Consider the following 55,576-nt stretch of genomic DNA (forward strand, 5'->3'; position numbering starts at 1 on the left):
GTGTCGGAGCCCGCACTACCGGTGTTGCCGGCGGTGTCGGTGTAGCTGCCGGCCGTCACCGAGACCGAGCCCTGGCCGGCGAAGCCGTCGTCGGCTGTAAACTTCGCCGTATAATGCGAAGCGTCAATCATCACAAAATCAGTCAGCGTGCCGTGGGTTGCCGTAACGTCTGCTAAAGTGAAGCCCGTCACCGGGCCAACAAAAGTGAATGTTACCACTGAGAGATTGTCGTTATCATTTAAGGAAGAATCGACAATATTGACGTATACAGGAACACGTCCGTCATTATTGAGAACGGTAACCTGCTCGATCGCGGAAACCTTGAGGTTGACCGTGGTGAATGTAAATTCTGCCTGGCCTGCTTGGCCGGTATTCGAGTTGGAGTTTGCAGCAATGAAGGCACGAAATTGAGCAAGTTCGGTATTAAACGCCGTCATAAATGACGCATTGGCTAGTTGATCATTGCTTAGATAGATAGCGAGCGTATCGATCTCGGCAGTGCCTTTCGCAGCATTGCCGTTGCCGCCGTCATAGGTGTCGTAGCCGGAAAAGGTTGTTTGTCCACCGGTTGTCCCGGTGCCGTATACTAGGCCACCCATCTTGTACTGATTTTCCCACGCACGGTAGATAAGCGTGTCGGCTCCCGATCCGCCCAGGACCGTATCGAACCCACTGCCTCCATCGAGCGTATCGGCGCCTGAACCGCCATTCAGGCGATCGCTTCCGGCACCGCCCAAAAGCACGTCGTCTCCACTACCGCCGACCAGATTGTCGTTGCCGCTTGTACCAGTTGTCGTTGCCATACCCCGTCCCCTATCTCGCTAGTTGTTCTTGTCGATCAAGACGTGTCGACATCGACCTGCCGCTTGCGGCGGGGTCGCTCAAAAATTGTGAACCTCTGAGGGCAAGTTCGCCTTCGCCAACTAACGGCTTGATCCTGGGAGAGAGCGCCGGACGAAATGAGGTCGCATCCAGACCAATGGCACGTGTACCAATGCCAAACGCCCACCCCCCCGAGTCTGGCAAACACAGCTTGATGCCTGCTGAATCTTCGTAGGCAGCAGCGGCCTTCTTCGGATCGGTCGAGGCGGAAAACTCATCATTCGGACAGCAAAGTGCGTTTTCGGCCAGATCGCTGCTCGACCCATCGAGAGATATATTGGTCAGAACGGTGGAAATGGGGACGGGCGCATTTTCGGCTAAGCGGTAGGTATAGTCTCCGCCCTGTGGCGTATGGGGAAGCAACGTCGACATTCCGTCGGCGTGTATGATTTGAGAAGCAGCCATTATAACCCCCTTACTCATACACAGATGCCCCCACATCCGTTTACCGACCGCACTGAAAAGACAAAGCACTCGCTATCAAAGCTCATAGACTTCGTCAGCCCACCCAACCGCCGGTATGTTACGCCTTGCGAACGGCTGACTCAGCAGTACCGTTTACGGATGGCGGCTCGATGTTGATGATGATGATGATGTTGCGACGAGATTGGTCGTCGCGCTGCGTCTCCCCATTGCGTCGGCAAACTCGTCGGCTGCCGATCATGTTTTTAAGAAAATGCTTATATTAGGAGATTATTAACTCTTCCGAGGGGGAGTCGTCAACATTCGACTAGCGTGACAGTTAACAGTCAAAATAAAACGTGCACGGAACCGGCTGCGGACCGCCTTCCAGAAACGCATGCCCCAGCGAGGGGAATGTGTAGCAGCAACCGCCGATCACATGGACAATTGCGTTTCACGGTGTCGGTTGCTGTAACCATCTGAGAAGGTCCCAAGAGTCCGAATTTTTCCGCACCTCGCCTCATGCCGGAGCAAAATAATACAGTTGCATCAAAAATTCGAAATCATACAGTCGTATGATTATGGACCAAAAGCGCAAACCGCATCGCTTCCCTCAATCCACGTTGTTGGAGGCGGCATTGGTATCCAATGTCACTTTCAACGCGTGGCGAAAGCGAAACGGGCTTTTCCCTTGGACCAACGCTGACCGTAAGTGGAACACCTATTCTGGAGCTGAAATCACGACTGCGCGCACTGTGGTCGTTCTGACTAGTGCTGGCATGGTCGCATCTCGTGCGGTCTCCGCCGCGATGGCACTTTTGCCTATGTATCGCGCGGCTTGGGAGACGGGCAGCCCGTTGATGGAAAGTGATCCTGTGTTGGCCTTGTCTTTCGACCAGGAAGGGCAGGGATGGTATGATTTCGATGCATCGTCACCGGTAGGAGAGGTAATTAGGCGCGAGCAATATCCGGTTTCGATCATTCTCAGGCCGGCTCGAATTGTCCTGGAAGTCTTAATTGGCATCGAGGAGGTGATAGGGCTGCCCGTCAAGGATCTGCTCCAAGCAGTTAATCCAAAACCTCACGAATCTTTTTGAAAACGCGGCGGCTGAAAAGGCGGGAGCAATCCAAAATGACCGGCACACTGATCTCCTTCAAAATTGCCGATATTGCGCGCGATCAAGAGCGCACGCAAAGGCAACATGGAGCCTGGCAGGGTAGAAATAGATCCGGCGACGGGCAAGATCGTGGTCATCGCCGCTACACATACGAGCGAACCGGAAAACCCGTCGACCAGTGGATAAAAAATCATGCGCGTTCGTCTTAAGGGGCTGAACAGCCGCACCAAACAGCTCGCCGACGGCAGCCTCGTCACCTACTAGTGGGCTTGGAAGGGCGGGCCACGCTTGCCTGGCAAGCCTGGAGATCCCGAATTCATCGCAGCCTACAAAGCTGCCGCCGCGACCAAGGCCAAGCCGCGCCAGGGCGTGCTGCTGTCCGTGCTGAATGCATTTCAGGCCAGCTCGGATTTGGATGACCTGGCGCCGCGCACGCAAGCCGACTATGTCAAGCTGATCAAGGTTATCGAAAAGAAATTCGGTGACTTCCCGCTGTCGGGCATGAGCGACCGCCGCACGCGCGGCATCTTCATGGAGTGGCGCGACGAGCGCGCCAAGGCATCGCGCCGACAGGCAGACTATGGCTGGCAGGCGCTGGCGAGGATCCTGTCCTGGGGACACGGTCGCGGCCTTGTGTCAGCCAATCCTTGCGAGAAGGGCGGGCGCCTCTATCGCGGCACCAGGGTGGCTAACGTCTGGACTGCCGCCGACGAGGCCGCATTCTATGCCAGCGCTCCCGCGCACCTGCATCTGCCGCTCACACTGGCCTTGTGGACCGGTCAGCGCCAGGGCGACCTGCTGCGGCTCACTTGGCAGCCGTATGACGGCAAGGTGATCCGCCTGCAGCAATCCAAGACCGGAACTCGTGTGGTCATTCCCGTCGGAGGGCCGCTCAAGGCTGCGCTCGAGGCGCTGCGCGACAAGGTCGGGCAGATACTTTTGAACAGCGACGGCGTGCCATGGACCTCAGATGGCTTTCGATCATCGTGGCGCAAGGCCTGCGCCTCGGCCGCCGTGGTCGGAGTGACCTTCAATACATCGCGGGACTGCTGTAACGCGCCTGGCGCTCGTCGAGGCCTCGGTGCCGGAAATCGCAACGATCACCGGCCACAGCCTTCGGGACGTGGCCGCAATTTTCGATTCTAACTACCTCAACCGAGATCCGGCGCTCGGCGGAAGCGCCATCCGCAAGCTCGAAACGGGAACAAAATTACCGACCGTGCGTCCTACTGACACGAAATGTTCTAATGATGAAACGAAAAAATCGCTTTAAAATCAACTGACTGGGGAACCTGGATTCGAATCATAGCTGCAGGTCACGTCGCACCTTTACCAGATAGGCGTCGGCATCCTTGCGCTTGTCGAACTGCTTGGCGCGGCGATTGCCGTCGGCATCGAAGTAGTCTGCCAGCCAGCGAACTTCACCGGAGGGCAGGGTGCGCTTGCGGACCTGAGCCATTCCTATTCCTCGCGGTACTTTGGATGACGTTGCGTGGTGTGGGAGCGAGCTTGCCAGGCCGGATAGCGTTCCGCCTCTTTCGCCAACTCTCTATCATTTCTTTCCGCGACGCTCCGATGGCCTCGAAAACCTCTTGACCGATGGGGACGTCTCCGGAGGCGTATTCATTCGCAAGCTTGATTGCTTCGCCCAACTTTGGATTGTTGGCGAATGGCGCAAGTTCAACCAAAAGATTGAACACTATCCAGACCGGAACATTAGCGCCGACTAACGGTTAATGTCGGCAGTGTCCCGAATCATGATTGGCTGGAGCGATGGCGGTACTGGCGTTCGATCTTGTCTATTTTTCCGGCCTGACCGTAGGCGACCTGCTGGGCAGCGTCATTTCGTTGCTGGCGTGTTTGGTGCTCTACAACGCTTTGGCTACGGACCGCCCGAACCGATAGGTCGGGTCTAACCCGCGATCGCCATTCCAAAGCCAAGGCCCAGGCCAACTGCGACGCCAAGGAACAGCTTGCCGGCCATGTCGATGCGAAGGCGCATACAGGGCGGCATGCGTCTGTGCGGGCGCTCTGAGGCCGTTGCCGATGTCATCGAAGATCGTTTCCATCGGTCGAGTCTCTGAATCTGTGAATCCCCTGTTTGATCCGTCAAAGTTTAACGATCAGGGAAGCACCGTGGAAAGCACGTGCAGTAACGGTTGATTCAACCATTGCTGGTATAAGTGTGGGGTGGGTGGCGGCTCCGACAGCTCGGGGGTGGGCCTGAGTGCCGAAGCCGCCTGCGCAGCCAAGGTTGGGGTTTGACCGCGCCGTCCTATTCTGGGACAGCGCGGTCAACGATTCGTTAAAATGATCCGGACCTAATTAAGTCGATGCTAATTGCGCCCTTCGGCCTTTTTGCGTCAGCCGGGAACATCCTCGCTCCGAGGCTGTTCGGTCACACCCGGCTCGCGTTCTCAGCGGTCCTGCCGGTGACCAAGATGGCCCCTCACTCATCATGGTCGGCCCGCGCTCGGAAGCAGGCGCGGGCCATCCCTGAACAAGCCCGGCGTCTCCAGATGTCAGCGCCCTGGCGCGAGCCGGACTGCATAACGATTGCGGATGTGGCTGTTAAAATAGACGCCCTTGGCAAAGGCAGCTTTGAACGCAGCAACGGCCTCAGCAGGTACGTCCAAAAACTCGTAATGCTTCCCGCTCGCTACAAACCAAACCGAGAGAACCCTGGTGTTGGGGTCATAGTCGAACTTGCGTATCGAGGTCGACGGCATTGTATGCCATTCAAAAACTCAGCTAGCCGAGTTGGCTGAAACTGTATTCGAATATGTGGCCGCGCTTTTCGTCGGCAACCCTGATCCAGATGGGCTCGCTGGTGCGCAGCGTGATGTCGCGCTCTGTCGCTTCCCGCGCCGCCCTGATCGACGTTGTCGCGTGGACGATGTGGGTAGCCGTCACGGTATCGCCGTCCATTTCCTCAACGTGGTATTTCGGCACTTTTGGTCCTAAGCGTCCAGTTCGAGCGGCTCGTGCTCCGGATCGGTATGTCGCTCGGGACTAGGCCTTCGCTTCGTATCCCTAGGTCGAAACCTTCGGCAACGATGTCGACGATGCGACCTTCCGTGACCAAGTCGACATGCACCTGCGGATAGCGACCTACGAATTGCAGGATGATCGGCGACAGGACTTCACGCGCAGCCATCGCGAAGGTGTTGATGCGAAGTGTGCCAGACGGCGTCTCCTGTTGCGACCTTGCGTTGTCCATTGCCTGGTAGATGTCATCTACCGCGGGGCCAATCTGATCGACAAAATTTCGGCCCGCGTCTGTTAGCGAGACGCTACGGGTCGTGCGGTTGAACAGGCGAATTCCGAGTTGTCGCTCCAGTTTGCCGATCACACTGCTTATGGCAGTCGTGGACAGCCCTAGTTCGAGCGCGGCCGAACGGAAGGAACCCTTGCGTGCGATGGCGAGCACCGCGTCAAGATCGGTCAAGCTGTGGCGTGGCATTATCCTGTTTCTCGCATCAACATCCCAGTTTATCCCGATTATCGTTGCGCCAGTCCAGCCTTAAGTTTGGCGGATAGAACATGCGTCGGCCTACCGCACGCGCATCAGACAGAGGAGACGAACAGATGAGTATCGAGCTACCCAAAGGCATTGCCAACTATTTTTCGGCTGAGCGGAGCAGGAGCGCTGAGGAGGTATCCGGTGTTTCACCGAGACGGCAGTCGTCAGGGATGAAGGCAGCACCTACAAGGGCCGGGATGCGATCGGCGGATGGAAAGCGCATGCCTCGAAGAAGTATAATTACACGTTCGAGCCGTTCGCTGTCGAAACCGAAGTCGGCCAGACGCTTGTGACGAGCCATATTGTCGGGGACTTCCCCGGCAGCCCGGTAGACCTGAGGTACACATTCGTCCTCGATGGCGAAAAGATCGCAGAATTGGGGATCACCCTATGATCCCGTTCCTCACAATGAAGGGTAAGCGAGCACTGATTACCTCCGGCACTCGTGGCGCCGGCGCGGCGACAGTCGCCCTGTTCCAGGATCTCGGCGCTCAGGTTGTGACCAGCGCCCGCAAGAATCCTGGCGACCTCAGCGAATCCTTCTTTGTGGCCGCCGACCTGACGACGCCCGAAGGCTGCACGACTCTCGCCGATGGCGTGCGAGAGCGTATGGGAGGTGTGGATATCGTCGTTCACATGCTGGGCGGGTCGTCAGCCCCGGCCGGAGGCTTCAAGGTCCTTAGTGACAACATATGGGCAAGAGAACTCGACCTGAATCTAAGCCTGCGGTGCGGCTTGATCGGGAGTTCGTGCCCGGGATGGTGGAACGCGGCACTGGGGTCATCATTCATGTGACCTCAATCCAGCGGACGCTGCCATTGCCCGGGGCGACGACGGCCTACGCTGCGGCAAAGGCTGCCCTCTCAACCTACAGCAAGAGCCTGTCCAAAGAGATTTCGTCGCAAGGAGTGCGCGTTGCTCGGGTTTCTCCCGGCTGGATCGAAACGGAGGCGGCTGTCCATTTGGCAGAGCGGTTGGGAGCGGAACAAGGTGGAGATGCGACAGTCGGCAAGCGGATGATCATGGAGTCGCTGGGTGGCATTCCGATCGGCCGGCCGTCGAAGCCGGAAGAAGTTGCAAGCCTGACGCATTCCTCGCCTCCGACCGTGCGGGCAGCATTACCGGATCGGAGTTCGTAATCGATGGCGGCACCATCCCGACAGTCTAGACCATCGTCTCAGCAAAATCGGGGCTCCTGACCCGCTAGAATGGAAGGCGTGCGTTCTCCTTGACTTCCTTCATAACGAAGAATGTTCGAGTCTGTCGAACACCCGGGAGGGCAATGAGTTTCTGCCCATGAAGCTTGTTGAAATCCGCCATGTCACGGGCCCGTATCTTCAGAAGGTAGTCAAAGTCGCCGGCGACGAGGTTGCAGTCCAAGACCTCCTGGAGCTTGTGTACCGCCTCTTCGAATGCAGCGAAGCTTTCAGGCGTCGAACGATCGAGTACGACGCCCACCATGACCAGCGCGCCGAGTCCGACGGAAGTTGGTGCGATCTCAGCGCGCACTCCCACGATGTGCCCTTCGTCGAACAGGCGCTGCGTACGGCGATGGCACGTTGCCGCGCTGACATTCACACGGATTGCTAGGTCCGCATTTGTGAGCCGCCCGTCGGTCTGAAGCGCACGAAGTATTTTGATGTCTGTGCGATCAAGTTCAGTTGCGGAAGATTCTTCCATATTTTCTCCAGATTTGGCGGGCAATGATGCCTGAACCGCACTTCTGCGTCAGTTTTGGAAGATTCACCAGCAAAAATTAGAGAGCACCTTTCCCGGTGTTTCGATTACCCTATTCTTATCAAAATTCGAAAACGGAGACGAAAAGTGTCGCTTCTCGAAAAGTTTGAACGCTATCCGCTGACGTTCGGCGCGACGCCGATCGAGCACCTACCTCGGCTCAGCGCAGCGCTAGGGAACAAGGTCCAGATCTATGCAAAACGCGACGACTGTAACTCCGGCCTTGCCTTGGGCGGAAACAAGCTGAGAAAGCTTGAATACATCATTCCGGACGCCATCGCCTCTGGAGCGGACACACTCGTGTCAATCGGAGGCGTACAGTCCAACCACACGCGCATGGTCGCAGCTGCTGCAGCTAAGATTGGCATGAAATGCGTGGTGGTCCAAGAAAAATGGGTGCCGCACCATGACGCCGTTTATGACCGTGTTGGCAATATTCTTATGACGCGTCTGATGGGCGCCGACAGCCGCCTCGTCGACAATGGCTTCGATATCGGCATTCGCAGAAGCTGGGAAGACGCCATTCAGTCGGTGAAGGACGCTGGCGGAAAGCCTTACGCAATCCCTGCCGGCGCTTCAGTGCACAAATTCGGCGGGCTCGGCTATGTCGGTTTTGCCGAAGAGGTGGCCGCCCAAGAAGCTGAGCTCGGTCTGACCTTCGACTACATCGTCGTCTGCGTCGTGACAGGCTCCACGCAGGCCGGCATGATTGTCGGCTTCGCGGCACAGAACCGCGCGAATCGGGTCATCGGCATAGACGCGTCTGGGACGCCCGCCCAGACCCGTGCGCAGGTTCGCCGCATTGTCGACGACACTGCAGGCCTCGTCGGCCTCGGCCGTTCCATCCTCGACGACGAGATCGTGATCAACCCTGATTATGCCTATCCAGCCTATGGCGTGCCGTCAGACGCGACAAACGACGCAATCCGGCTTGCGGCTCGTACCGAGGCGATGATTACGGATCCGGTCTACGAAGGCAAGTCCATGCAGGGCCTGATCGATCTGGCGCGCAAAGGCTTCTTCTCTGAGGGTTCGAAGATTCTCTATGCGCATCTGGGCGGCGCGCCTGCGATCAATGGCTACAGCTACTATTACAAGGACGATGGTGCCGACCGCGAGATTGTGATGGCAAATGTCAAGTCGCCCTTGGCCAAGACCAATAGCGACCCATACGCCGCCAACTATCCGCCCATGTTCCCATAGGTCTGCGGATACTCTTCGGCATAACCAGCTGCGCCCGGGAACGCGGCGTGTGCTTTGGGTGCGACGCGTCTCAACTGCGAAGACAGCGTGTGCAAACCCGTCGAGGCATCGTTCTTCTGAGGAAGCCTAACGTAACCCTCACCCCTATAAATTCGAAAGGAGCTCTCCATGAATACCAAAACCAAAAGTCTTTTGGCCGCAACCGCTCTCGGCGCAGGTTTGGCGTCGCCGACAATCTCAGATTCCGCCGACCGCATCTCCGACACGCAAGCGGTTAAGAATGTCGTTCTCGTCCACGGGGCATTTGCCGATGGTTCTGGCTGGCGCGGGGTCTATGACGAACTCACCCAACGCGGCTATCGCGTCACGATCGTCCAGAACCCATTGACGTCACTGGAGGATGATGTCGCTTCAACCAAGCGTGTTCTTGATCGTCAGGATGGCCCGACCGTTCTCGTTGGGCACTCTGGGGCGGCACCGTCATCGCGGAAGCAGGGGTCAATCCCAAGGTCGCGGGCTGGTCTACGTTTCTGCGCTTTCGCCAGATGCCGGGGAGACAACTGGTCAGCAGCACGAAGGTTTTGCACCTGCCGCCGGGTTTGTTGTCGAAACCACCGATAATGGCTTCGGCTTCGTGAAGCCGGAGAATTTCAAGTCCGGTTTCGCTCATGACGTTGGTGACCAAGACGTCGCCTTCATGCGGGACTCGCAGGTCCCGATAAACATGTCGGCCTTCGGCACGAAGCTCAACAACGCGGCTTGGCGGTCGAAGCCAAGCTGGGCTGTAATCGCCACAGAAGACAAAGCATTCGACCAGGCCATGCTGCTTCACCTGGCGCATCGCATCGGCGCCAAGGTGACCACGGTGTCGGCAAGCCATGCGCTCTTTATGACTCAGCCTAAGTGATTGCGGATACGATAGACCAAGCGGCGCAGACCATCTCGAAATGAGCGGGTTCGGCAGTTGATGCGGGTAGCATCGGGGCAGGCGACCATTGTGCGCTGCCCCGATGAATGGCGCAATGGCTGCTCAGCGGTCATAGCAGCATCCCAAAAGCAGACATCCGAGTGACAGGCGAGACGGCCCGTTTGCGACGGACGGGCCAACTTGGAAATTCGTCGCCATTTGGCTGCTTGCGGCCTATTGCGCTAAGCGAACATATTGGGCCCAATCTCGCCACTGATCTCAATGATCACATCAGCGGGCAGGTTGTTTCGTCGGGCTGCGGCCCGAATGGCTTCAGGGTTAGCCGCTTCGTAAAGGCAATAGGTCTTTTTCCTGTCGGCGCTGAGGAAGGAGATGATCCACTGGACGCCTTCCTCGTCATTGATCAAATTGACATTTTCGACCGAGTCCTTTGAAAGGTTAAGCTGTTCGGCAAAATCTCGTTCGATGACGTAGCGTGGCATGAGAAGGCTCCTTCTGAACCGTGTTGATGCCGGCGAAGCACGACCGAGCCCCTTAATGCAGGGTCGGTTGCAACCTCTTCTTCAAACGGACCATATCCAGTTCGACCGCAGTTGCCCAGGCTTGCTCCGATAGTGACATTGCTCTCTCGATCGCTTTCTTGCTACCGATTTTCATAAGCAGGCTCGCATATTCGGCCTGTGCATGCGCGAGCCACGGTCTTGAACTGCTGGCTGCGTTCATCTCGAGTGCATGCTCGAAGTGCGCGGCGGCCTTCTCGAAGTCACCTAGCGAGGCGGACAACATTCCTAGATAGCGGCTCGCTGCTCCAAAGCAGACAGTTGCGACTCCCGCCATGATGGTCATATCCTTGTAGGCGATCATAAGGTCGTAGATCGTTTGCGCCGCCTCTGTGTCGCCGAGGCTGATCGCGACTTCCGACATGAACGAGAGGGACGTGCTTCGCTTCGCATCTAGCGGCATTGCGAAACCGGTGCGAGCCAGCTCCCTCAGCCTACGCTGCGCTGCGTCCCGATAGCCCAAATCACATGCAACCAACGCAAAACCTGGCAACCAGGTGGTTTCATCGGGGTTCTCTTGGATCAAACGCTTCATGACCGGTGCGACCTCCGACAGGCGGCTCTGTTCACGTCGGATCGCGAACATCTGCATGCCGTAGACGCCCTCGACTTCCGCGCCATGCGTCTGTCTACCCATGCTTAGTGCTTCTCCTGCAAGTGCCTCAGCCGTCGTGAAACGTCCCTCAAGAATAGCCATCATGGCCCGGGCATGCCGAGCCATCCAAAGGAGGTGGAGCCGCTGGCGTAGCGTTCCGAGCTCTTCCAATCCATCGATCGCTAGATCGGCTCGAGTACGATTGCCCAATTCGGTGGAGACGTAAACGTCGAGTATTAGGGCTCGGCCCCGCATGTCGTCGTCGTTTATCTCAGCCGAGAGGCGCTTTATTTCGTCTATGCGAGTAGTCCGATCGGTTGCCTCCGCGGCAGACTTGACTGTCGTCGGGGTTAGGAAAGGCAAGACAGAGAGTTCCAAGAGCGAAGGCTTGTCATCAAGCTGCCGAGCCAGATTGACGCCCTCCTTATGGTATTTCGCGCTGTTCTTAGCGTCGCCAAGGTACGCATATGCGCGCGCAAGGCGGGTGAGAAGCTGGCAGCGCGATTTCTGATCGTCGTGGTCGATTTTGCCCATCGCTTCCCTGAGTAGCTGGAGCGATTCGGCGAGCGGCTTCGAGGAAAGGAACTGGGCGGCATCAAAACCGAGTGCAGAGCGGATGAAGGCCTTGGTATCGCTAGCTTCGCGAGCCAGTCGCGCGGTCAGCTCGTATTTTGCAACGGAGTCCGACAACCGGCCTGCGGCGCTCAGTGCTTCGCAGAGTTTTAGGGTCGCCTCGAGCACATCTTTTTGCTGAGCCCGTCCTTTCGGCAAGTGCTCCGCTATAGCAAGAGCGTTCTGAAAATGGTCGACCGCCTCGTAGTTGGCTGATCGCCCCAGCGCGCGTTCGCCGGCCATCATCCAGTACGGGAGGGCAAGCTCATTTTGCTGTCCCCTGACGTAGTGCTGGGCAATGAGCTCGGGCTGCGTGACGACGAGATCGGGATATCCGTCGATGAGGACCCTGGCTATCGCTTCATGATAGTGGCGGCGCCGCCGACTGAGAAGCGACTGGTAAGCTGTATCCTGGATGAGCGCATGGCGGAAAACGAGCGCGTCCTGCAGAACGCCTCCAGTCACGACGAGTTGGGTGGACATGAGCTGATGCAACGCGTCGTCGAGACCCTTATCTTCGAGTCCGGCAACTTTCGAGAGTAGGCCACGATCGAATTCCCTGCCTATCACTGAGGCAATTTGTGCGACTTCCTTGGCCGTCGCTGTCAAACGATCGAGTCGCGCCATAAGGGAGCCCTGCAGACTATCTGGGATCTCGACGTTGAGCGACGCCGCCTTTCCGCTCTCCATGATTGAGCGCGTCAGCTCCTCGACAAACAATGGTACACCGTCTGTTCGCTCGGCAATTCGGTCGGCAAGCTGGTCGGGAATATCCGCGAGCATCGATTCAATCAGCTCTCGCATCTGTTGCTTCGTCAGGCGCCCAATGGCGAGCGTCGTCACCTGAGCCAGTCCGGTTGCCCACCCGGCGGTCCATTCCGGTCGGTGCGTCACAACGACAAGGACGGCCGCACCATGCACGCGGTTCACAACTTCTGTGAGAAATTCATTAGTCGACGGATCGATCCAGTGCGCATCCTCGACGACAAAGAGCACCGGCGCAATCTTCGCAGCGAGCAGAACGCGGTTCGCCAATGTGTCGACGCTGAGTTCCTTACGATGTTGGGCGGAGAGATCGAGCGGTTTGAACGCGCCGCCGAGGTCGAGCGAGAGCAACTCGGCGTAGATCGGTCCGACCTCCGAGGGATGTTCCCCGTAACGTTGAACAATCGCGCGAAATTTTTCATCGCGCATGGCTTCGCTGTCGGCGGATGAAAAGCCTGCAAGCCGGCTTAGGCGTTGGATGATGGGGTAGAAGGCTGAGGTGATGTGATAGGGGGAGCACTGCAGCCGGATTAGCTCATGATGGCTCTCATAAAGCCGTTCCTCGAGCGCATCCACGAGGCGCGACTTCCCGATGCCCGCTTCTCCCGACACGAAAACCGCCTGGCCTTGGCTGGCTTCGGCCAACTCCCAGCGCTCGAGAAGAATGCCGATTTCGCTGGTTCGGCCGACGAACTTCGACAAAGCGCGATCGTGCGCTGCGTCGAACCGGCTTTCCACCTCCCGCTCGCCACGAACCGCGAATAGGGCAATAGGCGATTTGAAGCCTTTCAGCTCCTGCTCACCGAGGCTCTCGATTTCGAAGGACTGCCCGGCGAGCCGACGCGTGCTGTCGGCAACGACGATCTGACCGGGAGCGGCAGCGCTTTGCAGGCGCGCCGCGAGATTGGGTGTGTCCCCTGCGATTGAGGCGCGCTCGTTCACGCTGCTGCCCGCTATGTCGCCGACCACCACGTGGCCCGATGCGATGCCAATACGCGCCTTCAGTTGCTCGCCGTCGGGCGATTGGATGGCCTCGACTGCGGCGAGGGCCTGGAGGCCAGCCCGAATGGAACGCTCTGCGTGATCCTCGTAAGCCATCGGCCACCCGAAATAGGCAAGCACGCCGTCTCCTAGATATTTGGCGACATAGCCGCCAAAGCGGGTGATTGCGCCAGCGACGCTGTCCTGATAGCGGCGTGTGAGCTCGTGCATGTCTTCCGGGTCGAGCTGCGCCGATAGCGCCGTCGAGCCGACCAGATCACAGAACAGCACGCTGAGGAGCCGCCGGTCGGCAGCTGGTTCTTGCGGCACTTCGGTGGTCTGAGCTTCCGGCCTACCGACTGGAACCGAGGCAAGACGAGCTCCGTTGGGGTGAGGCTGTCCAAGTCCATCGATCGCGGCCAGAATGATCTTCCGGTGCCCGAGCGAGACACCAAGCTCCTGGAGATCGGCGTCCGTGATATGGGGAAGCGCTCGAAGGTCGACGTCGTTTTCGAGGAACGCCTGCAGGTACTTGCCGAGACCGAGGTGGCTCAGCCAATCCTCAATTGTTTGCATCGAGCTTTCTCATGCGGCACCGCGATCCAAACTAGCGCGAATCTCGTGGCGGCACCACCTTTCAGATCGGGAGATCGAGACGAGCAGCCGGCCAAAACTCCTCGATGGCCAGAACGGTCCGCGAAGGAGGCGCGGGATATCAATTTCGGTTGGACCACGCGTGGCTTTCGGCGCAAGATAAAAGTCGGGAAATTGAGCGCCGCGGGTGAAGCTCGAAACTCTCGGGTGGCCTTCCTTGGAGGCTGGAATGGATAGGACGCAAATTGCGGAATTCGCACAGAGTCTGCGGGGCCAAGTCATCGGCGTCGGCGACGTCGGCTATGACGATGCCCGCAAGCTATACAATGGTATGATCGACAAGCGGCCGCTGATTATTGCCCGGTGCGCCGATGCCGGAGACGTCATGGCCGCAGTGAACTTCGGACGTGATAGGCGACTTCCGATTGCAATCCGCGGGGGTGGTCACAATGGACCGGGGTTCGGCAGCGTCGACGATGGCCTCGTGATCGACCTCTCGACTATGAAAGGCGTCCGAGTCGATCCAAGGAACCGCAAGGTGCGGGTCGGACCCGGCTGCACGACTGGCGAAGTTGACCATGCTACCCACGCCTTTGGCCAGGCAGTCCCCTTCGGGATCATTTCGACCACTGGGGTCGCCGGCCTGACACTGAGCGGCGGCCACGGCTACCTCAGCCGGCAATATGGCCTGGCAGTAGACAACCTCATCGAAGCCGATGTGGTGTTGGCCGACGGGAGTTTCATGACCGCCAGCGAAGCCGAGAATGCAGATCTCTTGTGGGCGCTTCGCGGCGGCGGAGGAAACTTCGGTGTAGTGACCAGTTTCCTGTTTCGCACGCACCCAGCGAAAATGCTCTATGGCGGACCGATCATCTTCGATGTTGGCGATGCCGCTGAGGTGATGCGCTGGTATCGGGATTTCCAGGCGAAAGCTCCGGAGGATTTCTACATCTTCCTCGGACTGCAATCGGTCCCTGGCGGCGCTCCTTTCCCACCGGAGCACTGGAACAAACAGATGTGTGTCCTCGTTGTCGCGCATAACGGCGAGGGCGGCGAAGTGGCCGTCAACGCCATCCGCGCGGCTCTCCCCAAGCCCCTGATCGACTGGGCCGGCCCGATCCCCTACACGGCGTTGCAGACCTTGTTCGACGCGCTCTATCCGGCCGGGCTGCAATGGTATTGGAAGGGCGATTTTGTCCGAGAGCTGCCAGATGTCGCCATCGACGCCCATCTCCTACATGCAAGCAAGGCAAGCCCGGGTTCGTGCATGCATCTTTACCCGGTCGATGGCGCGGTGCATCGCCGGGGCAAAGCGGACAGCGCCTGGAACGCCCGCGATGTGACCTGGTCCATGGTGATCGCCGGGATAGATCCCGATCCGGGCATGGCGCCAGCCCTCAAGAAGTGGGCCACCGACTGCTGGCAGGCTGTTCATCCGTTTGACCTAGGCGGCGCCTATCCCAATTTCATGATGGATGATGAAGGCGATGAGCGTATTCAGGCGAGCTACGGCGACAATTATCCGCGCCTCGCGGCCCTAAAGGGGAAGTTCGACCCTGCCAACTTTTTCCGCGTCAACCAAAACATCCGTCCCGCCATATAGATTCAGTAGAGGTGGTCCGTCCATACCGGGTCTAAGGCGGTCAATGTGCAAAGTCCGCTTTGCGCCCCATGTCGGCCGTTGAAGTGAGCTCTGCCGACGCCTGAAAGCGGACGTTGACGGCGACCAGGCTGGAGGTCGCGGTTGCGCCACGCGTCGCGTTGAGTTCGGCCCTCGGAAAATCAGTCCTGCACCCCTGAAGTGGACATTCGAGGGTCACCTCGCGCTGTGGAACACCCTCGACAAACGTGTGGAGCGGGCCTAGCATGGGCTCATCGGACGGAGACCGGCAATGCTCAGTCGGCGCGACTTATTCTCACGGTTTCTTCGGGGTCTCGGAGCCATATCGGTTAGCAATTTCGGGGCGGTTGCTTCCGCACTCGCCAGCTCGCGACCCCGGTTGCGCGTTGGAGCTGCCCTCCAGGCACCTATGTCGTGGGCCGAGGACTGCTCATTCGTCATCGGCGTTCGGTCGAGCTTGCAAAATTTGGATGATCCGATGTCGCCAAACAATGTGCGGACCGCACTCTGCCCGTTGTGCAACAGCTATGTCCACATCACTGCGACCGAGGCGACACGCGTCCCGTTACCAACAGCTTAGGGCTTCGTAGCGATTGGATCTTGCCTGGCAACGCTGTAGTCACTCGGCTTGTCGCTCCCCGGAAGCTTGCCAGGAACAAGCGCAGACGGATCGAAAAGGGCGCTCTTGTCGGGCTTTGGAATTCCGTACACCAGCAAGCCCGAAACGTGTGCAGCTGCAAATGAGGTTCCCGAGCAAACGTTTGTCTGGCCATTCGGGTTTGCGACGTTGCCCGGCCATAGCGATCGGATCTTTACGCCGGGCGCAGCGAAATCAGGCGGTCCTATCTGGATGCCACTAGTCATGTCGATGTTGCCGTTTCCATAAGCGGAAAAGTTCCAGAACACGTCGGTCTTCCTCACCGCAGAAACGGTGATTACTGCTCCAGTCGGAGTGCCCGTGGAAGGAAACCGGTATCCGCCAGCACGAGCGGGAGAGATGGTCTGCACGTATCCCGAACCGCCAATGACGTCGGTATTTCCGGCAGCAACCGAAATAAAAAGCTGCTTGTTTTGCGCAAGGTCCCGCAGAAGGTCTTCAACCTTCGATTCCGGACTGGGCTCTGTCGTTCCAGACGCTGCCCCGGGTACATACAGCGGATTGTAATAGGCTCCAAAGCTCACGTTCACAACATCGCCTGCGGCGGCGTATGTCTTGACATACTGAAGGGCCGTAAGCGCATTGCTCAACAGGTCGACCGGATATGATGCGGTAAATATTCGCAGCGCGCGTATCCTGATCCCCGGAGCCACTCCAATCAGTTCTAGATTGTTTCCTTTTTTTGCGCCGATTATCCCGGCCACCATGGTTCCGTGTCCGATTGGATCGGCGGGCGTTTCGGAAACGCAACTCCCCGTGCAAAGTCGCTGCTCGACGATCTGCAATTCGTTGGCGATATCTGACCCAGGGCCGATGCCGCTGTCGACAATCCAAACGGTTTTCGTCAGCGCGCTCGCATCCACAGGACTGGGGTTGACCCGCTTGATGTTCCTAGGGAGAGACTCCGTAGTGGAGATGGCTTTTTGATCGTCTTCGTCCCCGCACTCGAAGCCCATGCCGAAAATCAGCGAATTTGAGCTGATCTCGCCTACTTCGAGGATCTTCTCTTCAGCCACCCGAGCGCGGGCGGTCGCGGCTGATACGGGAAGTGTGAGCGCGCTGAGCGAATGCAGATTGCCTACGTTATCGGAGAAATACTTTTCGCCTCCGTTTTGATCGATGAAGGCTTCCCCGAGAATTGTTCGCGCTATCTGGTTGACGTCAGCCTCAGTGTAATCCTTTCCGCGTTTGAGCCATATGATTGACGTGCTGTCAGCCTTGGCCTGCATCTCGGAAATCACGGTGCCAGGAATAGGCTCCAACGGGGTCGCGCCAGATGACTCCTCACCCGCGTTCGCAAGCGGCGCGTTTGCAAGGATCAGGCTTGCGACGAACAGAGTCGGTAAGCAGCGCATGCCAAACCCCCACCGGGCCGATTGCCCAAGTCGCCAATTCGCAATAGAGTAATTTGAAAAGGTGGGCGTGGCAATAATGTCTCACCGTCCTTGCCCGATTTCTCAAGCGGCGGCTTGGGGGACATTTCAGCGGGGTGCTCGTTTGACGGGCTCATGGTGTCTGCCGGTTACAGATAGGGGGATTTGATGGCACGGGCGAGGGCAAAGCGTAATCGGCAGCAGACGGAAATCGCGCAGGCCATAATCGCGGAGTGGTTTCGAGTACTGCCGGAAAGTTCCGGGTCCATCGGAGCCATGGACGAGTACTCACTCACTGCGGCCTTTAATGACATCCTTGACAGGCCCGCACTGGCCATAATCGATGATCCGACCGTCGTGAAGATAGTCGTGCCGCTGCCCCCGGCAGGCATTGCAACGCGTGACCAACTCAGGGACTACCTTGCACGCAATCAGGATTTCGTTGCCGGAATGAGCGCGGCAGCCCTCTTCGGCTGCGGTCGATGAGCGCGGATACCCTGTGAGGCCGGCTTCTAACTGGGAAGGCTAGCCTTCTCCATGTCTCTCGCGAACGCGGCCAGCAGGGCTTCATCCGCAAATGGCCTGCCGTGCGACCACTCCGTCACCGTGAATTTCGGGTCCAGGTCCAGCACACGGCTCGCCGCCCGAAGCGCTTCACTGACCTTTTCCTGACGCATCAACGCGACCGTTAAAGCAAGCCACGCTCTAACGTAACCGGGATGCGATGCGACCACCTCGCGGCAAATCAGTTCAGCCTCTTTGGCTCTCCCCACCGCCAGATTGGAGAGTGCAAGATTGGCCGATATCCAAGGCGAGACATGGTGGCTCAGCGAAGCCGCGCGATTATAGGCCCGAATGGCGGCAGGGTAGTTGCCGAGCAGATCCATGAGCGCGCCCTGGTATCCTACGATTTCTGGACTGTGACCCGCGACCGCGACGGCATCATCCATGGCCCGCTGCGCCTCCTGAGGCTTCCGTTGAAGAAATCGCAAGAATGCCAGCAGAGCCAGCACGTCCGAATGGCCGGCGTCAATGCGCGAGGCACGCTCGTATAGAAGTTCGGCCTCGTGGATCGCTTTCTCGTCGTTCTCTGCCCAGCCCAGACGCACCTCGTCGAGATAGCAGAACCCGAAAGCTACCAGGGCGCACAGGTAGGTGGGATCCATGGCCAGTGCACTGGAATAGAATTCCTTCGCCCGCCGATGCCCCTCCCGTGTGTATCGGCGCTCCTCGTCATGACCTCGCTGAAAGGTCTCCCACGCCAAACCACTGCGTGTTCCACGCTTCCAAATCTGCGCCTGTTCCCCGTCGGTCAGCGCCAATTGCAAAGCAGATACGACTTCCGAGGCAATCTGGTCCTGGGCGTCGAAGCTGTCGCGAAGATCGTAGTCGTATCGCTCGGCCCAGATGGTCGCGCCGTCAGACACCGAAATCAGCCGAGGCATGATCCGGAGATGCTGGCCGCGCGCGCTGATGCTCGATCGCAAGACATAATGGGGCTTGCCTCGCGCCACGGCGGTCGTGTCTCGAACCGAGATCGAATTGGTGAGCCGCGCCAAGACAAGATGAATCTCATCTTGCAGAGATGACGCGACGAACCGCGCCGATTGCGAGTCGTCTTGCGGCTCAAACGGTTGAATTTCAACAATCGGCTTTACAATATTCTCTCTATATTGCTGAATGTCCCCTACAAAGCCGGAGCGATATTCCTCCGGTTTAGAGCTTACAACACAATATACGTGAACGCTCTCGCTAATATTCTTCAGGCGCTTAGAGCCAATACTTTCGGTAACGACCGAAAACCCATCAGGAAATCGCCGGACGACATCGTCGGACATAAGTATCTGGCCGGGCGCCGCTACTCCCTGAATGCGGGACGCAACGTTGACTGCATGTCCATAGATGTCGCCATCGATTTCAAAAACCTCTCCGAACGCAATTCCAACCCGCCAGCGACTATCTTGCAGCCTATTTTCGAGAAGCGCTGATTGTGCTGCTATGCTAGCAACCGCTGCGTCCGAAGCAGACTCGAAAGCTGCCAGGACGAAGTCACCCGGAGTCGAAACTATCCGTCCGCCATTTGCCTTCAGCGCCTTCACAAACGCGTTGCGCGACGTGACGAGATTACGGACGCCCGTCTCGGGGTTCCGGAAGACGGACTCGCTGTATCCGACCATGTCACCGGCCAGAATGAAGAGTTCTTTCCGCGTCTCGGCCACGATCGTACCGGACGAGGCGGCCTCGCCAGATACTATCGTTTGCACGTCAGCCCGAATTGTTGATTATGTTGCACCGCAGAAGTCATCCTACCTACAAATCGGCGTATTAGCCAGTTGGAATGCAGCGTCGGCCTGCCCGGGACATCGCAGGCGAAGCTCCACATGAGGTCGCGAAAGGCGCTGAGGTTCCCCTTGATCACGTTCGCCAGCCCGCCTGCAGTACTGCCGCTGCCCACGGAATGTCCCTTTCACGTCGCCGCCGCCGTATTGGCACCGGACCACACCGGCCGCCGACGCCTGGTTTCTGGGCGCGCCCGAACCGCAGACGAGGCCTTCAGTCGGACGGTGATGGAAGGCATCGAGCGCAGCAGTGCCGTATATACCGGTCGCGAACAGGTCGTGGTGGCCACCTTCGATGAGATGGAAGGTTCGGCAATAGATCCTCGGGATCTTTTGAAGTATTCGCCCCGACAGTTGGCCCATGCGGAGGTTTGGAACTCCAGCGCTGATCGAGACCAATGGATACCCGGGCCTTTCAACACTGGGCGAGCGATATCATGGTTGGAGATCGAGCATGTCTCAACAGGAAATCGAGGATATGCGCCGGCAGCGTCTTGTCTGCTTTCATACCCGAATTGTTACGATTTCGGATTTTGTTTGGCAGACAGTTCGGGGCTTGCCGCTGGCCTAAATAGAGAAGAGGCGACGCTACGTGCCGTTCTCGAGCTTGTTGAACGCGATGCGGTGTCCATATGGTGGTATAATCGCCTTAAATTGCCGGAAGTCACGATACCGCAAAGTCAGGAAGAGTTGGTGAGGTTGTTTCGTAGCTGGTTGCGGACACTTCATCGGGAGCTTCATTTGATTGACCTAACCAATGATCTTGAGATCCCGGTTGTCGCCGCGCTGGCATATGGCGAGGATGGCAAAGGATTCTGGTTTGGTTCCGCTGCTGGCCCGGATCTGCATCAGGCCATTGAGGGTGCTCTGGGCGAGGTCTGCCAGTTCATGCTTTCCGCCAGTTTCGCACGGCCGATGTCTGCCGCCAGGCAGGCCATCCCACCGAATTTCGTCGCTTGGGCTGCTGCCGCGTCGTTGCGACGAAACAGCCATTTGACGCCCTCAGGTCGGCCTGACCATCGCCGTGAGCACGCCGGGCCGGAGGACGTGCTCGGCAAACTCAGGTCAAAGGCCGTTGACCTGTTCGTTGTGTGCTTGTCCCGCGACGATGCGCCAACCGTCGTCCGCGTCCTCGCACCTGCGCTTCGCCCTATCTGGCCCCGATACGCCAAGGGCCGGCTGTTCGAAGTTCCGGTAGCCATGGGCGCGCGCAAGAGTCCTATTTCAGAATCGGACCTTAATCCGACCGCTATTTTGTACTGACCTCAGCCCGCGTTGTCGAGGAGTTCACCGGCGTTGGACAGGTCGCGCACCGCAAAAGTTCAGCCAAGCGGCTTTAGCCTCGCGACTCTTGGAGTGTGTGCCGCTGTAGTGAAACGCGCAGAACTAGCCATTTCCGTACGGCTGGGTAGCGTCCGGCTCCGGGCGGCGTTCCCTTCGTTCTTCAAGGAACAGCTTGGTGTGCTCATCCCGCTCAAGAGGCGTTGTCCCGTGCTCTTGAGAGACGTCCCTGGATCGGCTGGAAGCGTCGATCTTCGCGATGAAGAACCAGGAAAAGCAGCGGATCGCCATTGCCGCGCCTTCCGTTTTCGGTTTCGTGACCTTGCCCAAGGTCGTGGCGATCATCCACTCAAAGACCGCTTCGAATGTCCGCTCGATTTCAGGAAGCTACGAGCAGATCGGCGAGCACATCCTGGCAGGTCGGGCGGATCTTGGAATCTCGAGACTGCCGCTGAACGCAAGTCTGTTTGAATGGGTTCCGCTTGGGTCGGCACGAAACGTATACATCTTTCATCCCGACCACCGTTTCTCAAAACGAACCTGTATCGAGGCGCAAGACCTGGCAGGCGAAACGATCGTCGATATCGATCCCCAGTTCGCCGCTCACCAGATGAACTTCAATGCCTTGCGCTTCGCCGGCGTTGAGCCAGACATACTGGTGGAATTCGATTGCAACGGTCACGAAGCCGGATACGTTTCGGCTGGCCTGGGCATTTCGATCACAAACGAGATCATCGCGCGTGAGTACGCGGCGTTTAACCTAGGAATAAAGCCAGTGGAACCTTCCGCGCTCTATCACTACGTCGCAATTTGGCAGAAGGGCAGGACCTTTTCCAGCGCATTGAATGTCTCGCTCGAGGCGATTATCGCTGCGTTTTCCACGGAGCCGCCTGCGGTTTCCTTAGGAAGCGCCAATTTATTGGCGGTCGGCTAGGCTGCCCTCGCAGTTCGGATCGTGTGCAGGGTTTCCGGCTGAGATGCGTATATCAACGCAACTTCTTCCAATCCTTGCGACCCGTGACAATATCGCTCAATCCATGCTGGATTCGTCGTTGTCCTCCCAGCAACGGCGGATGTCTGGCAAAGTGGTATTAGCCGATTGCCGCAACTCCGTATGTGGCGGTGTCTGTTGAAGCCTCGCCGCGATCACATGAAGTTGCTCCGGCCTCAAGTGGGTATAGCGGCGGAGCATCTTCCAATCCTTGTGCCCGGTGACCATGGCGACCTGCTCGATGCTGAAGCCAGCTTCAAACAGGCGGCTTGTGCCTTCGTGACGCAGGTCTTGGAAGTGCAGGTCCTCGACCTTAAGTTCATGACAGGCACGTCGGAAGCGGTTCCGGCCGACTTCCCATTGTAGGGGAAGATGCGTCCCTTTCCCTCAGTGGAGAAACGCTGCTCTTCGAGGATCGCGCGGGCGTCGTAACCACTCACATCGAGGAGCGGGATACGCATGTGATTGCCCTTTTTGTGGCGTGGGTCCTTGCGATCTCGCATCAGCAGGGTGTTGTTGCGGTCGTTCAGGTCCTCCCACGTGGCGTTGCAGATTTCCCCGAGCCGCATGGCGGTGGCGATCGCAAAGCGGATGATCTTGTCGACGGGGATAATCTGGAAGTTGTTTTCTCTGAAGTAGCTGATCAGGGCCTCTATCTCGCCAAGTGTCGGCCGCCGATCGCGTTCGTTGCCCTTGCCAACAAGACCCAAGCGGGCGAGGGCGACACGACCAAGTTCCACCGGGTCCGCTGAATAAGGCAGTCCATGCACAGCCGCGCCGTGCACCAGCAATGTCCGGATGTATCCGATGTCTATTCCAACGGTGACAGGTCCGGCGCCTTCCTCGGCTCGTTCCTTGCCGAACTTTATGACCTGTTCGCGACTGAGATCCGCGATGTTGAGCCTTCCGAGCCTGGCTCGTAGCAGGTCCAGGCTGAATGCCTTCGAACGCCCGATCAACTTGCCAACTTCCGTCATATCGGCGATATGCAGGTCGATCAGGTCGGAGACCGTTTTGATCCCGTCCTTGTGCTTGGGAGCAGGCTTCTGACCCAGGTCGATTTCTCGCTCAATTCGGCGCGCCCACATCTCGGCGTCCTTGCGGAGCGAGAAGCTGGTGCTGAGGGAGTGGCCTTGCAGCGAACCTGCACACGCCACTTGCCGGAAGCCAACTTGTTGATGGACGCCATGGGTGGTCTCTTTTTCGTGCACGCTGTGTGCACAGGGAGGGGTACAAAATGCGAAAACTGACGGATATCGTGTCGTACAACGGCGAACGTGTGCACGTTTTGAGGCCCTGAAAATACGAGAAAAAGCGTGATAAATCAAGCCAATAGGATTTCCGTTGCGCCGATGATGGACTGGACCGACCGGCATTGCCGGTTCTTCCACCGCCAGTTGACGCAGCGTGCGCTGCTCTACACCGAAATGGTGGTGGCGGACGCTGTCATCCATGGCGCGCGCGAGCGGCTGCTTGGTTTTGACGAGACCGAACATCCGGTGGCACTGCAACTCGGCGGCTCCGATGCGCAAAAGCTGGCCGAGGCGGCGCGCATCGGCGAGGCGTTCGGTTACGACGAAATCAATCTCAATGTCGGCTGTCCGTCCGACCGCGTCCAGTCCGGCACGTTCGGCGCCTGCCTGATGAAAGTGCCTGACCTCGTCGCCGATTGTGTGGCGGCGATGAAGGCGGCGGTGAAAATCCCGGTGACGGTCAAATGCCGCATCGGCGTCGACGAGCAGGATCCGGAGCCCGCGCTCGACGCGCTGGCCGACGGCGTTTTCGCGGCCGGCGCCGACGCGCTGTGGGTGCATGCGCGCAAGGCTTGGCTGGAGGGTCTGAGCCCGAAGGAAAATCGCGACATCCCGCCGCTCGACTATGACAGAGTCTATCGCCTCAAGGCTAGAAAATCGAACAAATTCATTGGCATCAATGGAGGCGTTCAATCGCTCGAAGAGGCGGCTCGCCACCTCGATCATGTCGATGGCGCCATGCTTGGCCGCGCCGCCTACCACACGCCAGGCATCCTGGCCGGCGTCGACGCGGCATTCTACGGCGACAAGGCCGGCGCCTACGATTTTGCCGCGCTGATCCACACGATGGCCGACTACGCCGCGCGGCATATCGAGCAGGGCGGGCGGCTCGGCCACGTCACCCGCCACATGGTCGGGCTGTTCCACGGCCTGCCGGGCGCGCGCCGCTTCCGGCAGATACTGTCCACCGACGCGACGAAACCCGGCGCCGGACCGGATGTGCTGAAGGCAGCGTTCGCTGCCGTCGATTTCGACCGTGTTGAAAAGGCCGCTTAAGCAGTTCAGTCGCGCAGAATCATCCGGTCGCCGCGCACGTCGAAACCCGACAGGGAACCGATGAAGTTCATGCCGAGCAGGCTCTGGCTGAGCGCGCCGGGCGCGGCGACCATGACCTGCATGTTCTTGCGCACGATGCCGCCGATCGCCAGTTCGTCGGTGCGCACCGAAGCGGCGCGCGCCATGCCATTGGCGGTCGAGACCGGGACGGTGAAGCTCAGCGCGGCCGGATTGAAGCCGGCCGCCTGCGCGTCTTCGGCGGTGAGCACTGTACTGGTCGCGCCGGTATCGACGACGGTGCGGATCGGCGCGCCGTTGATCGTGATGCGGGCCTCGAAATGGCCGCTGTCGGCCTTGTCCAGGGTCACGGTGGCATGGCCGTCCTCGACGCCGAGCGCCAGCGGGCTGCCGGGAACGAGGCCCGCCGTCACCCGGCTGGCGAAATCCTGCAACTCGTAGCGGTACTGGTAGCCGGCGACGAGCGCCAGCACGATCAGGGCCCACGTGCCGAGATTGCGGGCCATGACGCCGAGCGGCCTGCCGGACCGGACAAGGCCGGCGCTGACGAGCAAGCCGATCGCCCCCAGCCAGACCAGACGGCTGAAATCGTAATTCTCGATGCCGAACGTGCTGCCGGCGTCGTTGTTGATCATCAGCAGCACCAGCCCGAGGCCGATTGCCGCCATCACGATCCAGAACAGTCGGTTCATCGGACCTGCCGCCTCAAGAGAGGACGTCGCGCTCGCGCGCCATGCGGCTGCGGCGTGTTTCCCGGCGCGGCCTGCGCTCGACCGTTTCCAATCGGGCCGGCAACTCGGCCATGACGCTGCGGCGTACCTCCGGCGTCATCCCCATCCAGGCGCCGATTTCATCGCGCGTGCGGCCACAGCCGAAGCAGAAGCCGGTTTTCATGTCGATCGAACAGACCAGGATGCACGGGGATTCGATGGCCGTCATGACTTTCTCTTGAAGGTTCCGTCCGGAATCCCTCGTTCCATCTCCACATGGTGCAACGGCAAAGCCAATGCAAGCCCTTCGGAATGCGGCGCGGGCAACCGCTTTCGCGCCAATGTCGAGGGGAGTTGTGCCGGCCGGGCAAGGCGGTTATGCCGCTGATCAACCACAGGGAATGATCAGGACCGACATGACCAGCGCGCTGCCCTTCGACGACTTTCGCAATCTGCTGGCGAGCCTGCCGCCTGCCGATACAGTCGCGGAAAACAGGGTGCGCACCCTATTTTCCAAGGCCGACAAGCCGAAAGCCTCGCTTGGCCGCATCGAGGACATCGCCGCCTGGCTTGCTGCCTGGAGCGGGCGCGCCCCGCCGGCGGTGAACCGGCCCCTGGTGGCGATCTTCGCCGGCAACCATGGCGTGACCCGCCACGGCATCTCGCCGCGCCCTGTCGCTGCGACCGCAAACGCCGTTGAGCTGTGCGCCGCCGGCGGTGCGGCAATCAACCAGATTTGCGTCGCCAACAATCTTGGCCTCAAGGTGTTCGATCTGGCGCTGCACATTGCGACCGCCGACATCACCGAGGACGCCGCCCTCGACGAACGCGGCTGCGCCGCCACCATGGCCTTCGGCATGGAAGCCATCGCCGGTGGCGCCGATCTGATTTGCCTTGGCGATCTCGGCGTCGGCAACTCCACCGTTGCGGCGGCCTTGTGCGCCGTCCTGTTCGGTGGCAGCGGCGCCGACTGGGTCGGCCCCGCCTCGGGCGCGGACGCGGCCATGCAGGCGCGCAAGGCTGATGTAGTCGATAAAGCCGTCGCCTTCCATGGTGCGGCTCTGAAGGACCCGTTGGAAGCACTGCGCCGGGTCGGTGGCCGCGAATTTGCGGCCATTGCCGGCGCCATCCTCGCCGCCCGGATGCAAAAAATCCCGGTGCTGCTCGACGGCTTCGCCGCGACCGCTGCCGCTGCCGTGCTGCATGCCGCCAACCCGGGTGCGCTCGACCATTGCCTGCTGGCCAGCCAGTCGCCCGAACCCGGCCAAAGGCTTGCCGCCGAGCGGCTCGGCCTCAGGCCGCTGTTCGATCTCGGCATCAGCCACGGCGAAGGGGTAGGGGCCGCCCTTGCCGCCGGTCTGGTCAAGGCGGCGGCGCTTACCAGTTCGGGCATGGCGGCGGCGGTCAAAGCCTAGAACAAGCTGTCAACGTCGGCGGGCCGCCGCCACGGTCTTGGTTGGCAGCGCCGGCAGTTCCTCCATCACTCGGGCGAGCGGGAAAATGGCGATTGCCTCGGTGCCTTCGCGCAATTTCGACTGAAGTTCGAATTCGCCGCCATGCATGGCGAGCAGGCCCTGCACGATCGGCAGTCCGAGCCCGGTGCCCTGTTCGGCGCTCTTGATGGCGATCGAGCCCTGGCCGAAGGCGGACAGCACGATCGGGATTTCGTCTTCCGGTATGCCCGGCCCGTTATCCTTGACCGAAATGTACTGGCCGCCGCCCGCCGTCCAGCCGACGCGCACGCGAACTTCGCCGCCGGTGGCGGTGAATTTGATGGCGTTGGACAGGAGGTTGAGCGTTATCTGCCGCACCGCGCGCTCGTCGGCGAACAGCCGCGGCAGGGCACTTTCGAAATCCTGGACGATGCGGATGTCCTTGTTGCGCGCCTTCAATTCCATCATGTGGCAGCAATCTTCGGCGATGTTGAGCAGCATCACCGGCTCTTCGTTGAGCTGATAGCGGCCGGCCTCGATGCGCGACAGATCGAGGATTTCGTTGATCAGGTCGAGCAGATGCTGGCCGGAATCGTGCACGTCGCGGGCATAGTCGCGATAGGTCGGGTTGCTCATAGGCCCGAGCACTTCATTGGCCATCACCTCGGAAAACCCGAGAATGGCGTTGAGGGGCGTCCTCAGCTCATGGCTCATCGAAGCAAGGAAGCGCGACTTCGCCAGATTGGCGTCTTCGGCCCGCCGACGAGCTTCGTCCGACATCGATTTCGCGGTCTCCACCTCGGCGAGCAGCGCATCCTTTTCGGAGCGGAAGGACAGAAGTATCAGCGACGAGCGGTTGAGATGGCGCGCGATATAGGCAAGGAACGGCAATGCCGCGACCAGCAGGGCGACCATGATCGTCCCGACCGGCACCCAAAATTTCGTTTCAGCATAGGCATAGACCGCCACCGGAACGACGAAGGTGGCAAGCAGAGAGCCGCGCAAGGACGACGCCATGATAGCGGTCGCCGCCATGGCCAGCAGCAGCACCACCGCCTTGGCGCCCTGGAACTGGTCGATCTGGCAGGTGGCGCAGCCGAGCCAGGCGAACCACGCCCAGCCGAGGCCGCACAGCGAATGTCCGATCAGGAAATCCCTGCGGGTGTGAACAGGATTGAGCTCGGCGGCTTCGGTGCGCTCGACGCGGCGCGCCATGAAGGCGACGATCGAATAGCAGATCAGGGTGAACAGCGCCCAGACGCTGATCTGTTTGTCCACACCGGCCAGCAGCCCGGCCGCCGCGACCGCCAACACCAGCAGTGGGATGACGGCTGCGCCGCGCACCATGGTCCCGGCATGCAGCTTCAGCAGTTCACGGTCGAAGTCGAGATTGCCAACCTGCTGCGAAAGACGGTCGCGCGTCTTGCGCACCGCGCGCGCCACATCGCTGTTGCGGTGCGGTTTCCGGCGGTCCACAATGAATTTATCCGCTGTGTTCGAGCGTAGCAGAGGCATGGAAACTTCGATTTATGCGCGCAGCGATCTCAATTCGTTAAGCTACGTTCGAATGATTAAGAGACTGTTTGCCATATGAGCCGTTCGTGGTCGCCAAGGCCGCGCCGGCGATACTATCCGCCGCCGCCGCGAAGCCTGTGGCGCAAGCTGCTGGATTACGCGCTGACGGTCATTCTGCTCGGCCTGCTGATCCTGCTCGCCGCACGCCTCGACCGTTTCGAGACGCGCAAGGCGGAAGGGGTGGCGATCGTCAACGATGGCGATTCACTCACTCTTGGCACCGAACGTATCCGCATGCGCGGCATCGACGCTCCGGAATACCAGCAGATCTGCCGTAGGGATGGCGCAGACTACGCCTGCGGCAGGCTGGCGCGCCAAGCGCTGGTGCGGCTGATATCAGGAAATCCGGTGACCTGCAGCGGCTGGCAGCGCGACCGCTACGGCCGCCTGCTCGGCGATTGCAAGGCCGGTGGAAAGGATCTCAACCGGGCCCAGGTTGAGGCCGGCTGGGCAATTGCCTATGGCGATTTCGACGCCGAGCAGGCCATTGCCCGCGCCGGCAAGGTTGGCATCTGGGCCGGCACGTTCGATGAGCCGCAAGACTGGCGCGAAAGCCACCACGGCGGCCCGCTCGAAAGAAAGCACGGCAGCTGGCTTCGGTCGGTGACGCCTTGCGAGAGATGTTTCGCGTCTGGTGACGAGCACTATAGTTGAAGGACCAGATCGGGAGGATAAGCATGAAACTGTTCGACGGCGGCCGCGCCCCCAATCCGCGGCGCGTGCGGGTTTTCCTCGCCGAAAAGGGCATCGCAGTGCCGCTGGTGCCGGTCGACATGGGTGCGATGGGGCACAAGCAGGAGCCGGTCAGGTCGCGCAACCCGCTGCAGCGGCTGCCGGTGCTCGAGCTCGACGACGGTACCATCCTCACCGAATCCGTCGCCATATGCCGCTATTTCGAGGAACTGCATCCCGAACCGGCGCTGTTCGGGCAAGGCGCGCTCGGCAAGGCCAAGGTCGAGATGTGGCAAAGGCGCATGGAGTTCAATCTGCTCAGCTGCGTCGCCCAGGCTTTTCGCCACATCCATCCGGCGATGAAGGAATGGGAAATTCCGCAGATCCCCGAATGGGGCGAGGCCAACAAGGCGAAAGCGGTTGAATTCCTGAAACTGCTCGACCCCGAACTGGCAAACCGCGAATTCGCCGCCGGCGACGCCTATTCGATCGCCGATATCACCGGCATGATCGCCATGGATTTCATGAAACCGGCGCGCATCAAAGTGCCGGACGAGTGCACAAACGTGCTGCGCTGGTACAGTGCCGTCTCCAGTCGCCCGAGCGCTTCCGCCTGATGGAGGCGGAACTCGAACGCCTGACGGCAAAGGTCCGCGCCTGCCGCATCTGCGTCGACACTCCAGTCGGCAGGCCACTGCCGCACGAGCCGCGCCCGGTGCTGCTGCCATCATCCAGCGCCCGCATCCTGCTCGCCGGCCAGGCGCCAGGCACAAAGGTGCATTTGTCGGGCATGCCGTTCACCGACGCGTCCGGCCACCGCTTGCGAAGCTGGCTGGGCGTGACAAGCGAGGAATTCTACGACACGGATAAATTCGCCATCGTGCCAATGGGGTTCTGCTTCCCCGGCCAGGACGCCAAGGGCGGCGACCTGCCGCCGCGCCGAGAATGCGCGCTGGCCTGGCGCGCGCCGCTGATGGCGCTGATGCCGCAGATCGACCTCGTTTTGACAATCGGCTCCTACGCGCAATCCTGGCATATGGGCGCCACGCGCCGGCCGTCGCTGACCGAAACCGTGAAGGACTGGCGCACCATCTGGGATGCGCCGGCCAGCCTGAAAGTGCTGCCGCTGCCACACCCGTCATGGCGCAACTCAGGATGGCTGAAGCAGAATCCATGGTTTGAAATGGATTTGCTGCCGTTTCTGAGATCGGAAATCCGCTATCGCATAGATTAGACTTTAAGCAAGATATCACTCGCTTTTGTGCCATCCGGCAGAATTTCTTTCTTGTGAAAGGTCGAAATAAGAGGGAGTATAGCCAATCTATTCCCAAAGCGCGTCGCGCCCGAGGGAACGCGGCCTGCACCAGGAGCACCTCAATGGATCGCCTCGACAGAAAAATTCTCCGCCTCCTGCAGGAGGACGCGACGCTCGCGGTTGCCGATGTCGCCAAGAAAGTCGGCCTGTCGACGACGCCGTGCTGGCGCCGCATCCAGAAGCTGGAGGAAGAGGGAGTCATCAAGCGGCGCGTCGCCATTCTCGACCACGAAAAGGTCAATGTGCGCGTCACCGTCTTCGTGTCGATCCGCACCAATTCGCACAGCCATGAATGGCTGCGGCGTTTCTCGGAAGTCATCCAGGAATTTCCCGAGGTGGTCGAATTCTACCGCATGAGCGGCGACGTCGATTATCTCTTGCGCGTCGTGGTGCCCGATATCGCCGCCTATGACGCCTTCTACAAGCGGCTGATCGCCAAGATCGAGATCCGCGACGTGTCGTCGTCCTTCGCCATGGAGCAGATCAAGTACACGACCGAAATGCCGCTCGACTACATGCTGCTGGACAAGGAATCCGGCGCCAACGCGGCCTGAGCGCGGTTGTCCGTGACTGGGCGGTGACGCTGCACAAGCCGGCGGCGCTTAGTTTTTCTTTTTGTTGAGGAAACTCCAGGGCGAGTTGACCGGCAGCGTGATCGTGTCCGGCACCGTGTCGACTGCCACCACATCGGCTTTGCGTACGGTGTAGCCGGACTGGATGATGCTGACGCCGTCGAGAATGAACAACTGGCTCTTCTCCAAGCCGGGCCGCAAGGCGCCGGTCACGGCAACCGACTCATAGGCCTGCGACATCTTGTAGGGACGGGCCGGCGTCACCAGCACGATCTGGTTGGGCGGCGGCGTCGTGATGTGGCTGCAAGCGCCTGTCCACGGCACCAGCAGGAACTGGTAGACGAGATCGCCATCACGGTCGACCGGCAATGCATAGCCGGCTAATTGTACGGTCTTGTCCTGCAGGTTGAGCGACAATGTCTCGCCACGATCGGGCAGTTTTGCCGCAATCATCGGCAGGCCGGCATCTTCGGCCACCGCCTGCGTCGCAGGGCGGAGATCCTTCCAAAAGATATGCGCGGTTTGCGCTGAGGCGTCGAAGGTACCGGCTGTCAACAACGCGGCTGCAAGCGCGAGGGTCGATTGGAGATGTTTGGTCATAGGCCGAGTAAAGACGTCCTGGCCAATTGCGTCAACGCTTGAGCCGCATCATATGTCTGGGAGAGCCGGCGGCCAGGTTGCGTCGGCAAACGGGTTGCCAGGTCAGCCTTTTCTGGCGGCGATCCGCTCGATGATCTTGGCATTGGTGAGTTCCCTGACAGCGTCCTTGCCAATCCAGCGCGCCGTCTTGTCGGCCGACTGGGCCAGTCGTTCGGCCACGGCAAGGGCAGCGCCGTGCATCTCCAACGATCGCTTGCCGATCGAACGAAGCGCCCAGTTTACCGCCTTCTTCACGAAATTGCGGCTGTCGGTGGCATGCGCTTCGATGATCGGCAGGAAGCCGAGGAAAGTCGCCACCGGCTCCTGCTTCCGGTGCACGACGGACCACGCCATCATGGCGAAGGCCGTGCGTCGAACGAACTCGCGCTCGTCCGCCGCGAACTCTTCAATCAGCTCCTTCCAGGCGTCCGTGTCGACGAAGAGATCGGAGACGCCGTCGACGATGTCCCAGGAATCGAAGGACGCGGCCCATTGTCGTGCATCCGCGGCTGAGAAGCGCTTCGGGTCGGCCGTGACGGAAGCGATGAACTGCGCCTCCATGATGCCGGTCTGCCAAAGCTCGAAAGCACGCTCGTGGTTGCGCTTGATCTTTTTGGCGATCTGCCGCTGCATGCCATGCGAGATGCCGAGCGCGCGTTCGATCTTGATGCCGTAGCGCAGCATGCCGCGGCGATTGTCTTCCGAGCCGATCGAGCGCAAATGGGCGACGATCTCATCGGCGCTCGATTGGGGCGAAAGCTCGGCCATTGCGAACGCCTACTTCTCCAGTCGCGCCAGCAGGGACGACGTATCCCAGCGCTTGCCGCCCATCGCTTGCACATCCTTGTAGAACTGGTCGACAAGGGCGGTCACCGGCAGTCGCGCGCCATTGCGGTCGGCTTCATCGAGGCAGATGCCGAGATCCTTGCGCATCCAGTCGACGGCAAAGCCGAAATCGTATTTGCCGGCATTCATCGTCTTGTGTCGGTTCTCCATCTGCCAGGACCCGGCAGCGCCCTTGGAAATCACCTCGATGACCTTCTCGATGTCGAGCCCGGCCTTCTTGCCGAAGTGGATGCCTTCGGCCAGTCCCTGAACCAGCCCGGCAATGGTGATCTGATTGATCATCTTCGTGAGCTGGCCGGCGCCCGACGGACCCATCAGCCCGACCATGCGGGCGAAGGCGTCGATGACCGGCCTGGCCTTGTCGAAGGCAGCCTGCTCGCCGCCGACCATCACCGTCAGCACGCCGTTCTCGGCGCCCGCCTGCCCGCCGGAAACCGGCGCGTCGAGGAAGGAAAAGCCGGCCTTTTCAGCGGCGTCGGCCAGTTCGCGCGCCACTTCGGCCGAAGCGGTGGTGTTGTCGATGAAGACGGAGCCTTTTTTCATCGCGGCGAAGGCGCCATCGGCCCCGGTCGTCACCGAGCGCAGATCGTCGTCATTGCCGACGCAGGAGAAGACGAAATCCTGGCCCTCTGCGGCGTCCGCCGGCGTCAAAGCAAGCTTGCCGCCATGCTGGGCCACCCATTGTTCCGCCTTCGCCGCGGTGCGGTTGTAGACGGTGACGTCGTGGCCGCCTTTGTTCCTGAGGTGCCCGGCCATGGGATAGCCCATCACGCCAAGACCGAGAAATGCCACAGATGCCATGGGTTTGCCCTTCAGACGGAACGGAATTGTCTTGGACAGCTCTAGGCTCTACGCGCCATTCGTCAAGACGCGCATGAGCCGATCGACTGGTACAGCCGAACGCTCAGCGGATCAGATGAATGGTGATCCGTCGCTCGATCCATTCGACGCCGTGGCGCAGGATCTCGACCATCACCAGATAGACGATGGCGACCCAGACATAGGCCTGGAAGTCGAAGGACTTGGCGTAGGCCAGCTTCGCGTTGCCCATCAAATCATAGACTGTGATGATGGCAACGATGGCGGAGGCCTTGATCATCAGGACGAGTTCATTGCCGTAGGGCCGGAGCGCGACGATAAACGCCTGCGGCAGGATGACCTTGCGCAGCGTCTGCAATTTGTGCAGGCCGAGCGAAGCAGCGCCCTCCCATTGGCCCCTCGGAACACTTTCTATGGCGCCGCGCAGGATCTCGGCCTGGTAGGCGGCGGTGTTGAGCGCGAAGGCGAACACACCGCAATTGAAGGCGTCGCGGAAGAACCACCACAGTCCGACGGATTCGAGCTGCACCCGGAACGAGCCCAGGCCGTAATAGACGAGATAGACCTGGACCAGCAGCGGCGTGCCGCGGAAGAAGTAGACGTAGCAATAGGCCAGGACGGACAGATAGCGGTTCTTCGACATGCGGGCATAGGTGACGGGCAGCGAAAAAAGCGCGCCGAGCACCATCGAGATGGCCACCAGCGCAAGCGTGGTTCCCAAGCCCTGCAGATAGGCCGGCGCGTATCTGGCGAAGAATTCGCCATTCCAGGCGTAAACCAGATAGACGGCGATGCCGATGCCGAACAGGATCCAGAAGCCGACCAGCGCGTAGCCGACGATACGGGCCCGCGGCCAGCCTCGCGCCCGTGGTGGTGGCTTCTCGATGTCGACGGCGGCGCGCGTCACGACGCTCATCGTGCCTCCCTCCTCCCGAGCGAACGCAGGATGAAGCCGGTGGCGATCGACGACAGGATGGCAAGGATAAGGAACACCATCGCCGCGACGCTGTAGAACAGGAAGGAATGTTTGGTGACACGGGCCGCCACGCCGGCGTTGCGCAGGGTTTCAGCCAGGTTGACGACCGACACCAGGGCCGTGTCCTTGAGCAGGCTCAGCCAGCAATTCTCAAGGCCGGGGAAGGCGATGCGCAGCAGCTGCGGCAGGATCACCTTGCGCATCGTCTGCCATTTCGACAGCCCGATCGCATAGCCGCCCTCATACTGGCCCTTCGGAATGGCGCGAAAGGCCGAAAGGAAGACTTCGCTGGAATAGGACGAAAAGATCAGCGACAGCACGATCATGCCGGCGAGGAAGCTGTCGACATCGACCGTCGCTTCCGGCCTGAACAGACGGATGACATACTGCAAGAGGATCGGCATGCCGAAGAAGAACAGGAAAAGCGTCACCAGTTCCGGCAGTCCGCGAAACACCGTGGTGTAGATGTTGGCAGCCACGCGAAGCGATGGCTCTTCGGATTGTTTCGCCCAGGCCACGAAAAAGCCGATCGTCAGGCCGATCGGCAGTGTCGCCAGCGCGAGCGCAATGGTGACCAGTGCGCCATAGGCAATATCGTCAATCCAGCCATCGGGTCCCCAAGTGAGAAGTATCCATATGTTCTGGCTTGGCATTGACGGGTCTTGTCTCCACTTCTGTCAGGCCAAGGCGGCAGGAGGAAACTTCCCCTGCCGCCTTGTTCAGACGATCAGGACTCGGCGCCGAAGACGTCGAACTTGAAGTACTTGTCGTTGATTTCCTTGTACTTTCCGTTGGCGCGGATTGCGTCGATGGCGCTGTTCAACTTGTTGACCAGATCCGTCTCGCCCTTGCGCACGGCGATGCCGGCGCCCGGTCCAAAGATATCGACCGGCTGCGGCGAAGGCTGGCCGAGAATCTTGCAGCAGGCGCCATCAGGCGAATCCAGGAACTGTTGCAACACGACGATATCGTCCTCGATCGCGTCGAGACGGCCATTGGCGAGATCGGCCTGCTCTTCGGGGCTGCTCGGATAGCCCTTGACCGTGCTGTCCGTATAGGTTTTCGAGGCATAATTGAAATGCGTCGTGGTGGTTGCGACGCCGATGGTCTTGCCGGCCAGGTCTTCCTTGGTCACGCCCTTGAGGGTCGAATCCTTGGGTACCGCGATCGCCGACGGCGTGTTGTAGTATTTGTGGGTGAAGTCGACCTTCTCGGCGCGCTCCGGCGTGATCGACATCGAGGCGACGATGGCGTCGAACTTGCCGGCCTGCAGGGCCGGAATGATGCCGTCCCAATCCTGGGCGACGAAGGTGCACTTGACCTTCATCTCGTCGCAGAGCGCCTTGGCGATGTCGATGTCGAAGCCCACGAGCTGGCCGTCGGAGGTCAGGTTGTTGAATGGGGGGTAGGCGCCTTCGGTGCCGATTCTCAGGGTCGTTTCCTGAGCCTGGGCGACGCCGAGCGTCAGCAGCGCAGCCGATGCGGCGAGCGCGATACGCAGTGCAATACGCATGATAGTCCTCTCTTTATGGCTCCCGGCCGTCGTTCCGGAACGGCTCTGTGGGGCGGTGCTTTTGACCGCCCGCTGGCGCGATACTCCCACTGTTTTCGGGAGAAAAGCAACTGCAAAACCGTTGCTTGCGGGATTTGCGGGTCCAGCCAATGCCGACGCCGGGTTAATGCATGTCGCCCAAAAGTGCGCAGCGGTTTTGGGACAACGACATGCATAAATAAAACAACCTGAAGCGTCGCATGAGGCCGTTCAGGCGCGACGCGCTTAGACAATGCAACGGCTGAAGAGGGCGGCTGACCCGGGCGAGGGCAGGGGCCTCAAGGTTTGAGGCCGGTCATGCGCTCGATGAAGTCGGCTATCCCTCCCGAGTCGTCGAGATCGAACACAGGCAGGCTTTCGCCGGTAACCGCGAAGTCGGCGGCAATCGCCACGATATGTCCGTCGTTGGCCGACAGCGGCGAGCGGTCCTTGGCCTCCCGCCGCCGGGTCTCGATCTTTTTGTGCGCCTCGCGCTTGTAGCCTTCGACCAGCACGATGTCGCACGGGGCCAGCCGCGACAGGACCGTCTCCAGCGTCGGCTCGTCCTCACCGCGCAATTCATGCATCAGCGCCCAGCGTTTGCCCGACACCACCGCGACTTCGGTGGCGCCCGCCTGGCGGTGGCGAAAGCTGTCGGCGCCAGGCTTGTCGATGTCGAACTCATGATGGGCGTGTTTGACCGTCGACACCGTCCAGCCGCGCCGGACGAGCTCTGTGACCAGCTTCTCGGTCAGTGTGGTCTTGCCGGAATTCTTCCAGCCGGTGATGCCGAAGATGTTCATGGGCCGATGCTCTGCAACAGACGCTCGGCCACCGCAAGGTCGTGCGGTGTGTTGATGTTGAAGAACGGGTCGATCTCGTCACTGCCGTGGGCCAGCAACGGAAATTCCACTTCGACACAGTCGTGCCGCTCGATGAAGGCGGAGACGCGCCTGTTGTCCTCGTCGATCAGGAAATGACGCAAGGCCTCACGCAGCCCGAGCGGCCACAGCGCGAAGGTCGGATGCTGCCGGCCGCCGGAACTGGCAACCGCAATCGAGCCTGGTCGCTCGTCAACAGCCGCAGCCAGCCTCACGACCAGGTCCACCGGCAGGAACGGGGTGTCGCCGGCGGCCGTCGCCAATGCCTTGAAAGCGGTATTCGCTGCCGCCCATTCGAGGCCGGTGAGGATTCCGGCAAGCGGTCCGGCATAGCCTTCGACCATATCGGCGAGAACCGGAAGACCGGCCGCGGCGAAGCGCGCCGGGTCACCATTGGCGCTAAGCGCCAGCGATCCGACCTGCGGCGCCAGGCGGGCAACGACATGGTCGAGAAGCGGACGCCCGCCAAGCGCCAGCAAAGTCTTGTCGCCGCCGCCCATGCGCCGTGACAGGCCTCCGGCCAGGATAATTCCTGCAATGTCTTGGCTCATGGCCAAGCTATATGCCGTCCGGCGCCATGTCGGGTCCAGCGCTTTCGGCTGCGGGTTTCTGCCGGCCAACGACCCGCTCGCGATAGAGCGCGTAGAGGCCGGAGCCGATGATGATGGCGGAGCCGAAGATCATCGGCAGGTCGGGGACATCGCCGAAGATGATGAGGCCAAGCAGCATCGACCAAAAGAGGGCGGTGTAGCGGAATGGCGCAATGAAGGAGATGTCGCCGGCCCGCATTGCCATGATGATGAACTGGTAGCCGATCAGCACCAGCACCGCCGCCAATGCCAAAAGTGCCGTGCCTTTGCCGGACATCGGCGTCCAGCCGCCCATCGGCGACAGCAGCACGGCGCCGACGATGGTCATGGCGATTGCCGTTGCCGTCGACACCAGCAAGGTCGGGATAGCCCTCGGGATGCGCTTGGTGGCGAGGTCACGTACTGCGCAACAGGCGACGCTGACGAGTGCGTACAGCGAATAGACGCTGAAGCCTTCGAAGCCTGGCCGCACGATGATCAGCACGCCGCCAAAGCCGACCGCGATCGCCAGCCAGCGCCGCCAGCCGACCGCTTCGCTGAATACGAGTGCCGCCCCCATCGTCACCGCCAGCGGCAGCGCCTGCAGCACCGCCGAGACATTGGCGATCGGCAGATGCGCTAATGCCACAAGGAAGGCGACGGTGGCGCCGGCCTCGGCGACCACGCGAAGCGCTACCAGCGGCTGCAGCATCGACCTCGGTCGCGCGAGCGCGCCTTGCTGCCAGGCGAGCAGGCCGACGAGCAGCGACGCAAAGGCGCCGCGCACCAGCATCACCTGCGCCATGTTCATCGATTCCGACGAGAACTTGGTGATGGCGTCGTTGAGGGTGAAGCCGATCATGGCCACCATCATGCACAGCGCGCCGCGAATGTTTGGGGAAAGAGGCAAGGGCGTTACCGGTTTTGCAAGAGCAATTCCAGGAAAAGTGTGAAACGGTTTTCCGTCCGGAATTGCGTGAAAACAAAGAATAAAGCGGTTCGACGTTTCGGCGAAACGGTGAACCGCCCAAGCCTGTAGCAGCCGGCGGCAAGACAGCAACGTCAAAGAAATAGGCCACGGATTTTCACCCGTGGCCCATAGAAATCCCTGAGAGGGCTGGCCGGATGACCGGCAGGCTCATTTCGGCGTCAGCACCTCGGTGCCGCTGCCGTTCTTACCGGCGATGGTCCACAGGCCGTGCAGCGAGCCGTCATCTTCTACCTTGTAGACGACGAGACCGATTTCCTTGCCCATGACATAGCCGGCGGAGAAGGCATCGTCGTTGCGCATGCAGATGCCGTCCGACGATGATCCGCCGGTCTCCCAATGGATGGTGCAGGTGGTCTCGCTGGTCAGCGTGATGGTGGCTTGGCCGCCATATTTCGAGCCGTCGAAATTGGTGCCCGCAACGGTGTAGCTGCCACCGATGGACTGTGCTGCTGCCGGCGCGGCGGCAAACCCAAGCATTGCAAGAGAAAGTAAGAATGTGCGCATGTCGTATTCCCTCAAACCGAGCGACGAGCCGCTATAGGCCGAAATTTAGGGCGGAACGCGATGGCGGTAAATCGGGTTTGCAGCGTCGAGAGCGATTTATTCCCAGTGTTGCTCAGCCCCATGCAGGCTGTCGCCGATAGCGCCGACCAGTGGGTCGTACTTGGCCTTGAGCGAGGCGGGATATTCGATCCAGACTGTATGGATTGCATCCTCCTTTTCGAAGACGATTCGGGTATAGAAGATCTTGTCGCCTTTGGTGCCTGAGACCACTGCCCAGTTCTTACCGGTTTTGCTGTAAGTGACCTTTTCCCCAGAGTCAGGGTCGGCTTTTTCCTTTTCAACCAGACTGTCGGGCGTATCTTCCGTCAGCTTGTATCCGCCGTAACAGGACAAGCTCGCACCATCGGGGCTAAGCCATTTTCGACCGTCGCCATTGAGGGACTCAGGCATCGGCTTGCTGAAAATCTGGCTCGGGAACGTGCACACCGTGCCATAGCGCGCATTGATGTAGGTGAACGGCTTTGCGAGCGCCACTGTGGTCGCCAATGATAGGGCCACGACCAGCGCTGACAGCCCGGTTTGGCAAACACGCTGCATGGAAATCCCCCTCGCTTCCAACGGAAGCATTCTGCACCAATCGCGGAGAAAATCAGCCGCCGGTGACGCTCATATGTCTCGACACCGACGGGCGGCTGGTGCGGCGGTCGATGATGAAATCATGGCCCTTCGGCTTGCGGCCGATCGCTTCGTCGATGGCAGCAGCGACCAGTTCGTTGCCTTCGGACGCACGCAACGGCGCGCGCAGGTCGGCGGCATCCTCCTGACCCAGGCACATATAGAGCGTGCCGGTGCAGGTCAGCCGCACGCGGTTGCAGCTTTCGCAGAAATTATGCGTCATCGGCGTGATGAAGCCCAGCCTGCCGCCGGTCTCTGCGACATGGACGTAGCGGGCCGGACCGCCGGTCTTGTAGGGGATGTCGCTCAGCGTGAACTGGCGCTCGAGCGAAGCGCGCAGCAGCGACAGCGGCAGATACTGGTCGGTGCGGTCGGCGTCGATCTCGCCCATCGGCATGGTTTCGATGACGGTCAAGTCCATGCCGCGGCCATGTGCCCAGCGCATCATCTCCGGCAGTTCGGCGTCGTTGAAGTCCTTCAGCGCAACGGCGTTGAGCTTCACCTTCAGCCCCGCCGCCTGCGCGGCATCGATGCCTTGCATGACCTTGCCGAGATGGCCCCAGCGGGTGATGGCGTGGAACTTGTCGGCATCGAGCGTGTCGAGCGAGACATTGATGCGCTCGACACCGCAATCGGCAAGCTCAGCGGCAAAGCGCGACAGCTGCGAGCCATTGGTGGTCAGCGTCAACTCTTCCAGCGCGCCGCTCTTCAGGTGCCGCGACAGCTGCCGCACCAGATGCATGATGTTCTTGCGCACCAGCGGCTCGCCGCCGGTGAGGCGCAGTTTGCGCACGCCCTTTTCGATGAAGACGGTGCAGAGCCGGTCGAGTTCCTCGAGCGACAGCAGGTCCTTCTTGGGCAGGAACGCCATGTCCTCGGCCATGCAATAGGTGCAGCGGAAATCGCAGCGGTCGGTGACCGACACGCGCAAGTAGCTGATCGTGCGACCGAAGGGATCGATCATGTCCATGCGTTCAAGCGTTTCCAATGCTGCGAGTGGCGCCGTTATATACGGCTATGTGATACGATCCAACCCGCCATTCAAGATAGCCGCTCTCGATCTTTGGTGACATTCCCTGGCCGACATCCGGTGTCGGCCGGGTCCAAATGGCCTTTTCCGCTCGCGCGAAGCAGCGTAGGGAAGGGCGGATTGACGGGATGCAGAACAATGACGGCGCCGAAGGAACTCAGGGTCTCGAAGGACAGAAAACTGCTGTCCGTCACCTTTCCCGATCATCGGCCGTTCGAACTGCCGGCCGAACTGCTGCGCGTCGCTTCACCCTCGGCCGAGGTGCAGGGCCATTCGCCGGACCAGCGGGTGACGGTTCCCGGCAAGCGCAACGTGGCCATCCTCAAGATCGAGCCGGTCGGCAACTACGCCGTGCGCATCACCTTCGACGATTTTCACGACACCGGCATCTTCACCTGGAATTACCTGCACACGCTTGGCCACGAAAAGGACGCGCGCTGGAATGCCTATCTCGCCGAGCTCCAGGAGAAGGGACTGAGCCGCGACCGCTAGTCGGCACTGTCCGCAAAACGTCATTGACTGGGGGTAACGCCGGCAAAGGTTCGGAGACGGGAAAATGTCTGACATCACCACGGTCGAACAGCTCGAAGCCCTCTACGGCCTGCCCGGCGAAGCGTCGACGATCAAGGAACTCGACCACGTCATTCCCGAATATGCCGCCTTCATCGAAGCCTCGCCTTTTGTCGCTCTGGCGACGAGCGGGCCGGAAGGGCTGGACTGTTCGCCGCGCGGCGATCTCGCCGGCTTTGTGCGCATGCATGACCCGAGAACGCTGATGATGCCGGACCGACGCGGCAACAACCGCGCCGATTCGCTTAAGAACATCATCCGCGATCCTCGCGTCGGGCTGCTGTTTCTTGTGCCGGGTTCGGGCACGACGCTGCGCGTCAACGGCCGCGCCCGCATCGCCACCGACGCCGCGCTTTGCGCCTCCTTCGCCGTCGAAGGCAAGCCGGCGCGCTCGGTCACCGTGGTCGATGTCGATTCGGTCTATTTCCAGTGCGCCCGCGCCATCGTTCGCTCGGAGCTGTGGAACCCGGCAAAGCACGTCGACCCGAAATCGCTGCCGACACCCGGAACAATCCTGGAAGTCACCAGCCGCAAGAATATCGATGCCGGTACTTACGACAAGGAATGGCCGGAGCGGGCGAAGAAGACGATGTGGTGAGGTGGGAGGCGCGTGGATCGAACGGCTCAGGTATCCTTCAGCACGTCATAGATCTTGCGCATCTGTTCGCCGATCATATCGCACTGTTCCGCTGTCGACTGGCTCATCGCCTTTTCGATCAGCGCCATATGCACCTTCAGCGCCTTCATCAAAAGCTCCGTGCCGGCCTCGGTAAGCGTCAGCCGCAGCACGCGTTTGTCCTTCTCATCGCCTTCGCGGCGCAGCAGGCCGCGCGCCTCGAGCTGCGGCAACAGCATGGTGATGTTGGAGCGGCCGACCAGCAGTTTGCGGGCGAGATCGTGCTGCGACATGCCGGGATGGCGATAGAGGTTCATCAGCACGTCGAGCTGCGCCGGCTTGAGATCCAGCGGCGCCAGCTTTACCGCCAGCGCACGCTCCAGCACATGGCAGGCGCGCGCCACCGCGACCCAGTTGCGAAAGCGCGGGTTGTCCCAGGGCAGCTCTTGTTTAATGTTCATGTTTGAACTATTATGTTCATGCTTGAACGGAATGGATGGATCGCCACTATGGCATCATTTGGACTGAAGGTCATCCGGGGCGTGTTCGGCGCGGCCGAGCTTGTGGCGCCGCGTCTTAGCGGGCGCGCGGCCTTCGAACTGTTCTGCCGCACGCCGAGCGTGAAGGCGCTCAGCGACGGCGAGCGGCGTGCGGTCGACCGCGCCGCCGGCTTCATGGCCGAGGCGCGCCATCATCGGCTGACGACCAAGGCCGGCTGCGTCATGGTGCACGAATTCCGGCCCGAGCCGGGCAGGGCGTCCGCCGGCACGGTGCTGGTCGTCCATGGCTGGCGTTCGCGCACGGAATATATGCGCGCTCTGATCGAAGGTTTTCGCGATGTGGGCTACCGGGTCGCCTCGCTCGACCTGCCGGGCCATGGCCAGTCGCTGGGCCGGCATCTCAACATGGTCAATGCGGTCGAGGCGGTCAGGGTCGCCAGCGAATGGTTCGGTCCGTTCAAGGCGATCGTCGGCCATTCCTTCGGTGGCGCCGTCGCCGCCAATGCCATTGCCGGTTCGATCAGGGGTATCCACCCAGTGGCGGCCGAGCGGCTGGTGCTGGTGGCCGCGCCAAGTTCCCTGCCGGCGATCTTCGCCGACTTCAGCCGCATGCTCAACGTCGGCCCGCGTTCGCAGGTTTCCATGGCCGATCAGGTGAAAAGGTTGTCGGGCCGGCCGCTGCACGAATTCACCGGCGACCGCCAATTGGCCGAAGCGCCGGTGCCGACGCTGGTCATCCATGCGCCGGACGATCGCGAAGTTCCGGCCGACCATGCCAGGCGCTACGCCGGCGCCGGCAGCCATGTGCGGCTGCACTGGGCCGATGGGCTCGGCCACCGTCGCATTCTCGCTGACAAAGGTGTCATCGAACGCGCCGTCACCTTTGTCAAAAACGAGCGCGAGCCGATACTGCATTGATTCCAATGGGTGTATTGTCGACTCCGACAACGCCGGAGCGGTGAGCTAACCGTTCTTCTTGCCGCCCGGCTCGACGGGCAATCCGGCCGACTTCCAGGCGGTATAGCCGCCAAGGATGTGCTTGACCGGCGACAGCCCCATATCCTGCGCCGTCTTGGTGGCCAGCGCCGAGCGCCAGCCGCCGGCGCAAAAGAAGACGAAGCTCTTGCCCGAGGCAAAGAACGGCTTGTGGTAGGGGCTTTCGGGATCGATCCAGAATTCCAGCATGCCGCGAGTGACATGTTTGGCGCCGGGGATCTGGCCGTCCCGCTCGATCTCGCGTGGATCGCGCAGGTCGACGAAGATGGTGTCCTCGTCGTCGAGCAGCCCGGCCGCTTCCTCGGGCGAGACCACCTCGATCTCGGCATTGGCCTCGTCGAGCAACTCGCGATACCCTTTTTTCACGGATGATCCCTCCCGGCGCATTTCGCCGCCGACTGGATTTCCAGCACAAGCTCCGCGCTTTGTCACGCTGTTCCGACCAGCCCCTGCCACGCCGCCATCGCTCCGGCCACTGTGGCCATCAGCGCTTCGCACGAGGCGCCGTCGCGGGCCTGGATCGACATGCCGTGCTGGACCGTCGCATAGAAGGTCGCCGCCGCGTTGCTGTCGAAGCCCGCCGGCAATTCGCCTTCCGCCACACCGCGTTCCAGCCGTCTCAGCAAGAGGGTGTGGTTTTCGGCGCGGCGGCGGCGCAAATCATCGCAGATCGCGCCGCTGCTTGAATCCTGGTGCAGTGCGCCCAGCGCGATGAGACAGCCCTGCGGGCGGTCGTCCTGAGAGTACGCTTTTGCCGTCTGGCGCAGGAAATTCTCGATCGCCTGGCATGCCGTCGGCGCTTCGTCCAGCGCGCTCCAGATCTCGGTGCCTTCGTTGCGGGTGTAATACTCGGTCGCTTCCAGAAACAGCGCCTCCTTGCTGCCGAAGGCGGCATAGAGGCTGGGCGAGCTGATCCCCATCGCCGCGGTCAGGTCGGCGATCGAGGTGCCCTCATAGCCTTTGGCCCAGAACAGCTCCATCGCCTGCCGCAAGGCGGCGGTTCGATCGAAGGTGCGGGGACGGCCTCTTTCCGGCATGATGATCTTTTCTGTGTTGACCGATACATAATTCACTTGACGTCGCGAGGCAAGGTTGCCAGATTTATGTATCGATCGTTATATAAAGGAGCATGACATGTCAGCGAACGGATTGAACGGCAAGGCAGCACTCGTCACCGGCGGCAGCCGCGGCATTGGTGCTGCGATTGCCAAGCGGCTCGCGGCCGATGGCGCCGACGTCGCCATCACCTATGTCAACAGTGCGGCGCCGGCCCAAGCTGTCGTCGCCGAGATTATAGCGGCAGGTGGTCGCGCGATCGCCATCCAAGCCGACAATCGCGACGCTGCCGCCATCGAAAATTCGGTCACCGAGGCGGTGAATGCCTTCGGCCGGCTCGACATCCTGGTCAACAGCGCCGGCATCTGGCGCGCGGCGCCCATCGAACAGATGTCGCTGGCCGACTTTGACGAGACCATTGAGGTCAATCTGAGAGCGCCGTTCGTGGCCTCGAAGGCGGCAGCGGCTCACATGGGCGAGGGCGGCCGCATCATTTCGATCGGCAGCAATCTGGCCGAGCGCGTCACCGACACCAGCCTCAGCGCCTATTCGACCAGCAAGGCTGCGCTGGTCGGCCTGACCAAGGCGCTGGCGCGAGACCTCGGTCCGCGCGGCATCACCGCCAACGTCGTTCATCCCGGTTCGACCGACACCGACATGAACCCGGCCCAAGGCCCGCATGCCGAACACCAGCGGCGGAAGATGGCGACGCCCCGCTTCGGCAAGGCTGACGAGATCGCCGGCATGGTTGCCTGGCTCGCCGGTCCGGAAGGGCGCTTCGTCACCGGCGCCGCGCTCACCATCGACGGTGGCGCCAACGCCTGAAGCAGCGGCCGCTTTGACCGGTCTGGGGCGGCCCCGCCGCGCCACCCGTCCCGATGTTGTGAAACCGGTCTGCAACAGGCCTGCGGAAATTTATGGAAGCTTAACGAAATCGGTATGAATCGGTATAGTAGCGCCTTACATCCGCCATGCGGTTGGCAAGATCGTCTAGCGGCGCGGAACGGGAGCCGGCTTGCAGCCGGAGCGGGTGATTAATGAAATTCCTCGGAAATAAAGCCACCGTGATGCCGCTTGCAGTGGCGGCAGCACTGGCCTTCGGTGTGCCGCAGGCAAGCGCGCAAGGCCTGTTCGACATGCTGTTCGGCGGTGGCGTCAAGCACAGGCCGCAAGGCGAATTCCCGCCGCCGCCGAAGCGCAAGCCGAAGCCCGCCGTATCGGGCGGTGGCGGCACCAGGATCAGCAGCCCGTCCTACTACACCTACAAGGCCGACCGGCTGGTGCGCGTCGACTTTACCGCATTGGTGGCAGCACCTCCCCAGGTGGCAACAGCTGAAGACGCCGCCTTTGTTCCGTCGGCGACCAGCACCGCCTTCCGCGAAGCCGTTGCAGGCCTCAGCGACTATGAACTCTATGCCGAGCCCGATATCGCCAAGGCACTGATTGCCTATTACTCTGCCAATCCTGATTTCATCTGGGTGAACGAGGGCAATCCCAATGCCCGCGCCCAGGATGCGGTGCGGGTGCTTGGCGAAGCCGCAAGCTATGGTCTCACGTCGGCCGACTACACGGTCGAGGTGCCGGCAGCCAACGCATCGGCAGTCGATGCCGACGCCCATCTGAAGGAACTCGTCCGCTTCGAGATGGCGCTGTCGGCGCGCGTACTGCGCTATGCCCGTGACGCCCAGAGCGGGCGCGTCGATCCCAATCGCATCACCGGCTACTATGAATTTCCGCCGAAGCCGGTCGACATGGAAGGCGCGCTCAAGACGCTGGCCCACACCCAGGAAGTGCGCACCTACCTCGAATCGCGGCACCCGCAGAACGCGGAATATCAGGCGCTGCGCGTCGAACTTGAATCGCTGCAGGCGAGCGCCGAAAACGAAATCGTCGTCGATCCCAAGCTGTTGCTGAAGCCCGGCGAGACCAGCGCCGAACTGCCGAAGCTGCTGACGCTGATCGCGCGCAATCTCGACGACGAGATGGGCGGCGCCTATGGCGAGATCCTGTCTCGTCTCGGCACCAGCGATGTCTATGTTCCCGAACTGGTTCCGATCATCAAGGCCGTGCAGGTGAAGGCCGGCATGAAGGGCGATGGGGTCATCGGCCCGCGCACCGTCGCCTCGCTCGCCGGCACGTCCAAGGCCGACAGGCTGCAGAAGGTGCAGGTCGCGCTGGAAGAATTGCGCTGGATGCCGTCCGATCTCGGCAGCCCGCGGGTGTTCATCAACCAGCCCGCCTTCACCGCCAGCTATATCGACAATGGCGAGGAGAAGCTGAAGACCCGCGTCGTCATCGGCCGGACCACCAACCAGACCGCCTTCTTCTTCAAGGAGATCAAGCAGGTCGATTTCCATCCCTATTGGGGCGTGCCGCAGTCGATCATCGTCAACGAGATGCTGCCAAGGCTGCGTGGCGATCCGGGCTATCTCGACCGTGCCGGCTACGAGGTGACCGACTCGCGCGGCAGGCGGGTTCCCTCTTCCTCGGTCAATTGGGGCGCCTACGGCGCCAACATTCCCTACAGCGTGCGCCAGCAGCCGAGCGAAGCCAATGCGCTGGGCGAACTGAAGATCCTGTTCCCCAACAAGCACGCCATCTACATGCACGACACGCCGCAAAAATCCTTCTTCCAGCGCGATATGCGGGCGCTCAGCCATGGCTGTATTCGCCTTCAGGATCCACGTGGGATGGCGGCGGCGGTGCTCGGCGTCTCGGTCGACGACATCGCCGAAAAGCTCAAGCACGGCCATGCCAGCGAAGACGTGACACGCACGATTCCCGTCTATGTCTCCTACTTCACTGCCTGGCCGGACCTGTCCGGCAAAGTCGAATATTTCAACGATGTCTACGACCGCGACACGCGGCTGATGCAGGCGCTGGAAGCGACTGAAGCGGTGCGCTCGCCGACGAGCTGAAACCAGCGGAGTTCCTCGTTCAACGAACGAGGAACTCACTTTGTCTCTCTGGTTTTATTAGATTTTTGGCCGATGGACGGTCGCCCGTTTCCTGCGATCAGCGCTGGATGAGCGGACGCCGGAAGCCGGCGTCGCGGCCCGCGATCAGCCAATAGACCAGACCGGCTACGAGGCCGGCGGCGGCGATGATGCCGATATCGGCCCAGCGTCCGGCATCCTCTTCCGCGGCCGGCCAGACCAGGAAAAAGCCGGCTGCAGCGGCAGCGGCGCCAAACAGCATGTGCACCAGGAAATTGCGCAGGGCAAAGAATTCGGCGAGCAGCGCGAAGATCAGCGTCTGCAGGCCGGTCAGCACGATCGTCAAGAAATAGACGACCATGCCGAGCGGCGGCCACAGCAGCACGACAATGGGCGAAAATTGCATGGCGCCGAAATAGTCCGGCGCGTTGGGCAATACGGCGAGTGCGCAATATATCGCCACGACCGCGAACAATCCGATCAGCACCGAAACGAAATAGCCGGCAAGCATCATCAGGATGCGCTTCAAAACATGCTTAACCATGGCCATGCACCCCCGTGCCCTGCAACTGTTACGCGCACTCAGCCATCAAAGGCGGATCGGCGCAAGAGTGCATCCAGCAGTGCTTTGCGGCAAATCTTCAGGCGCCGCCGCATAGATGTTGCGAATCCGGCAAAATCCATGTGCCTTTTATCGTGAGGTCGACGCCGTAATAGACCCGCCCGCGCTCGTCGCCCTGCGGACAATCCCTCGGGATCGATATCAGGCACATGACGACAGGATCGCCGGCTTTCGAACTGGCAAGGCCAGGCTCCCGCTCGTAGGAAACCCCGGCGCCGCCATTGCTGAACCGCGTCACACTGCCGGCTTCAGGACTGGCCGTTTCCAGCGGGTCGTCGCCAAGCCGCGTAGTCAGCGCCGTGATGTGGGTGAAGGCGCATTGCCCGATCGACGAGGGCAGGGGCTGGTCGGGGCTGCCTGGATGGCGGGCTGCGGTGTCGAGCGCCTTCTTGCCGATCAGGGCGATGTTGTAATCCTGCACCCAGGACGGCGCATTGCCGTAGGTCTGCAGCGCATTGTTCTGGGCGCTGACGATGCAGGCGGCATCCTGCCCGCAGGCGTTCCTGTCAGTGATGAGCGCACGGGCGATCTTGCGCTTGTCGCGGCCAAAGGCTGGCTCGAAACCCGTAAAGGCCTTGGCGACCAAGGCATCAATTGCCGACAGTTGCGGGTCGGCACAGATCGCCTTTTCCACCGGCAGGCTGGCTTTGCGGCAGTCGAAGGATGGCCCGTCGGCACGCGCTGGACCAAGGCAGACCGCCGCGCCAGCCAGTGCAACGACAAGCGCAAGCGAGTTGGCAATTCGATTGGAAGAAAGCATGGTCGCCCCGTTGTCCGACAACTGCCACCATCGTAGGCAAAAAACGCGGCGGACGGAATTGCCGAAGCGGTGCGGTATCAGCGCTATTTCGGTTCGGCTGTTACGGGATCGAAGGTGATTTCGACTTTCGCCTTGTCGGCGGTGTAATAGGTGACGGTGTACCCGTCCTTGTCCCAGTCGACCTCCTTCACATAGCGAAAGCCGTCGCGCTGCTCGACCTTGGCGATGATTGCCGACAGTTTCTGGGCATTCGTCGGCGGCAGTGGGCTGTCATCCGCGGCAAAGGCCGTCGAGCCGGCCAGAAGAACGACGACGCCGGTCGCCAGAACAAGATTTCGCATGATTACCCTCATTTCACGTTGGTATGAACCGCACCGGAAACTCGCAGGCAGCACAGTTTGTTCCGAGTGCTGACGTCGCGCAGGTTCCGTGAAGCCCTGGATCGCCGCGCTCAGAGCTACGGCACGCCAATATTTGCGCCAACCGCCGGCCAACCATGAGTGCTGCCACGGCCCGCGCTGGACAACCCGATGGTGGTAGAGCTTTGCCCAAGACCCTGCTAGACTTCTGGTCCTGGCGGGGTGGCATGGCGCGCCAACCCCGCCGGAATCTTCATCTCTCAGCGCGCGGCGAAGTGTTTCAGGAACGGGTCGTCGCCTGTGCTGGACCAGAACCAGAAAGGGAGCGGGGGCTCGAACATGGCTGTACGGAACTACACCCGTCAGCTGGCGACAATCATTTCTATCGATGCCGTCGGGTTCTCCCGGCTGATGGGCATCGACGACGAGTCTGCTGTCGCGGCATTCGAGGAACGGCGCGACATCATCGCCGACAGCTGTGGCACATTTGGCGGCCGCACGTTCGGCGACGCCGGCGACAGCATCATGGCCGAGTTCGGCAATCCGATCGAGGCGTTGCGCGCGGCCTTTGATTTCCAGGGCCGCATCGTCGCCCTCAACGCCGAGGTTGCCGACGATATGCGCATGCCGTTTCGCGCCGGCATCAACACCGGCGACGTCATCGTGCGTGGTGGCCGCCTCTACGGCGACGACGTCAACATCGCCGCGAGAATCCAGGAATTCGCGCCGGGCGACGGTCTCGCCGTTTCGGAGACGACCTGGCACCATGTGAAGGACAAGACGGCGGCCGAATTCACCGATCTCGGCGAATTCAGGCTGAAGAACATCGCCTTGCCGGTGCGCGTTCTGATCGCCGGCCGCAGCGGCAACGGATCCTCGCCGGCGGCGTCGTTCGCGGCCATTCCCCAGGCCAATGCGCAGCAGAAGCTGTCGTCCAAGGGGCCGCCGGCGATCGCCGTCCTGCCCTTCCACGCCGATGGCGGCGAGCATGACATCGGCTACATGGCCGACGGCATCGCCGAGGACATCATCTATGGTCTATCCAACACCAGATGGCTCTCGGTCATCGCCAAGGGCTCCAGCTTCCAGTTCCGCGACGACACGCTGGGCACCCGGGTGATCGGCAACGCGCTCGGCGCGCGCTACATCGTCAGCGGCACGCTGATGCGCAATGGTGGCCAGATCCGCCTCAACACCTCGCTGGCCGACGCGTCCAACGGGCGGCTGGTGTGGTCGCAGCGCTTCGATCGCGATCTGGTCGACATCTTCAACCTGCGCGACCAGATCGGCGCTGAGATTGTTTCGATCCTCGACAAGGAGGTCGACCGGGCGGAACAGGCACGCACCTTCCAGGTTCCCTGGGAAAGCCTGGAGACCTGGCAACTGGTGCGACGCGGCCGCTGGCACATGAACCGGCGCACCCGTGGCGACACCGAAACCGCACTCGAGTTCTTCCAGAAGGCGTACCGCGAGGACGCCAACTCGAGCGCCGTGCTCAATGAACTGGCGTGGTGGTATTTCTGGCGGGCATGGCTGCGTTTCGGCGACAGCGACGATTTGAACAAGGTCGAGCAGTTTGCCCGCAAGGCGTTGCTGGTGGACAGCCTGGATGCACGCCCGCACGCCCATCTCGGCGCCGTCGACATCATGCGCGGCGAACCGCGATCGGCCGTCGACCATTTCGAGGAAGCGATCCACATCAATCCGAGCTTTGCCTTCGCGCGCTCGGCCATGGGCAGCGCCCAGCTGCTGCTCGGCAATGCCGCGTCAGCGATACCGTTCTTTCTCGATACCGAGCGATTGAGCCCGTTCGACCTCTACCGCTTCCACAATCTGGGGGAACTGACGGCGGCCTACTGTTTGGTCGAGAACTGGCCGGCGGCGATCGCTGCCGCCGATCGCTCGCTCAACCTGTCTCCCGGCTATTTTTATTCCAGGTTCCTGAAGATCGGCGCGCTGATGCGAAGCGGCCGGCCGGAACAGGCGCGGCGCGAGATGACCATTTTCACCACCCGGCATCCTGATTTTTCAGAACAGCGTGTGCGCTGGATACCTTTCACCGACAAGGCCGCGAACGAGTTCCTCGTCGCCAATTTCCGACTGGCCAAATGAACATGGCGTCAATGCTGGCTGGAACATGGACCAACTGTGAAAAGATTCACATACGTGCAACCGATGCAAACCTAGGCGTTGAACGGCCGGCATCGCAATAACGTGGATAGCCGGGGGGCTTGAACGCGCATGACCGAACTGAAGTATTTCGACGCTATTCGCGCGGCCCAGAAAAACCAGCGCCCGCTGTCGGAAATGCCGCCCTTCGATCTCGGCCGGATCCGGAAGACAGGGCTGATTGCGCGCATCGTCGGGTCTCTGGCCGAAGACCCCCGCTGGGCGCTTTCCTTGTTGCGGCGTTTCCGGCCGACCGGCAAGCTCTTCGGTGTTCTCGTGGTCACCAAGAACGCCGATGTCCGCGACATATTGGAGCGCGGCGACGAATTCCAGACCCCATACGGCCCGGAAATGACCGAGCTTGCCCGGGGATCCAACTTCATCCTCGGCATGCAGGACGGCGCCGACTACCGGCGCATGAAATCGTCGGTGCTGAGTGCATTCCCGCCGGCCGAGGTCGAAGCCGCCGTCAGGCCGATCGCGGCGCGTCATTCGCAAGAGATCATGACGCGCGCCAGCCCCGGCTTCGATGCGATCTCCAAGTTGATGAAGATCGTCCCGGTGCACATCTGCCGCGATTATTTCGGCGTCGAGATCGACGATGAATCCGAATTCGCCGACTGGGCGATCGCGCTGAGTGCGCTGTTCTTTTCGGACCCGACGGCGAGCCCCGTCATGCGCGAACTCGCAGTGGTGGCGGGCGACCGTCTTCTCAAAGTCATCGATCGCTCCATCCAGTCGGCGAGGGACCGGGGCTTGAAGGCCGAGCAACCGCTGGCGAGGCTGGTTGTCCAGACGGATCAGGGCCGCCTGTCGCGGGACGACCTCAATTCGATCATGCTGGGCATGATCGCCGGCTTCGTCCCGACCAATGTGTTGGCCGCCGGCAATTGCCTCGACGTGATCCTGTCGCGGCCCGACGCACGGCAGGCTATCGATGCCGCATTGGCCGAAAACGATACCGCCAAGCTCGACAGGGCCGTCCTTGAAGCCATGCGCTTCAAGCCGATCTGGGTCGGCCCCTGGCGCTACACGGCCCGCGACGCGATCATCGGCAAGGGTACGCGCCGCGAGCGCCTGGTGAAGGCCGGCACGGTGGTGATGCCGGCGACGCTGTCGGCGATGTTCGATGCCGACGCCGTGCAGAACCCGGACCAGTTCGACACATCGCGCCCGTATCGCGACTACATGGTCTTCGGCCACGGCATTCATCAGTGCATCGGCGCCGAGATTGCCAGGATCCAGATCGGCGAAAGCCTGCGCGCCCTGTTCCAGAAGCAGGGCGTGCGCCGCATGCCCGGCAAGGCCGGGCGGATGACCCGCATCGGCGCCTATCCCGAAACGCTCAAGGTCGATTTCGAACGGGCAGAACTCTGCCGCACCGTAACGCAGTCTATGGTGACGGTGGTCTGCCCGGTCACCCGATCCGCGTCGCTGGATGCTGTCCGCGACAAGGTTGCCAGCCTCGGCAACCCGGCCGTCGAAGATATCCGCACCGCGCTCGACATTGCCGGCACCGTCCACTTCACCAGCCTGACCGTGGTCGGCACCGGCGAGATCGGCGCTGATTCCGGTCAGGAAAAAGGAGCTCTGGTTCTCGAGATTTCCGGTGACGGCAGCATCGACGATGTCATCGATGCGGTCACGCACGCCATCGGGCACCGGCTGCGGCCGATCTTCAAGGATGTCTGCGATCTGCGCGATGGCGGCGCATTGAACGATTTCCTGCGCAAGCACAATGTCGACATATCGCCGTCCTTCGGCAGCAATGCCGGACTGGTGTTTTCGGGCACGCCGGGGCACTCGGTCCAGCGTATCAAGGCCGAGCAGCAGCTTTTCGAAGCCGTGCGCGACATCGTCGAGCGGCCACGCAAAGGCGCCGGCAACGCTCCTGCCGTGCTCGCTGAAGTTCGCCAGCATGTCCAGTCATTACGGACGTTTGCCTGGGCGTTCGAGCCGGCCGAGAGCCTGCTGGAAAAGCCGCCGGGTCATTGGGGCCGTGCCCTGATGACGACGTTGCTGGTACCGCCGGTCTTCGTCACGGTGGCGATCATCTGGGCTGCTTGCTGGTATATGACCTACGGTGTGGTGTTCGGCAGATCTATCGACATCAGTTCCCAGGAAATCTCCTTCACCGCCATAGCCGTAGCAATCACCTCACTTCTGTTGTCGGGACTTGGAGTGTTGGTGGCAGCGGCGCTGCTGGCGTTTTCGTGCTTGCTGGCGCTGCGACGCCGCGAGGACAGGGATCGGCCGGAAAGCACATCGATCGGCATATCTGAATTGAACGCGATACTCGTCAAGGAGGGCCACGCGGCACAAAACCATCTGACTGCGATTTCGACGATGAAGGCCGGCATTCTGCGGCGGCTGGCGCTCAGGTTTTCCTTCTACCTGATCTCGATAGCTGCCCAGAAGGTATTCAAGCCAGGCTTCCTCAACACCATCAACACCATCCATTTCGCCCGCTGGATACTGCTGCCCGGCTCCAACCGATTGATGTTCTTCTCCAACTACGGCGGCAGCTGGGAAAGCTATCTTGAGGACTTCATCGCCAAGGCGTCCGCTGGCCTCACCGGCGTGTGGAGCAACACCGTGGGCTATCCACGCACACGATGGCTGTTCCTGGACGGCGCGCGCGACGGCGATCGTTTCAAGCGCTGGGCGCGGCGCCAGCAGGTGCCGACCCTGTTCTGGTACTCCGCCTATCCCCAAATCAACACAGAGCGCATCCGGATCAATTCCCAGGTCAGGCGCGGCATTGCTTCCGCCGTCGGCAACGAGGCGCGCGACTGGCTGAGCTTGTTCGGTTCGCTACGGCGCCCGGCGAGCGAAACAACCACCGTTCAAAAGACCACTTCGCTGCTGGCCAATATCAGCTCTGCCTTTCCGGCGCCTCTCGAGCAGCAGCTGGAAACCGGCGAGATCCAGTCCATCTTCTTCGGCCCGCTCGGCCCGCTCGCTTATTCGCATATGCTTGCGATCCGGGTGCCGGACAAGTTGCCGGCGCCCAAGCGCAGAGCCTGGCTCGATTTCGTTGTCGAGCAGACGAGTTTCGGCGAAGGCAGGCCCGCCGGGCGAGCTATGATAGTCGCCTTTGGTCCCGGTGGCCTGCGGCAGTTTGGGCTCGACGAGGGTGTGGAGGGCGATCCACTGGAAACATTTCCGATCGCCTTTCGCCATGGCATGGGCAATCCCGAGCGTGGGCGCATACTGGACGACCGAGGCCGCGACGGCCCGGACGAATGGGAGTGGGGGTCGTTGGAGAACCCTGTGGACCTGGTCATCGTCTGCTATGCTGAAGACCCGGGACGGTTGAAGACCGAGATTGCCACCGTGAGACGAAAGACGACCGGTGCAGGCATGAAGGTCGTCGCCGAACTGCCGCTCGCCGTAAACCGGGGTCCGACCGACACGAAGACGAAATCGTCCGACGGGGCAAAGCGTGACGATCGGTCGGAACGTGGGCCAGCCTACGAGCATTTCGGTTTCGCGGACGGGATTTCGCAGCCGATTGTCCGCGGCACGACCCGCGCCAGCAGGGGCGCCGCGCCCATGCATCTGGTCGCGCCCGGCGAGTTCCTGTTCGGCTATCGTGATGAGCATGGGTTCTATCCAGCCTCGCCCTCGGTAAGCGCATCACGCGATCGGACCGGAATCCTTTCGCAGGTGCGCCGTAGCCGGCTGATTCCGGGCCTGCCGCCACCGCCGCGCGATTTCGGGCGCAACGGTTCATTCCTGGTTATTCGCCAGTTCGAGCAGCACGTCGACGTCTTCAACAACTACTGCAAAAAGGCTGCAGCCTTGGTCGCGAGCCAACTCGGCAACCAAGCCATCACGCAAGACTGGATTGCCGCCAAGATGCTCGGCCGCTGGCAGAACGGTAGCTCGCTGGTGCGAAACCCCGATCATCCGGGACGCGTCATCGACAACGACTTCGCCGCTGGCGCCGAGGATCCGCAAGGCCATCGCTGCCCGCTTGGTGCCCACATTCGCCGTTCCAACCCACGCGACTCGCTGGGTGAGGACCGCGATACGCAGATCAATATCGGCAAGCGCCATCGTATCCTGCGGGTCGGCCGTACCTATGAGAAGCAGGACGGCAAGAATGGCAAGGTCGAAAAAGGGCTGCTGTTCATGTGCCTCAACGCCGACATAGAGCGCCAGTACGAATTCATTCAGCAGACCTGGGTTTCCTCGGCCACGTTCCAGGGCCTCGTCGCTGAAAAGGACCCGACGATTGGTTCGCGCAGCGGTGATGGCAGGTTCACCATTCCGTCATGGGAAAAGGTCACGACGCTCCGTGACATGCCGCAATTCGTCACCACCAAGGGTGGTGGATACTTCTTCATGCCCAGCCGCTCGGCGCTGCGCTACCTGATTTCGCGGCTCTGAGTCTTAGCCGGGGCTGATTCGGGATCGGCGTCAGTCGTCGTCCTGCGATTCGGCGATATGGCGCAGCGCCCCGGTGTCGGTGATGCGCAGGCCGCCGCGTTTGATGGCAATGAACGAGCGGTTGCGCCAGTCGTTGAGCGTCTTGTTGACGGACTCGCGCGTGGCGCCGAGGAACTCTCCGAGTTCCGATTGCGAGATCGGGATCCAGCCGGCGCTGTCGGCCATCACCTTGGCCAGGAAGACCAGGCGTTTGGCGAGCCTCGCCTCGATGCCGAAGAAGGCCTGGTCGCCGAGTTCGCCGCTGACCCAGCGCAGCCGGGCGCACAGAAGTTCGATCATCGCGCGTGCCAGCGGTGGATTTCTCTCAAT

The 55,576-nt window shown here is 61.0% G+C and carries 56 protein-coding genes and 3 pseudogenes (1 of these 59 cut by a window edge); 23 read left to right on the forward strand and 36 right to left on the reverse strand.

Annotation, left to right across the window (positions count from 1 at the left end):
- On the reverse strand, positions 1-803 hold an 803-nt coding region (locus tag NKI06_RS15420; protein WP_352986065.1), incomplete at its 3' end, for an Ig-like domain-containing protein.
- A gap of 10 nt (positions 804-813) precedes the next feature.
- Positions 814-1,287, reverse strand: coding sequence for a hypothetical protein (locus NKI06_RS15425; RefSeq protein WP_352986066.1), 474 nt, complete (start codon positions 1,285-1,287; stop codon positions 814-816).
- A 635-nt stretch (positions 1,288-1,922) separates the two neighbouring features.
- Here NKI06_RS15425 and NKI06_RS15430 point away from each other — a divergent pair.
- Complete coding sequence (locus NKI06_RS15430; protein ID WP_352986067.1) at positions 1,923-2,381, forward strand: hypothetical protein; 459 nt, start codon at positions 1,923-1,925, stop codon at positions 2,379-2,381.
- Here NKI06_RS15430 and NKI06_RS15435 read toward each other — a convergent pair.
- Complete coding sequence (locus tag NKI06_RS15435; protein ID WP_352986069.1) at positions 2,366-2,596, reverse strand: hypothetical protein; 231 nt, start codon at positions 2,594-2,596, stop codon at positions 2,366-2,368. The genes NKI06_RS15430 and NKI06_RS15435 overlap by 16 nt on opposite strands.
- 94 nt (positions 2,597-2,690) lie before the next feature.
- On the opposite strand from NKI06_RS15435, the gene NKI06_RS15440 reads away from it, so the two are divergent.
- Positions 2,691-3,548: a tyrosine-type recombinase/integrase gene (locus NKI06_RS15440; protein ID WP_352986070.1), complete on the forward strand. Its 858-nt coding sequence runs from the start codon at positions 2,691-2,693 to the stop codon at positions 3,546-3,548.
- A 157-nt stretch (positions 3,549-3,705) separates the two neighbouring features.
- On the opposite strand, the gene NKI06_RS15445 is transcribed toward NKI06_RS15440, so the two are convergent.
- The gene (locus tag NKI06_RS15445; protein ID WP_352986072.1) at positions 3,706-3,861 is read right to left on the reverse strand and encodes a hypothetical protein; all 156 of its coding nucleotides are present in this window, start codon (positions 3,859-3,861) and stop codon (positions 3,706-3,708) included.
- 314 nt (positions 3,862-4,175) lie between these two features.
- Between NKI06_RS15445 and NKI06_RS15450 the strand changes: the two genes are divergently transcribed.
- Positions 4,176-4,307 (forward strand): hypothetical protein, encoded by a 132-nt coding sequence (locus NKI06_RS15450; protein ID WP_352513636.1) that lies wholly within the window; start codon positions 4,176-4,178, stop codon positions 4,305-4,307.
- Positions 4,308-4,924: 617 nt separating this feature from the next.
- Here the strand turns inward: NKI06_RS15450 and NKI06_RS15455 are convergent.
- The 3 genes and pseudogenes from NKI06_RS15455 to NKI06_RS15465 form a co-directional block, all read right to left on the reverse strand.
- Positions 4,925-5,131: a KTSC domain-containing protein gene (locus NKI06_RS15455; RefSeq protein WP_023697380.1), complete on the reverse strand. Its 207-nt coding sequence runs from the start codon at positions 5,129-5,131 to the stop codon at positions 4,925-4,927.
- Between the two features lie 22 nt (positions 5,132-5,153).
- Positions 5,154-5,354, reverse strand: a complete 201-nt coding sequence (locus tag NKI06_RS15460) for a hypothetical protein (protein WP_352986074.1) — start codon at positions 5,352-5,354, stop codon at positions 5,154-5,156.
- A 46-nt stretch (positions 5,355-5,400) separates the two neighbouring features.
- Positions 5,401-5,865, reverse strand: a pseudogene (locus NKI06_RS15465) (LysR family transcriptional regulator); the annotation flags it as partial.
- A 450-nt stretch (positions 5,866-6,315) separates the two neighbouring features.
- Between NKI06_RS15465 and NKI06_RS15470 the strand changes: the two are divergent.
- Positions 6,316-7,093, forward strand: a pseudogene (locus NKI06_RS15470) (SDR family oxidoreductase).
- Positions 7,094-7,128: 35 nt separating this feature from the next.
- Here the strand turns inward: NKI06_RS15470 and NKI06_RS15475 are convergent.
- Positions 7,129-7,605 (reverse strand): Lrp/AsnC family transcriptional regulator, encoded by a 477-nt coding sequence (locus NKI06_RS15475; RefSeq protein WP_352986076.1) that lies wholly within the window; start codon positions 7,603-7,605, stop codon positions 7,129-7,131.
- Positions 7,606-7,749: 144 nt separating this feature from the next.
- On the opposite strand from NKI06_RS15475, the gene NKI06_RS15480 reads away from it, so the two are divergent.
- The gene (locus NKI06_RS15480; protein ID WP_352986081.1) at positions 7,750-8,865 is read left to right on the forward strand and encodes a 1-aminocyclopropane-1-carboxylate deaminase; all 1,116 of its coding nucleotides are present in this window, start codon (positions 7,750-7,752) and stop codon (positions 8,863-8,865) included.
- A gap of 168 nt (positions 8,866-9,033) precedes the next feature.
- Positions 9,034-9,816: pseudogene (locus NKI06_RS15485) on the forward strand (alpha/beta fold hydrolase).
- Positions 9,817-10,014: 198 nt separating this feature from the next.
- Here NKI06_RS15485 and NKI06_RS15490 read toward each other — a convergent pair.
- Positions 10,015-10,275, reverse strand: coding sequence for a DUF4242 domain-containing protein (locus NKI06_RS15490; protein WP_023738806.1), 261 nt, complete (start codon positions 10,273-10,275; stop codon positions 10,015-10,017).
- A gap of 52 nt (positions 10,276-10,327) precedes the next feature.
- Positions 10,328-13,882 carry an adenylate/guanylate cyclase domain-containing protein gene (locus tag NKI06_RS15495; RefSeq protein ID WP_352986082.1) on the reverse strand — a complete coding sequence of 1,185 codons (3,555 nt, stop codon included), beginning with the start codon at positions 13,880-13,882 and terminating at the stop codon, positions 10,328-10,330.
- A gap of 247 nt (positions 13,883-14,129) precedes the next feature.
- Between NKI06_RS15495 and NKI06_RS15500 the strand changes: the two genes are divergently transcribed.
- Positions 14,130-15,503 (forward strand): FAD-binding oxidoreductase, encoded by a 1,374-nt coding sequence (locus NKI06_RS15500; protein ID WP_352986085.1) that lies wholly within the window; start codon positions 14,130-14,132, stop codon positions 15,501-15,503.
- 594 nt (positions 15,504-16,097) lie between these two features.
- Here the strand turns inward: NKI06_RS15500 and NKI06_RS15505 are convergent.
- Entirely contained in the window at positions 16,098-17,534 is a 1,437-nt protein-coding gene (locus NKI06_RS15505) for a S8 family peptidase (protein WP_352651911.1), read from the reverse strand.
- A gap of 186 nt (positions 17,535-17,720) precedes the next feature.
- Here NKI06_RS15505 and NKI06_RS15510 point away from each other — a divergent pair, with 186 nt between their 5' ends.
- Complete coding sequence (locus NKI06_RS15510) at positions 17,721-18,038, forward strand: hypothetical protein (protein WP_023738810.1); 318 nt, start codon at positions 17,721-17,723, stop codon at positions 18,036-18,038.
- Between the two features lie 26 nt (positions 18,039-18,064).
- Here the strand turns inward: NKI06_RS15510 and NKI06_RS15515 are convergent, their stop codons facing one another.
- Positions 18,065-19,771: a tetratricopeptide repeat protein gene (locus tag NKI06_RS15515; protein ID WP_352986087.1), complete on the reverse strand. Its 1,707-nt coding sequence runs from the start codon at positions 19,769-19,771 to the stop codon at positions 18,065-18,067.
- A gap of 192 nt (positions 19,772-19,963) precedes the next feature.
- Between NKI06_RS15515 and NKI06_RS15520 the strand changes: the two genes are divergently transcribed.
- Positions 19,964-21,154 carry a YcaO-like family protein gene (locus NKI06_RS15520; protein ID WP_352986089.1) on the forward strand — a complete coding sequence of 397 codons (1,191 nt, stop codon included), beginning with the start codon at positions 19,964-19,966 and terminating at the stop codon, positions 21,152-21,154.
- A gap of 277 nt (positions 21,155-21,431) precedes the next feature.
- Positions 21,432-22,106, forward strand: coding sequence for a LysR family transcriptional regulator substrate-binding protein (locus tag NKI06_RS15525; protein WP_352986091.1), 675 nt, complete (start codon positions 21,432-21,434; stop codon positions 22,104-22,106).
- 96 nt (positions 22,107-22,202) lie between these two features.
- On the opposite strand, the gene NKI06_RS15530 is transcribed toward NKI06_RS15525, so the two are convergent.
- The gene (locus NKI06_RS15530; protein WP_352986128.1) at positions 22,203-22,451 is read right to left on the reverse strand and encodes a tyrosine-type recombinase/integrase; all 249 of its coding nucleotides are present in this window, start codon (positions 22,449-22,451) and stop codon (positions 22,203-22,205) included.
- Entirely contained in the window at positions 22,340-23,374 is a 1,035-nt protein-coding gene (locus NKI06_RS15535) for a tyrosine-type recombinase/integrase (protein WP_352986092.1), read from the reverse strand. Before NKI06_RS15535 ends, NKI06_RS15530 begins: the two co-directional genes overlap by 112 nt.
- 105 nt (positions 23,375-23,479) lie before the next feature.
- Between NKI06_RS15535 and dusA the strand changes: the two genes are divergently transcribed.
- On the forward strand, positions 23,480-24,472 hold the full coding sequence (dusA, locus tag NKI06_RS15540) for a tRNA dihydrouridine(20/20a) synthase DusA (protein ID WP_352986094.1): 993 nt from the start codon (positions 23,480-23,482) through the stop codon (positions 24,470-24,472).
- A gap of 5 nt (positions 24,473-24,477) precedes the next feature.
- On the opposite strand, the gene NKI06_RS15545 is transcribed toward dusA, so the two are convergent.
- Both NKI06_RS15545 and NKI06_RS15550 read right to left on the reverse strand, forming a co-directional pair.
- Complete coding sequence (locus NKI06_RS15545; RefSeq protein ID WP_023726599.1) at positions 24,478-25,182, reverse strand: TIGR02281 family clan AA aspartic protease; 705 nt, start codon at positions 25,180-25,182, stop codon at positions 24,478-24,480.
- A 13-nt stretch (positions 25,183-25,195) separates the two neighbouring features.
- Complete coding sequence (locus NKI06_RS15550; RefSeq protein ID WP_023824914.1) at positions 25,196-25,429, reverse strand: DUF1289 domain-containing protein; 234 nt, start codon at positions 25,427-25,429, stop codon at positions 25,196-25,198.
- A gap of 187 nt (positions 25,430-25,616) precedes the next feature.
- Here NKI06_RS15550 and NKI06_RS15555 point away from each other — a divergent pair, with 187 nt between their 5' ends.
- Positions 25,617-26,615, forward strand: a complete 999-nt coding sequence (locus tag NKI06_RS15555) for a nicotinate-nucleotide--dimethylbenzimidazole phosphoribosyltransferase (protein WP_023710483.1) — start codon at positions 25,617-25,619, stop codon at positions 26,613-26,615.
- A gap of 9 nt (positions 26,616-26,624) precedes the next feature.
- Here NKI06_RS15555 and NKI06_RS15560 read toward each other — a convergent pair whose 3' ends face one another.
- Entirely contained in the window at positions 26,625-28,148 is a 1,524-nt protein-coding gene (locus tag NKI06_RS15560) for a sensor histidine kinase (RefSeq protein WP_352986095.1), read from the reverse strand.
- A gap of 75 nt (positions 28,149-28,223) precedes the next feature.
- Here NKI06_RS15560 and NKI06_RS15565 point away from each other — a divergent pair, with 75 nt between their 5' ends.
- From NKI06_RS15565 to NKI06_RS15580, 4 genes are all read left to right on the forward strand, one after another.
- The gene (locus NKI06_RS15565) at positions 28,224-28,862 is read left to right on the forward strand and encodes a thermonuclease family protein (protein ID WP_352986096.1); all 639 of its coding nucleotides are present in this window, start codon (positions 28,224-28,226) and stop codon (positions 28,860-28,862) included.
- Between the two features lie 23 nt (positions 28,863-28,885).
- Positions 28,886-29,497, forward strand: coding sequence for a glutathione S-transferase (locus NKI06_RS15570; RefSeq protein ID WP_023708349.1), 612 nt, complete (start codon positions 28,886-28,888; stop codon positions 29,495-29,497).
- Positions 29,497-30,114, forward strand: coding sequence for a uracil-DNA glycosylase family protein (locus NKI06_RS15575; protein ID WP_023755281.1), 618 nt, complete (start codon positions 29,497-29,499; stop codon positions 30,112-30,114). The genes NKI06_RS15570 and NKI06_RS15575 overlap by 1 nt, the downstream gene beginning before the upstream one ends.
- A gap of 143 nt (positions 30,115-30,257) precedes the next feature.
- The gene (locus tag NKI06_RS15580; protein ID WP_023669013.1) at positions 30,258-30,749 is read left to right on the forward strand and encodes an Lrp/AsnC family transcriptional regulator; all 492 of its coding nucleotides are present in this window, start codon (positions 30,258-30,260) and stop codon (positions 30,747-30,749) included.
- 48 nt (positions 30,750-30,797) lie between these two features.
- Here NKI06_RS15580 and NKI06_RS15585 read toward each other — a convergent pair whose 3' ends face one another.
- The 12 genes from NKI06_RS15585 to moaA all read right to left on the reverse strand — a co-directional run bounded on the left by NKI06_RS15585 (position 30,798) and on the right by moaA (position 40,168).
- Complete coding sequence (locus tag NKI06_RS15585; RefSeq protein ID WP_352986097.1) at positions 30,798-31,367, reverse strand: DUF3299 domain-containing protein; 570 nt, start codon at positions 31,365-31,367, stop codon at positions 30,798-30,800.
- Between the two features lie 102 nt (positions 31,368-31,469).
- Positions 31,470-32,174 (reverse strand): DNA alkylation repair protein, encoded by a 705-nt coding sequence (locus tag NKI06_RS15590; protein WP_352745866.1) that lies wholly within the window; start codon positions 32,172-32,174, stop codon positions 31,470-31,472.
- A 9-nt stretch (positions 32,175-32,183) separates the two neighbouring features.
- Positions 32,184-33,053: an NAD(P)-dependent oxidoreductase gene (locus NKI06_RS15595; RefSeq protein ID WP_023690739.1), complete on the reverse strand. Its 870-nt coding sequence runs from the start codon at positions 33,051-33,053 to the stop codon at positions 32,184-32,186.
- Between the two features lie 103 nt (positions 33,054-33,156).
- The gene (locus tag NKI06_RS15600) at positions 33,157-33,987 is read right to left on the reverse strand and encodes an ABC transporter permease (RefSeq protein WP_023688511.1); all 831 of its coding nucleotides are present in this window, start codon (positions 33,985-33,987) and stop codon (positions 33,157-33,159) included.
- Entirely contained in the window at positions 33,984-34,700 is a 717-nt protein-coding gene (locus NKI06_RS15605) for an ABC transporter permease (protein ID WP_023669007.1), read from the reverse strand. Before NKI06_RS15605 ends, NKI06_RS15600 begins: the two co-directional genes overlap by 4 nt.
- A gap of 74 nt (positions 34,701-34,774) precedes the next feature.
- Positions 34,775-35,560: an ABC transporter substrate-binding protein gene (locus NKI06_RS15610; RefSeq protein ID WP_023688509.1), complete on the reverse strand. Its 786-nt coding sequence runs from the start codon at positions 35,558-35,560 to the stop codon at positions 34,775-34,777.
- A 317-nt stretch (positions 35,561-35,877) separates the two neighbouring features.
- A complete protein-coding gene (gene mobB, locus NKI06_RS15615) occupies positions 35,878-36,381 on the reverse strand; it encodes a molybdopterin-guanine dinucleotide biosynthesis protein B (protein ID WP_023714210.1) in 504 nt (167 codons plus the stop codon).
- Positions 36,378-37,010 carry a molybdenum cofactor guanylyltransferase MobA gene (mobA, locus tag NKI06_RS15620; RefSeq protein WP_352597222.1) on the reverse strand — a complete coding sequence of 211 codons (633 nt, stop codon included), beginning with the start codon at positions 37,008-37,010 and terminating at the stop codon, positions 36,378-36,380. The genes mobB and mobA overlap by 4 nt, the downstream gene beginning before the upstream one ends.
- 7 nt (positions 37,011-37,017) lie before the next feature.
- Positions 37,018-37,938, reverse strand: coding sequence for a DMT family transporter (locus tag NKI06_RS15625; protein ID WP_352512086.1), 921 nt, complete (start codon positions 37,936-37,938; stop codon positions 37,018-37,020).
- A gap of 228 nt (positions 37,939-38,166) precedes the next feature.
- On the reverse strand, positions 38,167-38,523 hold the full coding sequence (locus NKI06_RS15630) for a hypothetical protein (protein WP_023750703.1): 357 nt from the start codon (positions 38,521-38,523) through the stop codon (positions 38,167-38,169).
- A 96-nt stretch (positions 38,524-38,619) separates the two neighbouring features.
- On the reverse strand, positions 38,620-39,120 hold the full coding sequence (locus NKI06_RS15635) for a hypothetical protein (protein ID WP_023820731.1): 501 nt from the start codon (positions 39,118-39,120) through the stop codon (positions 38,620-38,622).
- A gap of 52 nt (positions 39,121-39,172) precedes the next feature.
- Positions 39,173-40,168, reverse strand: a complete 996-nt coding sequence (gene moaA / locus NKI06_RS15640; protein ID WP_031195678.1) for a GTP 3',8-cyclase MoaA — start codon at positions 40,166-40,168, stop codon at positions 39,173-39,175.
- A gap of 198 nt (positions 40,169-40,366) precedes the next feature.
- On the opposite strand from moaA, the gene NKI06_RS15645 reads away from it, so the two are divergent.
- Positions 40,367-40,720: a gamma-butyrobetaine hydroxylase family protein gene (locus NKI06_RS15645; protein ID WP_023668999.1), complete on the forward strand. Its 354-nt coding sequence runs from the start codon at positions 40,367-40,369 to the stop codon at positions 40,718-40,720.
- Positions 40,721-40,784: 64 nt separating this feature from the next.
- A complete protein-coding gene (locus tag NKI06_RS15650) occupies positions 40,785-41,396 on the forward strand; it encodes a pyridoxamine 5'-phosphate oxidase family protein (protein ID WP_023726591.1) in 612 nt (203 codons plus the stop codon).
- 26 nt (positions 41,397-41,422) lie between these two features.
- On the opposite strand, the gene NKI06_RS15655 is transcribed toward NKI06_RS15650, so the two are convergent.
- On the reverse strand, positions 41,423-41,875 hold the full coding sequence (locus NKI06_RS15655) for a MarR family winged helix-turn-helix transcriptional regulator (RefSeq protein WP_023668997.1): 453 nt from the start codon (positions 41,873-41,875) through the stop codon (positions 41,423-41,425).
- Positions 41,876-41,923: 48 nt separating this feature from the next.
- On the opposite strand from NKI06_RS15655, the gene NKI06_RS15660 reads away from it, so the two are divergent.
- On the forward strand, positions 41,924-42,832 hold the full coding sequence (locus NKI06_RS15660; RefSeq protein WP_352597224.1) for an alpha/beta hydrolase: 909 nt from the start codon (positions 41,924-41,926) through the stop codon (positions 42,830-42,832).
- A 45-nt stretch (positions 42,833-42,877) separates the two neighbouring features.
- On the opposite strand, the gene NKI06_RS15665 is transcribed toward NKI06_RS15660, so the two are convergent.
- A complete protein-coding gene (locus NKI06_RS15665; RefSeq protein WP_023690747.1) occupies positions 42,878-43,276 on the reverse strand; it encodes a rhodanese-like domain-containing protein in 399 nt (132 codons plus the stop codon).
- Between the two features lie 62 nt (positions 43,277-43,338).
- Complete coding sequence (locus tag NKI06_RS15670; RefSeq protein ID WP_023710494.1) at positions 43,339-43,947, reverse strand: TetR/AcrR family transcriptional regulator; 609 nt, start codon at positions 43,945-43,947, stop codon at positions 43,339-43,341.
- A 97-nt stretch (positions 43,948-44,044) separates the two neighbouring features.
- On the opposite strand from NKI06_RS15670, the gene NKI06_RS15675 reads away from it, so the two are divergent.
- Both NKI06_RS15675 and NKI06_RS15680 read left to right on the forward strand, forming a co-directional pair.
- Positions 44,045-44,791, forward strand: coding sequence for a 3-oxoacyl-ACP reductase family protein (locus tag NKI06_RS15675; RefSeq protein WP_023734707.1), 747 nt, complete (start codon positions 44,045-44,047; stop codon positions 44,789-44,791).
- A 212-nt stretch (positions 44,792-45,003) separates the two neighbouring features.
- Positions 45,004-46,884: a L,D-transpeptidase family protein gene (locus NKI06_RS15680; protein ID WP_023688498.1), complete on the forward strand. Its 1,881-nt coding sequence runs from the start codon at positions 45,004-45,006 to the stop codon at positions 46,882-46,884.
- Between the two features lie 97 nt (positions 46,885-46,981).
- Here the strand turns inward: NKI06_RS15680 and NKI06_RS15685 are convergent, their stop codons facing one another.
- From NKI06_RS15685 to NKI06_RS15695, 3 genes are all read right to left on the reverse strand, one after another.
- Positions 46,982-47,452 (reverse strand): hypothetical protein, encoded by a 471-nt coding sequence (locus NKI06_RS15685; protein ID WP_023668992.1) that lies wholly within the window; start codon positions 47,450-47,452, stop codon positions 46,982-46,984.
- A 91-nt stretch (positions 47,453-47,543) separates the two neighbouring features.
- Positions 47,544-48,284 carry a lysozyme inhibitor LprI family protein gene (locus NKI06_RS15690; RefSeq protein WP_023710496.1) on the reverse strand — a complete coding sequence of 247 codons (741 nt, stop codon included), beginning with the start codon at positions 48,282-48,284 and terminating at the stop codon, positions 47,544-47,546.
- Positions 48,285-48,367: 83 nt separating this feature from the next.
- Complete coding sequence (locus NKI06_RS15695) at positions 48,368-48,625, reverse strand: PepSY domain-containing protein (protein ID WP_023668990.1); 258 nt, start codon at positions 48,623-48,625, stop codon at positions 48,368-48,370.
- A 357-nt stretch (positions 48,626-48,982) separates the two neighbouring features.
- On the opposite strand from NKI06_RS15695, the gene NKI06_RS15700 reads away from it, so the two are divergent.
- Both NKI06_RS15700 and NKI06_RS15705 read left to right on the forward strand, forming a co-directional pair.
- The gene (locus tag NKI06_RS15700) at positions 48,983-50,755 is read left to right on the forward strand and encodes an adenylate/guanylate cyclase domain-containing protein (protein ID WP_023668989.1); all 1,773 of its coding nucleotides are present in this window, start codon (positions 48,983-48,985) and stop codon (positions 50,753-50,755) included.
- 129 nt (positions 50,756-50,884) lie between these two features.
- Positions 50,885-55,207, forward strand: a complete 4,323-nt coding sequence (locus tag NKI06_RS15705) for a cytochrome P450 (RefSeq protein ID WP_023668988.1) — start codon at positions 50,885-50,887, stop codon at positions 55,205-55,207.
- 30 nt (positions 55,208-55,237) lie between these two features.
- Here NKI06_RS15705 and NKI06_RS15710 read toward each other — a convergent pair whose 3' ends face one another.
- Positions 55,238-55,576: the end of a Crp/Fnr family transcriptional regulator gene (locus NKI06_RS15710; protein WP_023668987.1), read on the reverse strand. The gene runs 348 nt beyond the window's last position; 339 of the gene's 687 nt are visible here — the last part of the coding sequence; its start codon lies beyond the right edge, outside the window; its stop codon occupies positions 55,238-55,240.

Origin of the sequence: Mesorhizobium sp. M0772, from assembly GCF_040320135.1 — a bacterium.
GTDB lineage: Bacteria > Pseudomonadota > Alphaproteobacteria > Rhizobiales > Rhizobiaceae > Mesorhizobium.

Bases quoted from the DNA above. Each gene is read 5' to 3' on its own strand.
- NKI06_RS15425 (WP_352986066.1), bottom strand. From the start codon at position 1,287: ATGGCTGCTTCTCAAATCATACACGCCGACGGAATGTCGACGTTGCTT.
- NKI06_RS15435 (WP_352986069.1), bottom strand. From the start codon at position 2,596: ATGATTTTTTATCCACTGGTCGACGGGTTTTCCGGTTCGCTCGTATGT.
- NKI06_RS15445 (WP_352986072.1), bottom strand. From the start codon at position 3,861: ATGGCTCAGGTCCGCAAGCGCACCCTGCCCTCCGGTGAAGTTCGCTGG.
- NKI06_RS15450 (WP_352513636.1), top strand. From the start codon at position 4,176: ATGGCGGTACTGGCGTTCGATCTTGTCTATTTTTCCGGCCTGACCGTA.
- NKI06_RS15455 (WP_023697380.1), bottom strand. From the start codon at position 5,131: ATGCCGTCGACCTCGATACGCAAGTTCGACTATGACCCCAACACCAGG.
- NKI06_RS15475 (WP_352986076.1), bottom strand. From the start codon at position 7,605: ATGGAAGAATCTTCCGCAACTGAACTTGATCGCACAGACATCAAAATA.
- NKI06_RS15490 (WP_023738806.1), bottom strand. From the start codon at position 10,275: ATGCCACGCTACGTCATCGAACGAGATTTTGCCGAACAGCTTAACCTT.
- NKI06_RS15495 (WP_352986082.1), bottom strand. From the start codon at position 13,882: ATGCAAACAATTGAGGATTGGCTGAGCCACCTCGGTCTCGGCAAGTAC.
- NKI06_RS15500 (WP_352986085.1), top strand. From the start codon at position 14,130: ATGGATAGGACGCAAATTGCGGAATTCGCACAGAGTCTGCGGGGCCAA.
- NKI06_RS15505 (WP_352651911.1), bottom strand. From the start codon at position 17,534: ATGCGCTGCTTACCGACTCTGTTCGTCGCAAGCCTGATCCTTGCAAAC.
- NKI06_RS15510 (WP_023738810.1), top strand. From the start codon at position 17,721: ATGGCACGGGCGAGGGCAAAGCGTAATCGGCAGCAGACGGAAATCGCG.
- NKI06_RS15525 (WP_352986091.1), top strand. From the start codon at position 21,432: ATGAAGAACCAGGAAAAGCAGCGGATCGCCATTGCCGCGCCTTCCGTT.
- NKI06_RS15545 (WP_023726599.1), bottom strand. From the start codon at position 25,182: ATGAACCGACTGTTCTGGATCGTGATGGCGGCAATCGGCCTCGGGCTG.
- NKI06_RS15550 (WP_023824914.1), bottom strand. From the start codon at position 25,429: ATGACGGCCATCGAATCCCCGTGCATCCTGGTCTGTTCGATCGACATG.
- NKI06_RS15555 (WP_023710483.1), top strand. From the start codon at position 25,617: ATGACCAGCGCGCTGCCCTTCGACGACTTTCGCAATCTGCTGGCGAGC.
- NKI06_RS15560 (WP_352986095.1), bottom strand. From the start codon at position 28,148: ATGCCTCTGCTACGCTCGAACACAGCGGATAAATTCATTGTGGACCGC.
- NKI06_RS15565 (WP_352986096.1), top strand. From the start codon at position 28,224: ATGAGCCGTTCGTGGTCGCCAAGGCCGCGCCGGCGATACTATCCGCCG.
- NKI06_RS15570 (WP_023708349.1), top strand. From the start codon at position 28,886: ATGAAACTGTTCGACGGCGGCCGCGCCCCCAATCCGCGGCGCGTGCGG.
- NKI06_RS15575 (WP_023755281.1), top strand. From the start codon at position 29,497: ATGGAGGCGGAACTCGAACGCCTGACGGCAAAGGTCCGCGCCTGCCGC.
- NKI06_RS15580 (WP_023669013.1), top strand. From the start codon at position 30,258: ATGGATCGCCTCGACAGAAAAATTCTCCGCCTCCTGCAGGAGGACGCG.
- NKI06_RS15585 (WP_352986097.1), bottom strand. From the start codon at position 31,367: ATGACCAAACATCTCCAATCGACCCTCGCGCTTGCAGCCGCGTTGTTG.
- NKI06_RS15590 (WP_352745866.1), bottom strand. From the start codon at position 32,174: ATGGCCGAGCTTTCGCCCCAATCGAGCGCCGATGAGATCGTCGCCCAT.
- NKI06_RS15595 (WP_023690739.1), bottom strand. From the start codon at position 33,053: ATGGCATCTGTGGCATTTCTCGGTCTTGGCGTGATGGGCTATCCCATG.
- NKI06_RS15600 (WP_023688511.1), bottom strand. From the start codon at position 33,987: ATGAGCGTCGTGACGCGCGCCGCCGTCGACATCGAGAAGCCACCACCA.
- NKI06_RS15605 (WP_023669007.1), bottom strand. From the start codon at position 34,700: ATGCCAAGCCAGAACATATGGATACTTCTCACTTGGGGACCCGATGGC.
- NKI06_RS15610 (WP_023688509.1), bottom strand. From the start codon at position 35,560: ATGCGTATTGCACTGCGTATCGCGCTCGCCGCATCGGCTGCGCTGCTG.
- mobB (WP_023714210.1), bottom strand. From the start codon at position 36,381: ATGAACATCTTCGGCATCACCGGCTGGAAGAATTCCGGCAAGACCACA.
- mobA (WP_352597222.1), bottom strand. From the start codon at position 37,010: ATGAGCCAAGACATTGCAGGAATTATCCTGGCCGGAGGCCTGTCACGG.
- NKI06_RS15630 (WP_023750703.1), bottom strand. From the start codon at position 38,523: ATGCGCACATTCTTACTTTCTCTTGCAATGCTTGGGTTTGCCGCCGCG.
- NKI06_RS15635 (WP_023820731.1), bottom strand. From the start codon at position 39,120: ATGCAGCGTGTTTGCCAAACCGGGCTGTCAGCGCTGGTCGTGGCCCTA.
- moaA (WP_031195678.1), bottom strand. From the start codon at position 40,168: ATGGACATGATCGATCCCTTCGGTCGCACGATCAGCTACTTGCGCGTG.
- NKI06_RS15645 (WP_023668999.1), top strand. From the start codon at position 40,367: ATGACGGCGCCGAAGGAACTCAGGGTCTCGAAGGACAGAAAACTGCTG.
- NKI06_RS15650 (WP_023726591.1), top strand. From the start codon at position 40,785: ATGTCTGACATCACCACGGTCGAACAGCTCGAAGCCCTCTACGGCCTG.
- NKI06_RS15655 (WP_023668997.1), bottom strand. From the start codon at position 41,875: ATGAACATTAAACAAGAGCTGCCCTGGGACAACCCGCGCTTTCGCAAC.
- NKI06_RS15660 (WP_352597224.1), top strand. From the start codon at position 41,924: ATGGCATCATTTGGACTGAAGGTCATCCGGGGCGTGTTCGGCGCGGCC.
- NKI06_RS15670 (WP_023710494.1), bottom strand. From the start codon at position 43,947: ATGCCGGAAAGAGGCCGTCCCCGCACCTTCGATCGAACCGCCGCCTTG.
- NKI06_RS15675 (WP_023734707.1), top strand. From the start codon at position 44,045: ATGTCAGCGAACGGATTGAACGGCAAGGCAGCACTCGTCACCGGCGGC.
- NKI06_RS15680 (WP_023688498.1), top strand. From the start codon at position 45,004: ATGAAATTCCTCGGAAATAAAGCCACCGTGATGCCGCTTGCAGTGGCG.
- NKI06_RS15685 (WP_023668992.1), bottom strand. From the start codon at position 47,452: ATGGCCATGGTTAAGCATGTTTTGAAGCGCATCCTGATGATGCTTGCC.
- NKI06_RS15690 (WP_023710496.1), bottom strand. From the start codon at position 48,284: ATGCTTTCTTCCAATCGAATTGCCAACTCGCTTGCGCTTGTCGTTGCA.
- NKI06_RS15695 (WP_023668990.1), bottom strand. From the start codon at position 48,625: ATGCGAAATCTTGTTCTGGCGACCGGCGTCGTCGTTCTTCTGGCCGGC.
- NKI06_RS15700 (WP_023668989.1), top strand. From the start codon at position 48,983: ATGGCTGTACGGAACTACACCCGTCAGCTGGCGACAATCATTTCTATC.
- NKI06_RS15705 (WP_023668988.1), top strand. From the start codon at position 50,885: ATGACCGAACTGAAGTATTTCGACGCTATTCGCGCGGCCCAGAAAAAC.